44 protein-coding genes, 1 rRNA gene, 1 other RNA gene and 1 pseudogene (1 of these 47 running past the window's edge) are annotated in these 57671 nt (G+C 71.2%); 22 read left to right on the top strand and 25 right to left on the bottom strand.

What is annotated here, in order from left to right; genetic code table 11:
• Both ACFYPN_RS31245 and ACFYPN_RS31240 read left to right on the top strand, forming a co-directional pair.
• Positions 1–513, top strand: the 3' end of a protein-coding gene (locus tag ACFYPN_RS31245; RefSeq protein ID WP_389302944.1) for an MFS transporter. It extends 822 nt beyond the left edge of the window; the window shows 513 of its 1335 coding nt (coding positions 823–1335); the start codon falls outside the window, past its left edge; its stop codon occupies positions 511–513.
• A gap of 127 nt (positions 514–640) precedes the next feature.
• The gene (locus ACFYPN_RS31240) at positions 641–1894 is read left to right on the top strand and encodes an alginate lyase family protein (protein ID WP_389302941.1); all 1254 of its coding nucleotides are present in this window, start codon (positions 641–643) and stop codon (positions 1892–1894) included.
• 55 nt (positions 1895–1949) lie between these two features.
• Here ACFYPN_RS31240 and ACFYPN_RS31235 read toward each other — a convergent pair whose 3' ends face one another.
• Complete coding sequence (locus ACFYPN_RS31235) at positions 1950–2468, bottom strand: NUDIX domain-containing protein (RefSeq protein ID WP_389302938.1); 519 nt, start codon at positions 2466–2468, stop codon at positions 1950–1952.
• A gap of 5 nt (positions 2469–2473) precedes the next feature.
• Positions 2474–3799, bottom strand: coding sequence for an XRE family transcriptional regulator (locus ACFYPN_RS31230; RefSeq protein WP_389302936.1), 1326 nt, complete (start codon positions 3797–3799; stop codon positions 2474–2476).
• Between the two features lie 132 nt (positions 3800–3931).
• Here ACFYPN_RS31230 and ACFYPN_RS31225 point away from each other — a divergent pair, with 132 nt between their 5' ends.
• The 4 genes from ACFYPN_RS31225 (at position 3932) to ACFYPN_RS31210 (ending at position 7240) form a co-directional block, all read left to right on the top strand.
• Complete coding sequence (locus tag ACFYPN_RS31225) at positions 3932–4075, top strand: albusnodin family lasso peptide (RefSeq protein ID WP_358760358.1); 144 nt, start codon at positions 3932–3934, stop codon at positions 4073–4075.
• A 72-nt stretch (positions 4076–4147) separates the two neighbouring features.
• Entirely contained in the window at positions 4148–5959 is a 1812-nt protein-coding gene (locus ACFYPN_RS31220) for an albusnodin/ikarugamycin family macrolactam cyclase (protein WP_389302933.1), read from the top strand.
• Complete coding sequence (locus tag ACFYPN_RS31215) at positions 5956–6678, top strand: lasso peptide biosynthesis B2 protein (protein ID WP_358760354.1); 723 nt, start codon at positions 5956–5958, stop codon at positions 6676–6678. The genes ACFYPN_RS31220 and ACFYPN_RS31215 overlap by 4 nt, the downstream gene beginning before the upstream one ends.
• A complete protein-coding gene (locus ACFYPN_RS31210; RefSeq protein WP_358760420.1) occupies positions 6659–7240 on the top strand; it encodes a GNAT family protein in 582 nt (193 codons plus the stop codon). Before ACFYPN_RS31215 ends, ACFYPN_RS31210 begins: the two co-directional genes overlap by 20 nt.
• A 179-nt stretch (positions 7241–7419) precedes the next feature.
• Here ACFYPN_RS31210 and ACFYPN_RS31205 read toward each other — a convergent pair whose 3' ends face one another.
• From ACFYPN_RS31205 to ftsE, 6 genes are all read right to left on the bottom strand, one after another.
• Positions 7420–8022 carry a gamma carbonic anhydrase family protein gene (locus tag ACFYPN_RS31205; RefSeq protein WP_389302929.1) on the bottom strand — a complete coding sequence of 201 codons (603 nt, stop codon included), beginning with the start codon at positions 8020–8022 and terminating at the stop codon, positions 7420–7422.
• 176 nt (positions 8023–8198) lie between these two features.
• Positions 8199–8585: a transfer-messenger RNA gene (gene ssrA / locus ACFYPN_RS31200) on the bottom strand.
• Positions 8586–8765: 180 nt separating this feature from the next.
• Positions 8766–9254: an SsrA-binding protein SmpB gene (gene smpB / locus ACFYPN_RS31195; protein WP_358760350.1), complete on the bottom strand. Its 489-nt coding sequence runs from the start codon at positions 9252–9254 to the stop codon at positions 8766–8768.
• A gap of 18 nt (positions 9255–9272) precedes the next feature.
• Positions 9273–10484: a S41 family peptidase gene (locus ACFYPN_RS31190; protein WP_358760348.1), complete on the bottom strand. Its 1212-nt coding sequence runs from the start codon at positions 10482–10484 to the stop codon at positions 9273–9275.
• A gap of 68 nt (positions 10485–10552) precedes the next feature.
• A complete protein-coding gene (gene ftsX, locus ACFYPN_RS31185) occupies positions 10553–11470 on the bottom strand; it encodes a permease-like cell division protein FtsX (RefSeq protein ID WP_358760346.1) in 918 nt (305 codons plus the stop codon).
• A gap of 48 nt (positions 11471–11518) precedes the next feature.
• On the bottom strand, positions 11519–12208 hold the full coding sequence (ftsE, locus tag ACFYPN_RS31180) for a cell division ATP-binding protein FtsE (protein ID WP_358760345.1): 690 nt from the start codon (positions 12206–12208) through the stop codon (positions 11519–11521).
• A 375-nt stretch (positions 12209–12583) separates the two neighbouring features.
• On the opposite strand from ftsE, the gene ACFYPN_RS31175 reads away from it, so the two are divergent.
• Positions 12584–12781: a hypothetical protein gene (locus ACFYPN_RS31175; protein ID WP_358760343.1), complete on the top strand. Its 198-nt coding sequence runs from the start codon at positions 12584–12586 to the stop codon at positions 12779–12781.
• 236 nt (positions 12782–13017) lie between these two features.
• Here the strand turns inward: ACFYPN_RS31175 and ACFYPN_RS31170 are convergent, their stop codons facing one another.
• From ACFYPN_RS31170 to ACFYPN_RS31155, 4 genes are all read right to left on the bottom strand, one after another.
• On the bottom strand, positions 13018–13917 hold the full coding sequence (locus ACFYPN_RS31170) for a hypothetical protein (protein WP_389302922.1): 900 nt from the start codon (positions 13915–13917) through the stop codon (positions 13018–13020).
• A 418-nt stretch (positions 13918–14335) separates the two neighbouring features.
• On the bottom strand, positions 14336–15442 hold the full coding sequence (prfB, locus tag ACFYPN_RS31165) for a peptide chain release factor 2 (protein ID WP_358760339.1): 1107 nt from the start codon (positions 15440–15442) through the stop codon (positions 14336–14338).
• Positions 15443–15607: 165 nt separating this feature from the next.
• Positions 15608–16846 carry a serine/threonine-protein kinase gene (locus ACFYPN_RS31160; protein WP_389302920.1) on the bottom strand — a complete coding sequence of 413 codons (1239 nt, stop codon included), beginning with the start codon at positions 16844–16846 and terminating at the stop codon, positions 15608–15610.
• A gap of 281 nt (positions 16847–17127) precedes the next feature.
• Positions 17128–18801 (bottom strand): serine/threonine-protein kinase, encoded by a 1674-nt coding sequence (locus ACFYPN_RS31155; RefSeq protein WP_389302917.1) that lies wholly within the window; start codon positions 18799–18801, stop codon positions 17128–17130.
• 508 nt (positions 18802–19309) lie between these two features.
• Between ACFYPN_RS31155 and ACFYPN_RS31150 the strand changes: the two genes are divergently transcribed.
• The 4 genes from ACFYPN_RS31150 to ACFYPN_RS31135 all read left to right on the top strand — a co-directional run bounded on the left by ACFYPN_RS31150 (position 19310) and on the right by ACFYPN_RS31135 (position 26531).
• Complete coding sequence (locus ACFYPN_RS31150; RefSeq protein WP_389302915.1) at positions 19310–22651, top strand: FHA domain-containing protein; 3342 nt, start codon at positions 19310–19312, stop codon at positions 22649–22651.
• A 229-nt stretch (positions 22652–22880) separates the two neighbouring features.
• A complete protein-coding gene (locus ACFYPN_RS31145; protein ID WP_358760331.1) occupies positions 22881–24257 on the top strand; it encodes an ABC transporter substrate-binding protein in 1377 nt (458 codons plus the stop codon).
• A gap of 4 nt (positions 24258–24261) precedes the next feature.
• Positions 24262–25647: a sugar ABC transporter permease gene (locus tag ACFYPN_RS31140; RefSeq protein ID WP_358760329.1), complete on the top strand. Its 1386-nt coding sequence runs from the start codon at positions 24262–24264 to the stop codon at positions 25645–25647.
• Complete coding sequence (locus tag ACFYPN_RS31135) at positions 25644–26531, top strand: carbohydrate ABC transporter permease (RefSeq protein ID WP_358760327.1); 888 nt, start codon at positions 25644–25646, stop codon at positions 26529–26531. Before ACFYPN_RS31140 ends, ACFYPN_RS31135 begins: the two co-directional genes overlap by 4 nt.
• Before the next feature lie 104 nt (positions 26532–26635).
• Here the strand turns inward: ACFYPN_RS31135 and ACFYPN_RS31130 are convergent, their stop codons facing one another.
• The gene (locus ACFYPN_RS31130; protein ID WP_358760325.1) at positions 26636–27250 is read right to left on the bottom strand and encodes a TetR/AcrR family transcriptional regulator; all 615 of its coding nucleotides are present in this window, start codon (positions 27248–27250) and stop codon (positions 26636–26638) included.
• A gap of 222 nt (positions 27251–27472) precedes the next feature.
• Here ACFYPN_RS31130 and ACFYPN_RS31125 point away from each other — a divergent pair, with 222 nt between their 5' ends.
• Together ACFYPN_RS31125 and ACFYPN_RS31120 are read left to right on the top strand one after the other, a co-directional pair.
• The gene (locus ACFYPN_RS31125) at positions 27473–28420 is read left to right on the top strand and encodes an ABC transporter permease (RefSeq protein ID WP_358760323.1); all 948 of its coding nucleotides are present in this window, start codon (positions 27473–27475) and stop codon (positions 28418–28420) included.
• Positions 28413–29189, top strand: a complete 777-nt coding sequence (locus ACFYPN_RS31120) for an ABC transporter ATP-binding protein (RefSeq protein ID WP_358760321.1) — start codon at positions 28413–28415, stop codon at positions 29187–29189. Before ACFYPN_RS31125 ends, ACFYPN_RS31120 begins: the two co-directional genes overlap by 8 nt.
• Before the next feature lie 103 nt (positions 29190–29292).
• Here ACFYPN_RS31120 and ACFYPN_RS31115 read toward each other — a convergent pair whose 3' ends face one another.
• On the bottom strand, positions 29293–34305 hold the full coding sequence (locus ACFYPN_RS31115; RefSeq protein WP_358760319.1) for an NAD-glutamate dehydrogenase: 5013 nt from the start codon (positions 34303–34305) through the stop codon (positions 29293–29295).
• 453 nt (positions 34306–34758) lie between these two features.
• Here ACFYPN_RS31115 and ACFYPN_RS31110 point away from each other — a divergent pair.
• Positions 34759–35324, top strand: a pseudogene (locus ACFYPN_RS31110) (DJ-1/PfpI family protein).
• Positions 35325–35379: 55 nt separating this feature from the next.
• Here the strand turns inward: ACFYPN_RS31110 and ACFYPN_RS31105 are convergent.
• Positions 35380–36051 carry an HAD family hydrolase gene (locus tag ACFYPN_RS31105; protein ID WP_358760315.1) on the bottom strand — a complete coding sequence of 224 codons (672 nt, stop codon included), beginning with the start codon at positions 36049–36051 and terminating at the stop codon, positions 35380–35382.
• Positions 36052–36166: 115 nt separating this feature from the next.
• Complete coding sequence (locus tag ACFYPN_RS31100; protein WP_358760313.1) at positions 36167–36673, bottom strand: DUF6912 family protein; 507 nt, start codon at positions 36671–36673, stop codon at positions 36167–36169.
• Positions 36674–36945: 272 nt separating this feature from the next.
• Between ACFYPN_RS31100 and ACFYPN_RS31095 the strand changes: the two genes are divergently transcribed.
• Complete coding sequence (locus ACFYPN_RS31095; protein WP_389302908.1) at positions 36946–37443, top strand: Rv3235 family protein; 498 nt, start codon at positions 36946–36948, stop codon at positions 37441–37443.
• Between the two features lie 222 nt (positions 37444–37665).
• On the opposite strand, the gene secA is transcribed toward ACFYPN_RS31095, so the two are convergent.
• Complete coding sequence (secA, locus tag ACFYPN_RS31090; protein WP_358760309.1) at positions 37666–40482, bottom strand: preprotein translocase subunit SecA; 2817 nt, start codon at positions 40480–40482, stop codon at positions 37666–37668.
• 239 nt (positions 40483–40721) lie between these two features.
• On the opposite strand from secA, the gene ACFYPN_RS31085 reads away from it, so the two are divergent.
• Positions 40722–41465, top strand: a complete 744-nt coding sequence (locus ACFYPN_RS31085; protein WP_389302904.1) for a GNAT family N-acetyltransferase — start codon at positions 40722–40724, stop codon at positions 41463–41465.
• A 100-nt stretch (positions 41466–41565) separates the two neighbouring features.
• Positions 41566–42762 carry a DNA glycosylase AlkZ-like family protein gene (locus ACFYPN_RS31080; protein ID WP_358760307.1) on the top strand — a complete coding sequence of 399 codons (1197 nt, stop codon included), beginning with the start codon at positions 41566–41568 and terminating at the stop codon, positions 42760–42762.
• A 40-nt stretch (positions 42763–42802) separates the two neighbouring features.
• Here ACFYPN_RS31080 and ACFYPN_RS31075 read toward each other — a convergent pair whose 3' ends face one another.
• The 7 genes from ACFYPN_RS31075 to mtnA form a co-directional block, all read right to left on the bottom strand.
• On the bottom strand, positions 42803–43558 hold the full coding sequence (locus ACFYPN_RS31075; RefSeq protein ID WP_358760305.1) for a response regulator transcription factor: 756 nt from the start codon (positions 43556–43558) through the stop codon (positions 42803–42805).
• 183 nt (positions 43559–43741) lie between these two features.
• Positions 43742–44431: a ribosome hibernation-promoting factor, HPF/YfiA family gene (gene hpf, locus ACFYPN_RS31070; RefSeq protein WP_358760303.1), complete on the bottom strand. Its 690-nt coding sequence runs from the start codon at positions 44429–44431 to the stop codon at positions 43742–43744.
• 328 nt (positions 44432–44759) lie between these two features.
• Positions 44760–45479 (bottom strand): ComF family protein, encoded by a 720-nt coding sequence (locus tag ACFYPN_RS31065; RefSeq protein WP_389302994.1) that lies wholly within the window; start codon positions 45477–45479, stop codon positions 44760–44762.
• 93 nt (positions 45480–45572) lie between these two features.
• Complete coding sequence (locus ACFYPN_RS31060) at positions 45573–47399, bottom strand: LpqB family beta-propeller domain-containing protein (RefSeq protein WP_389302991.1); 1827 nt, start codon at positions 47397–47399, stop codon at positions 45573–45575.
• 31 nt (positions 47400–47430) lie between these two features.
• Positions 47431–49479 carry an MtrAB system histidine kinase MtrB gene (mtrB, locus tag ACFYPN_RS31055; protein ID WP_358760300.1) on the bottom strand — a complete coding sequence of 683 codons (2049 nt, stop codon included), beginning with the start codon at positions 49477–49479 and terminating at the stop codon, positions 47431–47433.
• Position 49480: 1 nt separating this feature from the next.
• Positions 49481–50170 carry a two-component system response regulator MtrA gene (gene mtrA, locus ACFYPN_RS31050; RefSeq protein ID WP_007448372.1) on the bottom strand — a complete coding sequence of 230 codons (690 nt, stop codon included), beginning with the start codon at positions 50168–50170 and terminating at the stop codon, positions 49481–49483.
• Positions 50171–50174: 4 nt separating this feature from the next.
• Complete coding sequence (gene mtnA / locus ACFYPN_RS31045) at positions 50175–51320, bottom strand: S-methyl-5-thioribose-1-phosphate isomerase (protein WP_358760298.1); 1146 nt, start codon at positions 51318–51320, stop codon at positions 50175–50177.
• A 137-nt stretch (positions 51321–51457) separates the two neighbouring features.
• On the opposite strand from mtnA, the gene ACFYPN_RS31040 reads away from it, so the two are divergent.
• The 5 genes from ACFYPN_RS31040 to ACFYPN_RS31020 are packed head-to-tail and all read left to right on the top strand — an operon-like array spanning position 51458 to position 57421.
• Positions 51458–52855 carry a glycerophosphoryl diester phosphodiesterase membrane domain-containing protein gene (locus tag ACFYPN_RS31040; RefSeq protein WP_358760296.1) on the top strand — a complete coding sequence of 466 codons (1398 nt, stop codon included), beginning with the start codon at positions 51458–51460 and terminating at the stop codon, positions 52853–52855.
• A gap of 4 nt (positions 52856–52859) precedes the next feature.
• Positions 52860–53567 (top strand): DUF4129 domain-containing protein, encoded by a 708-nt coding sequence (locus tag ACFYPN_RS31035; protein WP_358760294.1) that lies wholly within the window; start codon positions 52860–52862, stop codon positions 53565–53567.
• Entirely contained in the window at positions 53564–55105 is a 1542-nt protein-coding gene (locus ACFYPN_RS31030; RefSeq protein WP_358760292.1) for a DUF4350 domain-containing protein, read from the top strand. Before ACFYPN_RS31035 ends, ACFYPN_RS31030 begins: the two co-directional genes overlap by 4 nt.
• Positions 55102–56103, top strand: a complete 1002-nt coding sequence (locus ACFYPN_RS31025) for a MoxR family ATPase (protein WP_358760290.1) — start codon at positions 55102–55104, stop codon at positions 56101–56103. Before ACFYPN_RS31030 ends, ACFYPN_RS31025 begins: the two co-directional genes overlap by 4 nt.
• 10 nt (positions 56104–56113) lie before the next feature.
• Complete coding sequence (locus ACFYPN_RS31020) at positions 56114–57421, top strand: DUF58 domain-containing protein (RefSeq protein WP_389302897.1); 1308 nt, start codon at positions 56114–56116, stop codon at positions 57419–57421.
• 162 nt (positions 57422–57583) lie between these two features.
• On the opposite strand, the gene rrf is transcribed toward ACFYPN_RS31020, so the two are convergent.
• A 5S ribosomal RNA gene (rrf, locus tag ACFYPN_RS31015) occupies positions 57584–57671 on the bottom strand; the annotation flags it as partial.

Here is a 57671-nt window from a genome sequence, read left to right as displayed (position 1 = left end):
GTCTCGATCGCGCACGCCGGGGGCGCCGTCCTCGCCCTCCAGGCCACCGGCTCCTGCGTGGCCGGTCTGCTCTACGGAGCGCTGCGCCCGGCCCGGAACCTCTCCCGCAGGCTGACGCTCTGCCTCGCCGCGATGACCGCGCTGATGTGTCTGCCGCTGCTCGCGGTCGCCACCACCGGCTCGCTCCCCGTCCTCGCGCTCTGCCTGCTGGTGGCGGGAGCCGCCACCGCGCCGACCATGGTGACCGGCATGACGCGCGTTCAACGCCTCACCCCCGCGAACCAGTTGAATGAGGGCATGACGCTCGCGGTGACCGCGCTGCTCGGTGGTGTCGCCGCCGGATCGGCCACCGGCGGCTGGCTGGTGGAGCACGCCGGCACGATCCCCGGTTACGCCGCCCCCGCCTGTGCCGCCGGACTCGCGTTCGTGGTCTCGGCCGTCGGTACGGGCCGGTCGGGGCACGTCGGGGCCGTCGGCCGCCGCACCCGCCGTCCGTCGAGTTCACGCACATGAACACCGGGTGAGCTGGGGCTCTCGCGCGCGGTCTTGACGGCTTCCTGGTCCGTACCTATGGTCACCGGCCAGCAGGCGTGTTCAACCCCCAGCGCTTCGTTCACGTACGAGAACGGATGGCCCCCACATGCCAGTCACCCCCACACCCGTGCCCGTCACCCCCACACCCGTGTCCGCCACCCGCCGCCGTCCCGGGCGCCCCGCCCTCCTCCTCACCGTGGCCGCCTCGACCGCCGCACTCGTCGTCGGATTCCTCTCCGGGCCCGCCGCCCCGCGCGCCGAGGCCGCACCCGCCACCTTCACCCATCCCGGGGTGACCGTCTCCCGCGGGCAGTTGGACTTCGCCCGCGCCCAGGTCACCGCCGGCGCGCAGCCCTGGAAGGGCGCGTACGACCAGATGACGGCGAGCGGCTACGCCAGCCTGAGCCGCACCGCAAAGCCCCGCGCGACCGTCGAGTGCGGCTCCTACTCCAACCCGGACAACGGCTGCACGGACGAGCGCGAGGACGCGATCGCCGCCTACACCGATGCCCTCGCCTGGTACATCACCCGCGACGAGCGGTACGCGAAGAAGTCCATCGAGCTCATGGACGCCTGGTCGGGGACGATCACGAGCCACACCAACAGCAATGCCCCGCTCCAGACCGGCTGGGCGGGCTCCTCGTGGCCCAAGGCCGCCGAGATCATCAAGTACACGTACACCGGCGGCTGGACCAACTCCGGCCGCTTCGCGACCATGCTGCGGAACGTCTATCTGCCGCAGGTCATCAACGGCTCGAACTCCAACGGCAACTGGGAGCTGTCGATGATGGAGGCCGCCGTCGGCATCTCCGTCTTCCTGGAGGACAAGACCTCCTACGACAAGGCCCTCGCGAAGTTCCGCACCCGCACGGCGGCCTACGTCTACCTCGCCTCGGACGGTGCGGTGCCCAGGACCGTACCGAGCCAGAACCTCGACACCACCGCGAAGATCGTCAGCTACTGGCAGGGCCAGTCCACCTTCGTCACCGGCCTCACCCAGGAGACCTGCCGCGACTTCACCCACACCGGCTACGGCATCTCGGCCATCTCCCACATCGCGGAGACCAGCCGCATCCAGGGCCAGGACCTCTACGGCACGGACGTCGGCGAGCGGCTGCGCCAGGCCCTCGGCTTCCAGTCCACGTACCAGCGCGGCGGGGCCGTCCCGAGCTGGCTCTGCGGCGGCTCGCTCAACCTCGGCCTCGGCCCCGTCACCGAGGTCGGGTACAACGCCCTGCACAACCGCCTCGGCATAGCGATGACCAACACACAGGCCCTGACCGAGCAGAACCGCCCGGCGGGCAGCAACAACCTCTTCGTGGCCTGGGAGACCCTGACGCACGGCGACAACCCGAACTGACCGGGTCGGGCCGGCCGGGTCCTTTCGGGCCGGGCCGACCCTCGTCCGTTGAGGCTCACCCCGCCCAGTCGGCCCGCCCGTCGTGGAGGTACACCGGATGGCCGGAGCCGAGCCGGGCCACCGCCGCCGAGAAGCGCCGGGCCATACGCTCCCCGAGCATGCTCACAGCGGTCCCGGCGGCCACGAACCGGACCTCCGACAGCTCCTCGTCCTGAGGCCGGAGCGTCGCCACGGTGCCGGGGCCCACGACGCCGCCGTCGAAGACGAACGCCAGCTGGTCGTCCCAAGGCCCGTGCGGCGGAACCCAGTCGACGACGAGCGGGCCACGCAGCCGCACGGTCAGCCCCAGCTCCTCCCGCAGCTCCCGCGCGGCGGCCACCTGCGGCGGCTCATTGGCCTCGACCATGCCGCCCGGCAGGTCCCACCCCGGTTTGTACGTAGGACGTACCAGCAGAAAACTCCCTGCCCCGTCGCGGACCAGCACGTCGGCCGCGACCCGTTTACGTGCCTGGGTGGCATTGCCCTCCGCGAGATGGGCGTTCCAGGCGGCGGGGTCTGCGGGTGTAGGCCTCATGAACCTCAGCCTCCGGCGGGGGCGATGATGTCGGCGAGCAGAAACATTCTGGACCTCCGCGCCTGCCCGAGTCGCTCCAGAAGGTCCCGCACAGGCTGGTACCCACCGTGGGGCCTCAGTGCGGCGCTCAGATCATCCATATGCTGGATCACCCGCACCGACCCGAGCGAGGGACCCAGCGCATCAAGAAGTTCGTCTCCTGTGGACACAGCCGCGTCCAGATCTGCACGCTTCACGTGCAGACCTGCCAGTGCGATGCGGGCCAGGGCCATGGATCTGGCCCTCTCGGCGTCCCGTAGGGCTACGGCCCGCTCGGCGTACTCCAGTGCCTGTGCGTATCGCTTGGCGTCGCGGAGCACGAGCGCGGACTCGCTGGCCAGCGCCGCGGCATCGAAAGGGCTGACCCCTGGGTGCGAAGACGGTGTGGGGCTGTCGAGAGCACGGTGGGCGAGGTCCAGCGCCTGACTGGCGAGACCGAAGTTGCCGGAGACGGCGAGGGCACGCGCTCGCATCGTGTGCAGCCTTGAAACGAGCGAGGGGACAGGGGAGCCGTCTCCGAGGGAGTCCAGCCCGCGTTGCGCCCAATGCGCGGCAGCGGCCGGATCGCTGCCCTGAAGCGCCAAGTGGCTCCTGCTGGCAGCGACGTTCGCCGCCAGTGCACTGTCGCCGCAGCCTTGGGCGAACGCCCACGCTCGGGCGAAGTGACGGGCCGCCACGTCATCGTGTCCGGAATCATGCGCCATCCATCCCGCCATCTCCGTCATGGAGGCTGCTACCGCGAAAATACGTGGCCCTGCGCCCACGTCCATCAGACGAGGGCCCAGGCTTCCGGATAGGTGGCGAACAACGGCGCCGTACAGCAGACCCCCGCCGATGTGACGATCCGCATTCCGAAATGCGGTCAGAGCGGCGAGGTCGCTGTCGTCGTCGTGCGTAGTAGCTGGGAGTGGCGGCTCTGCGCCTTTGAGTCCGTAGGGCTCCCACGGTCGGGCTGCGAGGCCGAGCATGTGACCCGGAATGTGGAAGGCATCGGCAATCTGCTCGAAGATGGCGAGCTTCTCCACACGGCTCTTCCCGCCCATGTAGTCGTAGACCCTCCCCTGAGTAATCTGCGCAGCGGCCGCGATACGGCGCGTGCTGATGCCTCGGTGATTCAGCAACGTGAACAGCGCTCCCATGTCGCGCCGGGCACACGCTTGCACCAACCTCTCGTCATCCAGAAGGCCCGCCACAACCTCACGCGCGTCTGTCGGCACCCGACCCATCAGTCGCCCCCTCCCACTGTCTGTTGTCTGGTGCTCAACTTGCTGAGTAGTGCTCAACGTAGTCACGCGGGTCCAAGTTGGAGTCACTCCTTGGAGTCACGCACGGAACCGGGCATCCCTTTGACTGGTAACCGTCGCCGGGCGCGTTTCGCCCGGTGCCACAGGACTGGCGAACCAATCCCGAAGAGAGGAATACACGTGCCCCCACGCGACCTGTTCTCCACCCGCAAAGCGGAGGACGACGACGAGGATGTCGTGATCGAGATCGGCGATGCCGCCCAGCTCACCGAGGGCCAGGGCAAGGGCAGCAGCGAGGACAAGCGCCGCGCCTACAACAGCTGAGGGACGTATGACGGTGGCCCCTGGCGCGTCCGGGGGCCACTTCCACATCAACTCAAGCAGTGGAGAATTTCTGTGTCCGTAGGTGGTTTCAGCACGGCGGGGCCTTCCTGGCCCCATCCTCTGGGAGCCTCTCGCATTTCCCCGTCGTCGTCCGTTTGGCGCTTGGGTCGGACCCGTGCCCGCGTAGCGGTCTTCGGAGTGCGACGCACATGGGTGATCGGTCTCTGCGGCGCAAACGACGAGCAGTTGCGCGCCCTGGTTACCCGGCCCGTGCCGCCTGACGTGACCTGGCGGTGGCCCGGAAGCTACGCCGTCATCGAGGAGGGTCCTGAGGAAATCGTGCTGCGCACCGACCCCGCGGCATCATTTCCTCTCTACGCGACGCGGTGGGGACCGGGATGGGCGTGGGCAACCTCCGCTCGGATACTCGCTGCGCTCACAGGCGCAACGCTCGACAAGCGGCGTCTGGCTTGCGCCGTTCTGGCGCCGTCCGTGCCCGCACTGGCGGAAGGCCGGACGTACTTTGCCGGGGTGGATCAACTCGCGCCCGGCAGCCGCATCGCGCTTCCGCGCGACGGTTCGGTTCCTCGTCACCAGACAGTCTGGCGCCCCGATCCGGATCCAGAGCGACCCGCCCACCACCGCCTTCGGCAAGCGCTGGAGCAAGGCACAGCGCTACGCGTTCAGAGCGACATGCATCTGACCAGCGATCTTTCCGGTGGTCTCGATTCCTCTCCCCTTGCGATCCTCGCCTCTTTGGCCCTGCCTGAGCCACTCTCCCTGAACGCCGTCACCATCCACCCGCCCGGAATGCTTGACGGTGCTGACCTCCGCTACGCCCGAATGGTCGCCGCGCTCCCCATGAGCCGCATCCGGCACCGCCTACTTCCGATGGGCGTCGAGCACCGACCGTATTCGCAGATCTCCAGCGTGCCACCGACCGACGAACCCGCGCCGTCGACGTTGACCCAGGCCCGACTGATCGGCCAGTTCCGGTGGATGCGTGATCACCTCGGCTCACAGACCCACCTGACGGGCGACGGCGGTGACAGTGTGCTGTTCCAACCTCCGGCTCATCTTTCCGACCTTGTCCGCCAAGGACGTTGGCGGCAAGCAATGAGGCAGACGTATGGATGGGCGCGGCTGCAACGCGCTCCTGTCGCACCCCTTGTTCGCGCCGCAATCACCATGGCACGCACGCCCCGTTCCGAAGCGGCGACGGAGCTCGCCGAGCGCATCGCGAGAAGAGACTCGGGCACTCGAAGCGACTTGCAGTGGTTCGCCTTGCCTCCTGTGCCTGGCTGGGCAAGGGAGGCGGCCATCATGGAACTGACCGACGCCGCCATCGACATGTCCCGCCGCACAGATCCTCTTCCAGGGCTCGACGCCTCGGTCCGCACACTCGTGGACGAGATTCGCGAGGTCGCCAGGACCGCTGCGGCTGACGGCGAACTCGCCTCCAGCTGCGGCATCGACCTTCACAATCCTTTCCTTGACGCTGCCGTCGTGGATTCGGTCCTGCGCAACCCCATGGCGCATAGATCGCCACCCCACAGCTACAAACCACTCCTGATCGCAGCCGTAGGCGATCTTCTGCCGGCTGCCCTGTCAGTCCGAGCCACCAAAGGCAGTTTCGAAGCCGACCACTACGTGGGCATGCGTGCCAATATCCATCTCCTACTGCCCCTGATCGATGGGCATCTCGCCGGCCTCGGACTCGTCGATCCCACCCTCTTGCGACGGCATCTCCATCACGCGGCTGTCGGCGTCCCAGTACCTTTGGCATCCATCGAGCAGGCCCTGACGGTCGAAGCCTGGCTACGTGCGCACCACAGAGAACCCGTCCCAGCCTGGCGATACACACCTGATCAGGCGTCCACATGAAGGAAGTTCCTCCCTACGCCTCCGCCCATCCGGACATCCGCGCGATCGACTTCAACCATGTGCTGGTACTCATCGACTACCGCACAGGCCGGGTTCGGTGCCTACTTCCCGCAAAGGCAGCCCAGTGGCGCGACGTGATGACCACGGGTCACACCGCCTCCTTGCCAACGGCAGGGGCACGGTACTTGCTGACCATGGGGCTGCTGACACCCACGCCCTTTCCTCGGCCGATGAAGGCGCCCGTGGTCGTTCTGGCGCCGTCATCGAGCTGGGGGAGCACCGAACACGCGGCTGGCGTTGCTCGCCCCTCACGGGGTCCTTGGTTGGCAGCGGCGGCGGCCATGACTCTGGTGTTCGCCGTCAAGCGAGCGGGACGGACAGGCACCACGATGAGGCGCCTGACGAAGACGTTGGACTGGGCGTCATCACTTGGCCGCCTGCCCGCATCAGCAGAGCAGGTCAGAAGTGCAAGCGACGCTGTACGCCGGGTGGGGTGGCTCTCTCCGGGCCGAACAGCGTGTTTGGAAGAATCGGCTGCCGTTGTCCTGCTTCTCTCCGCTCGGCGCCTCGGGGTGACATGGTGTCACGGTGTTGCTCCGGACCCCGTACGACTGCATGCCTGGGTAGAGACATGGGACGGAGAAGCCGTAGGCGAGCCCTACTCGACTCGGGCGTACACGCCCGTCCTCACGATCGGAGATCCCCGCCATCGCCTCTGACCCGATCCTCTGGATCAGCTCACCGCCATGCGCCCTCGGCCCCTACCGGCCCGATCTCTTGGAGACCTACTGGCGATGGGAGCAAGACCCCGCCCTCCTCGTCGGATACGGGCGTCAGGGACCGGAGTCCCTGGAAGCCCGGACCGACGGGATGACCCAACAGCTCCACGGCGACAACCTGCGCTTCACGATCTACGAACTGGCCTCCGGAGCACCAGTTCCTGTGGGCGTGACGACTTTGCTCCCGGATCACAGCGTCCGTACAGCCGAGTACGTGATCATGCTTGCCTCGGACGCGCGTGGCCGCGGCTTGGGACGAGAGGCAACTCGACTCACCCTCGACTATGCCTTTCACGTGACCAACTTGCGCATGGTGTGGCTCAAGGTCCTCGCCCCGAACACGGCGGCCGTCAACGCCTATCTCAAGGCGGGATTCCATCGCTCAGGGACGCTCAGGGAATCCGGCTACTGGCTGGGCGAGGTGTGCGACGAGATCATCATGGACGCGCTTTCCTCCGAATTCTCTGGCCCCTCTTCCGTGAAGTCTCTGTTCGCCACCTGATCCGAGGAGATGGACAGGAGCAGGGGCGGCGGGACAAGGCTCTACCCGGCCGCGAGGCAGCCGGCACGACTCGTCCGTCTCTCGGTCTGCTCCGGATCTGACCGACCGCACGACAATCCGCACCACTGGCCGGCCCCCGCTGATCGCCCAGCGGGGGCCGACCGCTCGTCCCTGGAGGCTCACACCCTGCGGTCGCCGCGGTGACGGCCGAGGGCGCGGCCGAACCGTTCGGAGACCGCCGGCATGATGCTCTCGCCGTCCGCGGGCCTGTCCAGCCCGAAGACGTAGCCGGGGAAGTCGAGTTCCTTCTGCACCGCCCAGATCGCCTCGTGCTCCTGGGGCGGAAGCACCTGGGCCGGATCGCCGACGGCGATCCAGCCGATGGGCACCGTCGTATCCGGGGGCAGCACCGTGCGCAGGTGCACGATCCCGTTGATCCGCACCTCCGTACGGGTGCCGATGCGGGCGCCGTTGAAGACCCGGGTGCCCGTGGCCAGGAACACGTCGTCCTCGACCGTGCAGCCGGTCAGATACGAGCCGGGGCCCACCAGGACCTGCCGGCCCAGGCGCAGCGGGTCGCGGGCCGTCCCGCGCAGGACCGCGTTCTCCATCACGATGCAGCCCTCGCCGAGTTCCACGGGTCCGCCCTCGGCGGTGAGTACCGCACCGAAGAGCACCCGGCTCCCGGCGCCCACGCGTACGTCCCCGCAGAGGGTCGCCGTCGGAGCCACGTAGGCCGATGGATGAACGGTGGGCGATACGCCTTCATGATCGATGAGCATGCCGAGAGCATGCACCACGCATGCACCACCCGGGAACGCCACTTCCGGAACGCCGCTTCCGGAACGCCGGGGGCGGTTTCACGGGTCGAGACGGCTTTACCCCGGGGAGAAGGCCCCCGGACGCGAAAAAACCTCTGCCCCGCGAGCGAACTCGCGGGGCAGAGGTTTACATGGGGTTGTGGAGATGGCGGGAATCGAACCCGCGTCCAACGGTGCGGAACCAGGGCTTCTCCGAGTGCAGTTCGCTGCGCTTTTCTCGGCCCCGGAGGTCACGCGAACAAGCCTCCGACAGGCTCAGTCACTGTTTGATTTCCTTCTAAGCCCCGTGACCGGGCTTAGAAGTTTAGATCCCTAAGTGATGCCAGGATCCGGGCCGGGACCACTCCCGGGCTGACACTCCGCAGAGTCTTCGCTAGCTGCTAATTAGGCAGCGAGGGCGAAGGCGGAGGAATCGCGCTTGGAATTGGCGATTATTGTTTGCGACATATGGTTTACGAGATCATTGTCGCTTCCTCGACTCGCTTCCCCTGCTTCGACATCCGCTGTCGAAACCGATCATCCCCATGTTGTTTTTTCAATACGCGCACCCTCGCTGGGGTGCACGGCCCATCGTACGTGACCAACGCCGGACTGTGCCACCGTATTCCCACCGGTTGCCCGCCGGTGACCCGCTGGTCACCCTTCCCGCCGGTCATCCTTCCCGTCTGCCCGCGTCCGGGCGGGGCACGCCTCGCGCGGACCGGTCACGCACTGCGCTGTCGGCGGCGGGCCGCCGAGATGGCGCGGTTGGTCTCGCGGGTGTCCTGCTTCTCGCGGAGCGTCTGGCGTTTGTCGTACTCCTTCTTGCCCTTCGCGAGCGCGATCTCGACCTTGACCCGGCCGTCCTTGAAGTACAGGGCGAGCGGGACGATGGTGTGCCCGGACTCCTTGGACTTCGACTCGAGCTTGTCGATCTCGGCCCGGTGCATCAGCAGCTTCCGCTTGCGCTTCGCCGCGTGGTTGGTCCACGTGCCCTGCACGTACTCCGGTACGTGGATGTTGTGCAGCCACGCCTCGTGCTGGTCGATCTGGACGAAGCCGTCCACCAGCGAGGCCCGGCCCATCCGCAGGGACTTCACCTCCGTCCCCATGAGCACGAGCCCGCACTCGTAGGTGTCGATGATGTGGTAGTCGTGCCGCGCCTTCTTGTTCTGCGCGATCATCTTGCGCCCGGTGTCTTTTTCCTTGGCCATAGTGCGGTCATTTTCGCACTACGACCCACCCCCGAGGCCACTCAATACTGTCTCGGCCCGTTCCAGGGCCCCCGTACCGACCACCACGTCCGGGGTGATCCCCCGGCCTTCCACCCCGCGGCCGCCCGGCGTGCGGTACTGCCCGACGGTCAATTCGGCCACCGCGCCGTCCGGCAGCTCGCTCGGCATCTGCACCGAACCCTTGCCGAAAGTGGGCGAACCGACCGTGACCGCACGGCCCCGGTCCTGGAGCGCACCGGTCAGCAGCTCGGCCGCGCTCATCGTGCCGCCGTCGACGAGCACCACGAGCGGGCGGCTCGTGTCCCCGCCGGACTCGGCGTACAGGGCGCGCTGCTCCCCGTGCACGTCGTACGTGGCGACCAGGCCGCCGTCCAGGAAGGCGGAGGCGGCGACGACCGCCTCGCCGACCAGCCCGCCGCTGTTGGCGCGCAGGTCCAGGAGGATGCCGGCGTCGCCGGGCGCGGACCGTACCGCGTCGCGGATCTCGGCGCCCGCGCCCCGGGTGAAGGCCGTCGCCTTGATCAGCACGGTGGAGGTGGGGCCGGTACCGAGCCGGCGCACGCTGACGGGCTCGGTGGTGAGCCGGGCGCGGTGCAGGAACTCCGTCCGGGCGTGTCCGTCCCGCTCCAGGCCGAGGACGACGGAGGACCCGGGCTTCTCGTGCGTACCGTCCCCGCGCAGCCGCGCCACGACCTCGGCGACGGGTCGCCCCCGGGTCCGGTCGCCGTCCACGGCGGTGAGCACGTCGTCGGCGCGGATGCCCGCGCGGTCGGCGGGGCCCCCGGGCTCGACCCGGGCCACCCGCACCCGCCCGTCGGCGGTGCGTCGGGCGGAGAGGCCGACGCCGGTGTACGAGCCGTCGAGCGCCTGCTCGAACTCCTCGTACTCACGCTCGTCGTAGACGGCGCCCCAGCGGTCGCCACTGCGGCTGACGAGCTCCTCCGCGGCCTCCGTGGCGGACTTCCCGTCCGCGGCGGCCCCGGCGGCGGCCTCCGCCAGCTCCTGGCGGTCCACGGAGCGGTCGCCCGATCGGGCGCCGGGTACGAGGGCGGAGGCGACCGGGCGGGTCCGCGGGTCGGCGCGGGCGGGCTCGTCGCGTGGGAGGGACCCGGTGGCCGCGCCGGTGGCGAGCACTCCGGCGAACAGCAACGACAACGCCGCCCCGCGGCGCAGGCCGCGGGGCCCGTACCGGTACAAGGGCCCCTGCATGGCAGCGAGTCTAGGACAAACCCCCTGGGCCGCACGGGCGCTTCACCGTGCGGCACAGGGGGCGCATGTCACACCTTGAGGTACTTGCGGAGCGCGAAGAGCGCCGCAACTGCGGGCATCAGAAGCCCGATCGCCAGGACCAGGGGCAGTTTGGTGATGACCGCGTCCCAGCCGATGAAGTCGATCAGATTCAGCTTGCTCTGCAGCGAGAGGCCGGCGTCGATGAGGAAGTAGCGGGCCCCTATGAGCAGAACACAGGCCAGCAGACCGCCGATCAGCCCGGCGAACGCCGCTTCCATGATGAACGGCATCTGGATGTAGAACCCGGAGGCGCCGACGAGCCGCATGATGCCGGTCTCGCGTCTCCGGCTGAACGCCGACACCCGGACGGTGTTGACGATCAGCATCAACGCGATGACGAGCATCAACGCCATGACGCAGAGGGCCGCCACGTTCATGCCGTTCATCAGCTCGAAGAGGTTGTCCAGGATCGATCTCTGGTCCTGGACGGACTGCACCCCGGCTCTTCCGGCGAAGGCCGTGGCGACGACCTTGTACTTCTCCGGGTTCTTCAGCTTGACGCGGAAGGACTCCTGCATCTGGTCGGGCGTGATGTTGCCCGCCATCGCCGTGTCACCGAACTGGTCCTGGTAGTGCTTGTACGCCTGGTCGATATTCTCGAAGGTGACGGTGTCCACGGCCGACATCTTCTTGAGGTCCTGCTCGATCTCCTTCTTCTGCGCGTCCGTCACGGCGCCGTTGGAACACTTGGGCATGTCCAGGGCGTCGTTCTTGTTGCAGAGGAAGATGGAGACGTTGACCTTGTCGTACCAGTAGTCCTTCATCGTGCTGACCTGCTCGCGGAGCAGCAGCGCGCCGCCGAACAGGGCGAGCGAGAGGGCGACGGAGACCACGACGGCGAAGGTCATCGTGAGGTTGCGCCGAAGGCCGACGCCGATCTCCGACAGGACGAACTGGGCGCGCATGGCGTCCTTTCAGTACTCGATGCTCAGATGCTCAGTGCTGGTGGCCGCTCAGTGCTGGTAGCCGTAGACGCCACGCGTCTGGTCCCGCACGAGTCGGCCCTGTTCCAGCTCGATGACGCGCTTGCGCATCTGGTCGACGATGTTCTGGTCGTGGGTCGCCATGATCACGGTGGTGCCGGTCCGGTTGATCCGGTCCAGCAGCTTCATGATGCCCACGGAGGTCTGCGGGTCGAGGTTGCCGGTCGGCTCGTCGGCGATCAGCAGCATCGGCCGGTTGACGAACGCCCGCGCGATGGCGACGCGCTGCTGCTCACCACCGGAGAGCTCGCCGGGCATGCGGTCCTCTTTGCCGCCGAGGCCCACCAGATCGAGCACCTGCGGCACGGCCTTGCGGATCTCGCCGCGCGGCTTGCCGATGACCTCCTGGGCGAAGGCCACGTTCTCGGCGACGGTCTTGTTGGGGAGGAGGCGGAAGTCCTGGAACACCGTGCCCAGTTGGCGGCGCATCTGGGGCACCTTCCAGTTGGACATGCGCGCCAGGTCCTTGCCGAGCACGTGGACCATGCCCTGGCTCGCGCGCTCCTCACGGAGGATCAGGCGCATGAAGGTGGACTTGCCGGAGCCCGAGGAGCCCACCAGGAAGACGAACTCGCCCTTCTCGATGTCGAGCGAGACATCGCGCAGTGCGGGGCGGCTCTGCTTCGGGTAGGTCTTCGAGACGTTGTCGAATCGGATCACGGAGGCACCATGGTCGGCCGGGAGTATGTGTGCGTGACCCTACGCGAATGCGTCCCGACCGCGCAGGCGGCGTCTACGGATGGGTGATTTATGGCGGAACATGAGCCGTAACATGTCGCCGCCGGTCCACGTGCCGGACCGCGCGGACGCCCTCCGCGCCCTCGTCGGTACAGCGAGTGACCGTCGTCGGGACCGCCGTACGGAGGGTCGCAGGCCACCTCCACCCGGTTCTCCCCGACGGGCCGCGCCGAAAGACGCGGGAGCTGGCACAGTGGTAGGGGGAACGGTCACGCTCCCCAAAGCGTTGTGCGGACGGACAGCCGGGCGTGAGAGAACGGCCGAGGACGATTCCGCCGCGCGGGAGGAGGAGTGCGCATGACCTACGACAGACTGGTGTGCGCGAACTGCGCGGCGCCCGTGAGCGAGGGCCGCTGCCCCGTCTGCCGGGCGAGCCGCGAGCGCCTGCGACAGCAGGACGAGGGCCCCTTCGGCGGGATGAACCCGATGCTGCTGATCGCCCTGCTGGTGGTGCTGGTGTGCGCGGTCGCGCTGCTGGCCCAGCAAGTGGCGTAGGGCCCGCGCCTCCCCCGAGCCGGGGGGCCCGATCCGGAGACGGTGCCGGGGCGGTCCCACTGCCGCGCTGTGCCGCCCGTACGGCTCCGAGGATCGTGCCTGCCCGGGGGTCGGGTCACCGCACCCCCTCAAGGCGTCTCGCACGCGCTGAGGGCCCGAGGAGCATCTCAGCTCCTCGGGCCCTCAGTGGTGTGACTGTGCCCCGCCTACGAGCCGATGGCCCGGAGGGTGGTGGCTCAGACGGCGGTGCGGCCGCCCGCCAGACGCGGCAGGAAGCGGAAGCCGATGCCGCCGGCGATCATCGTCGCGGCGCCGAGGAGCAGGAACGTGGTCTCGGCCGCACCGGTCTCGGCCAGCTCGTCCTTGCCCTTGCCCTGCTCGACCGGCTGGTTGCCGACGCTGTCCGTGTCGGTGTTGTCGACGCACTCGGCACCGTCGAGGTCGACGGTGCAGGTCTCGTCGGAGCCGCCGGTGGACGCGCCACCGTCGGAGCCCGTCGAGCCCGTGGTGCCGGTCGTGCCGGAGCCGGTCGTGCCGGAGCCGGTGTCGCCGCCGGTGGTGTAGCCACCCGTGGTGCCGGCGTCGGTGGAACCGTCGGTGCCGGCGTCGGTGGAGCCGTCGGTGCCGGCGTCCGTCGAACCGTCCGTACCCGCGTCGGTGGAGCCGTCGGTGCCCGCGTCCGTCGAACCATCGGTGCCGGCGTCCGTGGAGCCGTCCGTACCGGCGTCCGTCGAACCGTCCGTACCCGCGTCCGTCGAACCGTCCGTACCGGCGTCCGTGGAGCCGTCCGTACCGGCGTCCGTCGAACCGTCCGTACCCGCGTCCGTCGAACCATCCGTACCGGCGTCCGTGGAGCCATCCGTACCGGCGTCCGTCGAACCATCGGTGCCGGCGTCCGTCGAACCATCGGTGCCGGCGTCCGTGGAACCGTCCGTACCCGCGTCCGTCGAACCGTCCGTACCGGCGTCCACGGCACCCGCGTCGGTGCCCTCGTCGCCGCCGTCCACACCGACGAACGAGGTGCTCTCGGGCGTACCGAACGCCTGCGCCGCACCCGCGGCGGTCAGGGAAGCGCCGGCTGCGATGATCGCACCGGCCGCTATGCGCGCGATACGTACGCGCGTCTTCTTCGTCATCTGCTGCTACCCCCAGTAGCCGATCTCGTCAATGGAGCAGCACGGTGGGGATCCGGCTCTGCGGGGTTTGCTCCGAACCGGGCCGCGCATCTCCGCGGTCGTCCGGTCCGCCCCCACTCACACCCGTCCCAGTCAACGCGTGCTGCTCCAGCACCCTGACCAGAGTTGAGGATTACGTCAAGGGCGTTGCGGGCGATTGGTGTTGCCGTGGGGCTTCTGACGGTTATTCAACCCCCCGACTGTGACGCAATCCCCACGTCCCCTCCCCCGCGCCACGGACCGCGCTCCCGCCCCTCGGACCGCGTCTCCGCCCCACGGACCCCGCATCCCGGCAGGGCCCGCGTAGCCCGCCTCGCCGGAACGGGGAAGGGCCCGGACGAGAGATCCTCGTCCGGGCCCAACTGCCGTACGCGTACGGTTACTTCTCACCCTGCTTACGCCAGCGGATGCCCGCCTCGATGAAGCCGTCGATCTCACCGTTGAAGACCGCTTCGGGATTGCCCATCTCGAAGTCGGTACGGAGGTCCTTGACCATCTGGTACGGGTGCAGGACGTACGAACGCATCTGGTTGCCCCAGGAGTTGCCGCCGTCGCCCTTGAGCGCGTTCATCTTGGCCTGCTCCTCCTGGCGGCGACGCTCGAGGAGCTTCGCCTGGAGGACGTTCATCGCGGACGCCTTGTTCTGGATCTGCGAGCGCTCGTTCTGGCAGGAGACGACGATGCCGGTCGGCAGGTGGGTCAGCCGCACCGCGGAGTCGGTGGTGTTGACGCCCTGACCACCGGGGCCCGAGGAGCGGTACACGTCCACGCGCAGCTCGGACTCGTCGATCTCGATGTGGTCGGTCTTCTCGACCACCGGCAGCACCTCGACGCCCGCGAAGGACGTCTGGCGGCGGCCCTGGTTGTCGAAGGGCGAGATCCGCACGAGGCGGTGGGTGCCCTGCTCGACGGAGAGCGTGCCGTAGGCGTACGGAATCTCGATCGCGAAGGTGGTCGACTTGATGCCGGCCTCTTCGGCGTACGCGGTCTCGTAGACCTCGGCCTTGTAGTTGTGCCGCTCGGCCCAGCGGAGGTACATGCGCTGGAGCTTCTCGGCGAAGTCGGCGGCGTCCACGCCACCGGCCTCGGCGCGGATGGTGACCAGGGCCTCGCGGGAGTCGTACTCGCCGGAGAGGAGGGTACGGACCTCCATTTCGTCGAGCGCCTTGCGGACCGATTCCAGCTCGGTCTCCGCCTCGGCGAGGGCCTCGGCGTCACCCTCGTCCTGGGCGAGTTCGAAGAGGACGGAGAGGTCGTCGATGCGACCGCGCAACGTCTCGGTCTTGCGGACCTCGGCCTGGAGGTGGGAAAGCTTGCTGGTGATCTTCTGCGCCGCGTCCGGGTCGTCCCAGAGGGAGGGTGCCGCCGCCTGCTCCTCGAGCACGGCGATGTCCGCCCTCAAGGAGTCCAGGTCCAGGACGGCCTCGATCGACCCCATGGTGGACGAGAGGGACTTCAGCTCTTCGGAAATATCGACGACTGCCACGGGTCCAGCGTAACGGCTGGACGAGTGAAGCTCGCCCTCCCCCGGCTCCGGGCGCCGTATCCCTGGTCCGGGACGGCTTCCGGGACCGCTTCCGGCAGGGCTGCCGGAACGGCCGGGCGGCCGGGTCGCCCTGCGGCGGGAGCGGCCCGGGGCGGCGTCCGGGGCTCAGGGCGCGTCGGGCGCGGAGCTGCTGCTGTCCTGCGGGATGGAGCCGGCGTCGTCGCCACCGGTGACCAGCCAGCCGCCCACCGCGACCGCCGCGACGAGCACGACGGTGGCGGCGCCCAGGGTGAGGCGGCGCTTGCGGACGGCTGCGGACTTGTTCCGGGCCGAACCGGGGCGCGGGCCGGGGGACCGTGGGGCGCGGGCGGTGCCGAGCGGTCCGCCGGCGAGTTCGTCCGGGCCGGGCACCCGCATGCTGGTGTGGGTGTCCCGGTTGGAGTCGGGGGCCGACCCGGGGACCAGTGGTACGGCGCCGCGGCGCCGCGGTTCGGCGGCGGGGGTGTACTGCTGCTCGTCGTACTCCGGGCGACGTTCCGTTTCGTCTTCGCCCGGCTCGTCCACCTCCAGCGGTCCGATGCCCGCCAGCAGCGGCAGCAGCTCCCGCAGCCGGCCGCCCAGCTCTCCGGCGCGCAGCCGGGAGGCCGGTGCCTTGGCCAGGCACTGGACGAGCAGCTGCCACAGCTCCTCGGGGATGCCGGGGAGCGGGACGACGGTCTCCGTGACGTGCCGGCGCAGCACCGCGCCCGGGTGGCCGCCGCCGAACGGCGTGAACCCGGCGAGCAGCTCGTAGAGGACCGTGGCGAGGGCGTAGATGTCGACGGCGGCGCGCGGCGGGAGGCCTTCGACGATCTCGGGGGCCAGGTAGTCGGGCGTGCCGATGATCCGGGTGGCCCGGGTGCGCAGCGGGGTGTCGATGAGCTTCGCGACACCGAAGTCGGTGAGGAGGGCGGGGTGCGACCCGCCGGGGCCGAGCGGGCCCTCCATGTCGAGCAGGATGTTCTCCGGCTTGACGTCCCGGTGGATCACTCCGGCGGCGTGCGCGGCGGCGAGCCCGTCGGCGACGTCCGCGACGATCGCGACGGCGGCCTCCGGGGCGAGGCGGCGTTCGCGGTCCAGCCGGGTGCGCAGGTCGGTGCCGCGCACCAGGCGCATGACCAGGGCGAGGTCGTTGCCGTCGACGACGAGGTCGTGGACGGCGACCACGTGCGGGTGGTCGAGCCCGAGCAGGGCGGTGCGCTCCTGGACGAAGCGGCCCACGAGCTCCTGGTCGGACGCGAGGTCCTCGCGGAGGAGCTTGATGGCGACGGGCCCCTCGGGCCCTTCGCCGAGCCACACCGTTCCGGCGCTGCCGCGCCCCAGGATCTGGTGGGCGGTGTACCGGCTGCCGATATTCCGTGCCAAGACTGCTCCCTCAGCGGCTGGCGGTGAACCCCGGTCGACAAAGTTACGCGGCGACCGGGGGGTTCCGTGCCCCGGACGGCGCCAACCTTCCCCTCCAGGGCGAAATGCGGGGGTAAGGACCCCGAAGGAGTCGACAAAGGTACAGAGTTGATGCGGTGCGGAGACGCTGCCGAGACGGAGCGGAGACCTGGCCGGAGGGTCCGGGGTGCCCGCGCGCGGGGCGTCCCGGCCCCTCCGGGGCGGCGGGGGCTTGCGTCACACCGCCGGTTCGGGGCGCCGGATCAGGCGCTGCCGCCGCCGAGGTCGGAGATCCAGCCCGTCACCGAGCTGATGGCGTCACCGATCGCCTGCCAGTACCCCTTGCCCTGGGCGACCCAGTCCTGAAGCGGCGTCAGCTCCCAGATGAGCCAGCCCGCGACGATGAGCAGCACGATGGTGAAGAGGCAGCCCTTGAGGCAGCCGAGCCCGGGGATCTTCATGGGGTTGGCGCTGCGCTGCCGGGGCTGGCGCGGGGCGGGTGCCTGCGGCTGCTGCGGGGGCGCGTACTGCTGCCGGCGCTGAGGCTGCTGCTGCGGCTGTTGCGGCGCGTACTGCTGGGGCGCGTGGTTCTGGCGCTGGGGCTGCTGCTGCTGGTAGCGCTGCGGCTGTTGCTGCTGCGGCGGGTACTGCTGGTGCTGGGGGCGCTGCTGCTGGGGCTGCTGCCGCTGCGGGGGCTGCTGCGGCTGCTGGCGCTGGGGGCGCCGGCGCAGCGGGTCGTCGGCCGGGTCGAGGTACTGGACCTGGGTCTGCTCGTTGCGGTCGCGCGCGGCCTGGAGCTGGGACTGCCAGGGGTGGGCGGGGTCCTGCTGCGGCGACCCGTCCGGGCGCTGCGGCACCGGCGGCAGGACGGCCGTGGGGTCGGCCGCGCCGCCCGGGATCTGCTCGTGCCGCATCACGCTGGTGGCGGCGTTCGGGTCGTACCCGCCCGCGCCGAAGGGTCCGCCGGTGTTCGGCAGCACCTGGGTGGGGTCGGCCGCGCCGGGCGTTTCCGGTACGGGCGCGGGGTCCGGGTCCGGGGCGAGGAGCGCACCCACCCCGTCGGCGGCGGCGATCTGGGCGGAGTTGGCGTGCACGCCGATGCCTGCGGCGACGGTACGCAGCGCCCGGGCCAGGTTCTCGGCGCTGGGCCGCCGGTCGGGGTCCTTGCTCAGGCAGCGCTCGATGACCGTCCACAGGGGTTCGGGGACGGTGGAGGGGCGGCGGGGCTCCTCGCTGAGGTGGCGGTGGAGCACCTCCAGCGCGGTGCCTCCGGCGAACGGCGGCCGGCCGGTGACCAGCTCGTACAGCAGGATTCCGGCGCCGTAGATGTCGACGGCGGAGGTCTGCGGGCGCCCCTCGGCGGACTCGGGGGCGACGTACGCGGGTGTCCCGACGAACTCGTGGGTGCGGGTCAGCCCCGGGGAGTCGGCGAGCCGGGCGATGCCGAAGTCGGTGAGCATCGGGCGCATGGTGCCGTCGCGCTGGTCGAGCAGGACGTTGGCCGGTTTCAGGTCGCGGTGGACGACCCCGTCGGCGTGACTGGCGGCGAGCGCGTCCGCGATCTGGGCGGTGAGCAGGGAAGCGGCGACCGGGGTCAGCGGGCCGTTCTCCCGGAGGTAACGGTGCAGGTCGGGGCCGTCGACGAGGTCCATGACCAGCGCGAGGAGGTCCCCTTCGACCACCAGGTCGCGGGTGCGCACGATGTTCTCGTGGGTGAGCCGGAGCAGCACGGAGCGCTCCCGCAGGAACCGCATCACCACATCGGCGTCGTTGGCGAGCTCCTCCTTGAGGACCTTGATCGCCACGGTCTCGCCGGGCTGCCCGGCGACGGCCGCCTCGGCCCCCGCGGTCTCCCGCTGGCGGGCGCGCCAGACGGTGCCCGTGGCGCCGCGTCCGAGGGGCTCTTCGAGCAGGTACTTGCTGCCTACGGGCCGCACGTCATGCGCTCCCTGCTGGTTGTGGTGACGGTGGTCGGTGGGGGGCCCACTCTAATGGTGCCGAACCGGCCGCCGACGGGTCGCGAACGGGCTGTGTTCACGGGGTGACACGCCAGTTTCCGGCCATTTCCTGTTGCCCTTCGACAGCCCCCGGAACCGTCCCGTGTCCCGCTCCCGGGAAGACGCGGAGGGCGACCGGCCGGTTGCCCGTCGGGTGTCCGTACGTCTGCCCACTCCGTGGCCCCGGCACGCGGAGGCGTCATCAGAACCGTCCGAACCCGGGCCAAGCAGGTGCTTTTGCGCCCACACCCGACCAATCAAGATCACTTATGCCTGACCCGTGGGCGTGTTGCCGGTGGCAGGTGCGAGGATGCCTCCAGCACGGAACTGCGGGAGCGGGAGCCCTGCGGTACGTGACGACCCGTACCGGACGACGCGTCCGCGCCGGGTGGGGGGCATCACAGGGAGGCCCCCTGCCGGGCGACCCGCAGAAGGGATCGCAACGGCGATGCAGATCCGGCTGACCGTCCTCGCGCCGCGCACCGGCCACACACCGGCACGCGCGTGCGACGTCCTGCTCACCGCCCCGGCGGCCACCGCGCTCGCCGCCGTGGCCTCGGCCCTCGCCTCGGCGGTCCAGGGCCCCGAGGGGTCACTGGGCGGTGGCGCGGTGATCCTCTTCGCCGGGCGGGAGCGGCTGGACGCCCAGCGCCTCTCGGTCGGCGAGCCGCCGCTGGTCGACGGGGCGGTGCTCTCCCTCCAGTCCCCCGGTGAGGACGAGCCGTCCTCGGACGACTCCGTCCCCGCCCGGTTGCACGTGGTCGCGGGCCCCGACGCGGGCGGCGTCCATCTGCTGCACGGCGGCCAGATCAGGATCGGCCGCTCCGCCGATGCGGACGTGCCCCTCGACGACCCCGACGTCTCCCGGCTGCACTGTGCGGTCACCCTCTCCGGCGACGGCCGGGTCACGGTGGCCGACCTCGGCTCCACGAACGGCACCTCGCTGGACGGTGCCGAGATCGGCACCCGGCCGGTCCCGCTGTCCGCGGGCGCCCTGCTGCGGCTCGGCGAGTCCACCCTCCGCCTCACCACCGGCCCCCGCCCCCCGGCGCTGGCCACCGCCCCGGACGGCGAGGGACATCTGCGGGTGGCCCGGCCGGAGCCGGAGGCTCCCGGCGACGGCGGGCCCGACCCGGCCCACGGACACGGGCCGTTCGCCGAGGAGACCCGGCCGTCCGGCCACGACTCGCCGTACCGCCAGGAGGACGCCGGACCGTCCCCCCGGTCCGGCGCGGAGCCGCCCCGGCGCGGCGGCATAGGCGCCTGGGCCCGTCGGCTGGCCGGTGGCCGCGCCGACCACGAGGCCCCGGACACCCGGGCCGCGCCCGCCCCCGGGGCCGCCTCCGGGCATTCGGGGTTCCTGGCCCCCTCCGCCCCCGCGGGCACCTGGCCCGACCCCGCGACGGTGCTGCTGACCGCGCTCGGCCCGGGGCCCCGGCTCTGGGAGCGCGACCCCGGCCACCCGGAGGCGCTGGCCCTGCGGCTCGGCACGACCGACCAGGCGGAGCTGCCCTCGGTGCCGGTGACGGTCGGGCTGCGCGAGGCCGGTTCGCTCGGGCTCGCCGGCCCGTGGGAGCGCCTCACCGGGCTGGCCCGCTCCGCGGTCGCCCAGCTCGCAGCCCTGCACTCCCCCACCGACCTGGAGATCGTGCTGATCAGCACGGACCGCAACCGCACTGCGGACGAGCGGCGGAACGCCTGGTCCTGGCTGGGATGGCTGCCGCATCTGCGGCCGATGCGCGGACAGGACTGCCGGCTGCTCCTCGCGTACGACCGGGAGCAGGCGGCGGCCCGCACGGCGGAACTGGTCCGCCGACTGGACGAGGGCCCGCTCGGCCCGGGGTGGCCGCACGCCGGGCGCGCCGCGGTGGCCGAGGCCGCCGAGGCGTGGACCGGTCCGTACACCGTGCTGGTCGTGGACGGCGACCCCGGGACGGCGGCGCTGCGGGAGACGACCGCACGGCTGGCGAGCGCGGGCGCGGCGGCCGGAGTCCATCTGATCTGCCTCGCGGAGACCCCGCCGGCCTCCCCCACCTCCCCGGTCACCGCGACCTACGAGGCCGCCTGTCACGCCTCCCTCGCCTTCCGCGAGTGCGGGGCGGTCGCCATGCTCAGCGGGGACGTCGCGACCGCGCTCCGGCTGCTGCGCACGGCCGGCGGCCAGGTCGCGGGGCACGGCACGGTGGCGACCGTGGACGCGGTGTCGCCGGCCTGGGCGGAACGCTTCGGCCGGGCGCTGGCCCCGCTGCGGGACGAGGGCCCCGGCGCCGCCGCCGACCTCGCGAAGACCGCCGCGCTGCCGCCCTCCTCCCGGTTGCTGGACGAGCTGGGTCTGGCCCGGGCCACCCCGGCGTCGCTGATGGCCCGTTGGGCGTCGACGGCCGAACGCCAGCCCGGCGCCTCGGCCCGGCCGACCCCCACCCCGTCCTCGGGGCGGCTCCGCAACCCCGAGGACACCCCGAGCCCCGGCCGCACCCTCAGCACGGGCCCGCTCCGCACCACGCCCCTGGTGGGCGGCCAGCGCACCGACTCCCCCGACTCCGGCCGCACCCCGTACCCCGGGACCCCCGACGCCCGTACCGACTCCGGCCGCACCCCGTACCCCGGCGCCCCGGCGCGCGGCGCGGGCGGCACCCCGTATCCGGCGCCCGCGCCGCGTACGGACTCCGAGCGCACCCCGTACCCCTCCTCCGCCGCACTTGTCGCGGCCGGTGAAGGGGCCGGGGGGCAGGCCGGGCGGCCGGTGGTGGTGCTGGGGGCCGGGCCCCGGGGGCCGGTGAGTGTGGACCTCGCCGACGAGGGGCCGCACCTGCTCGTGGAGGGGCCGCCGGGCAGCGGGCGTACCGAACTGCTGCGGGCGGTCGCCGCCTCGCTCGCCTCGGCCGCCCGTCCCGACCGGCTCGGCATCCTGCTGGTGGACGGTGCCGGGGCCGGCGGGGAGAGCGGCGAGCCGGGTGAGGGGCTGCGCCCCTGTACCGAACTGCCGCACGTCTTCTCCTACTTGTCGGCCTCCGATCCGGTCCGGATGCGGGAGTTCGCCCGGGCGCTCGGCGGTGAGCTGAAGCGCCGGGCGGAGCTGCTCGACGGGCTGGACTTCAGCGAGTGGCACATCCGGCACGAGGTCTCCCGCCGGCTCGTCGGCCAGCGCCCGCCGAGCTCCTCCGAGCAGCGGGGCAACCCCGACAACCCGGCCACCTCCTCCACCGGCACCCTGCGGCTGCGGACCACCGATCCGCGGGCGGTGGACCCGGGTCCGTCGCCGCTGCCCCGTCTGGTGGTGCTCGCCGACGACTTCGACGCGCTGGTCGCCCCGGCGCTCGGCAGCCCGGGGCGGCCGGCCGCCGGGTCCGTGGTGCGGGCGCTGGAGGCCGTGGCGAGGGACGGCGGGAGGCTCGGGGTGCACCTGGTGGCGTCCTCGGGCCGCCCGGAGCGCACCGAGGACACCGAACTGGCGCGCGGCGCCGGGCTGCGGATCGTGCTGGACGCGCCGGTGCTGCCGCCCTCGCCGGACGAACCGGCACCGGGGCGGGGCAGGCTGGGGCATCCGGACGGCCGAGTCACCCCGTTCCAGGGCGGCCGCGTGACGGGCCGCATCCCGCGCACGGCGACCCTGCGTCCGACCGTCGTGCCGCTGGAGTGGGAGCGGATGGGCGATCCGCCGACCCGGCGACCGGTCCGCGAGCTCGGCAACGGGCCGACCGACCTGGCGCTCCTCGCCAGTGCGCTGGAGCGCGCGGCGCGTTCGGTGAACGCCGAGCGGCTGCCCCCGCTGCCGCCCGTCTCCTCGTGAGGTGCGACCGGTCCGCCCGTTGCCCGGCTCGCGGACCGGTCCTCCTGCCCCCTGTCCGCAGGGTGCGCGTTTCCTCCTGAAACGGGATCACGAGCAGGTCACGATCGTCCGCCCTGCCCCCTCGGCGGTATTGCGGGCGCTGCGCGCTCCGGCGTAGGACTGTGCCTCGGACGACGCGGTACTCGCACAGCGGCGTGCGGACGCGCGTCGCCGGGAAACGGGGCAAGAGATGCGCAGAACGCGACAACTGGGCCGGACGGCTGCGGTGTTCGCAGCCGTGGGCGCGCTGGCGCTGGCCGGCTGTTCGGGCGGCTCGGACGACGACGAGAGCGGCAAGGGCGGCAAGGACGCCACGGCGGGCGCGACCGAGTCGCCCGCGTCGACCGTCGCGCTACCTCGTCTGGACGGGGAGAAGATCTCCGTGGCCGCCGTGTGGACGGGCCAGGAGCAGCAGAACTTCACCAAGGTCCTGGACGAGTTCGAGAAGCGGACGGGGGCGACGGTCACCTTCGTCCCCGCGCAGGACCCGATCGTCAACTTCCTCGGTACGAAGATCGCGGGCGGTCAGCCGCCGGACGTGGCGATGATCCCGCAGGTGGGCGCGATCCGGCAGGCCGTGGCGAAGAAGTGGGCCAAGCCCGTCGGCGCCGAGGCGCGGGCACAGCTCGGCCAGAACTACGCGCAGGTCTGGCAGGACCTCGGTGCCGTGGACGGCACCCAGTACGGCGTGTACTACAAAGCGGCTAACAAGTCGCTGGTCTGGTACAACGCCAAGGCGTTCGAGAACGCGGGCGCGAGCGAGCCGAAGACCTGGAAGGACTTCCTCGCCACCGCCGAGACCGTGTCGGCCTCCGGGATCACCCCGGTGTCGGTCGGCGGTGCGGACGGCTGGACGCTGACCGACTGGTTCGAGAACATCTACCTCTCCCAGGCGGGCCCGGAGAAGTACGACAAGCTGGCGAAGCACGAGATCCCGTGGACGGACCCGTCCGTGAAGGACTCGCTCACCATGCTGGCGCAGCTCTTCGGCAAGCCGGAGCTGATCGCGGGCGGGGCTTCCGGGGCGTTGCAGACCGAGTTCCCGGCCTCGGTGACCCAGACGTTCACCGGCGGGGACCAGCCGAAGGCCGCGATGGTCTTCGAGGGCGACTTCGTCGCCGTCAACATCGCGGAGACCGACGCGAAGATCGGTACGGACGCCAAGGTGTTCCCGTTCCCGGCGGTCGGTGCCGACTCCCCGGTGGTGACCGGTGGGGACGCGGCGGTGGCGTTGAAGGACACCAAGGGCGCCCAGGCGCTGCTGACCTTCCTGGCGTCCACGGACGCGGCGAAGATCTCGGCGGGAGCGGGCGGGTTCCTCTCGCCGAACAAGTCCCTGGACCCGGCCGTGTACCCGAACGACGTGCAGCGCACGATGGCGCAGGCGCTGATCGGGGCCGGGGACGACGTCCGGTTCGACATGTCGGACCAGGCGCCGCAGTCTTTCGGCGGGACGCCCGGAAAGGGCGAGTGGAAGATCCTCCAGGACTTCCTGAAGAGTTCGAAGGACATCGCGGGGACCCAGCGGGCGCTGGAGTCCGCTGCCGCCGAGGCGTACAAGAGCTGACGCGGTGACGACAGCGACGACGGGGGGCGCCGGTGCGGTGCCCCCCGCCCACCCGGTCCCCCCGTCCCCCGGCCCTCCGTCGAAGGCCCGGCGGTCCGGGCGCGGTGTCACGGGCTCGCGCAGAGCCGTCGCGGTGGCGTTCCTGCTGCCCGCGCTGGTGCTGCTGGGCGCGTTGGTGGTCTATCCGATCGCCTACTCCGTCTACCGCTCGTTCTTCGACCAGGCGGGCACCGGCTTCGCGGGGCTCGACAACTACCGGACGCTGTTCACGGACGACACGATCCGTACGGCGGTCAAGAACAACCTGATCTGGGTGGTCCTGGCACCGACGGTCTCCACCGCACTCGGTCTGATCTTCGCGGTGCTGACCGAGCGCATCCGCTGGGGCACGGCGTTCAAGCTGATCGTCTTCATGCCGATGGCGATCTCCATGCTGGCCGCCGGGATCATCTTCCGGCTGGTGTACGACGAGGCCCCGGAGCGCGGGGTCGCGAACGCGGTCTGGGTGGGCGTGCACGACACGTTCGCCGAGTCCGCCGGCTTCCCGAAGGCGCACCCGCTGCCGGTGCACCCGCTGAAGGCGGGCGGTGGCGGCTCGTATCTGACGAAGACGCCGGTGCGGGCCGGCGTCCCGGTGCTGCTGCCGCTGGTGGGAGTCGTACCGGAGAAGATGCCGGGCGACGCGGAGCCGGCCCGTACCCCCGTGCCGGACGGCGACCGGATCACCGGCACCGCCTGGCTGGACTTCACCAGGGGCGGCGGCGGGAAGCCCAACTCGGTCGACCCGAAGGAGCTCGGCCTCAAGGGCATCGAGGTCGAGGCGGTCAAGGACGGCAAGGTCGTCGCCCGTGCGAAGGCGGGCGCGGACGGGACCTTCTCGCTGCCCGCGTCCGCCGCGGGCGCCGTCCTGCGGTTGCCCGCGGACAACTTCCGCGAGCCGTACAACGGGGTCTCCTGGCTCGGCCCGAGCCTGGTCACCCCCGGCATCATCGGCAGCTACATCTGGATGTGGGCGGGCTTCGCGATGGTGCTGATCGCTGCGGGCCTCGCCGGTCTGCCGCGCGAACTCCTCGAAGCGGCGCGGGTGGACGGGGCGAACGAGTGGCAGGTGTTCCGGCGGATCACCGTGCCGATGCTGGCACCGGTCCTCGCGGTGGTACTGGTCACGCTCATGATCAACGTGCTGAAGGTCTTCGACCTGATCTTCATCATCGCGCCGGGCTCCTCCCAGGACGACGCCAACGTCCTCGCCCTCCAGCTGTACCGCTCCTCGTTCGGCACGGACGCGGACCTGGGGGTCGGCAGCGCGATCGCCGTCCTCCTGCTGCTGCTGGTGATCCCGGTGATGGCCTTCAACATCCGGCGGATACGCAAGGAGGGGCGCCGATGACGGCCCCGGTCACGACCCCCGCGGCGAAGGCCGTCCCGTCGCTCGCGGCGCGGATCGCCGCACGGGCCGGCGGCGGGGTGATGCGGGTCTTCCTCGTGCTGGTGGCCCTGTTCTGGCTGATGCCGACGATCGGGCTGCTGCTCTCCTCGCTGCGGGACGGCAAGGACATCGCGGCGAGCGGGTGGTGGCAGGTCTTCACCACCCCGTCCCAGCTGACCCTCGACAACTACCAGCACCTGCTCTCCGACCCGGCCATCACCGACTCGCTCTTCTCCACCGTGATGATCACCGTGCCGTCCACCCTGCTGGTGGTGGTGATCGGCTCGTTCGCCGGTTACGCCTTCGCCTGGATGGACTTCCCGGGCCGTGACTGGTGGTTCCTGGTGGTCGTGGGGCTGCTGGTGGTGCCGGTGCAGGTCGCGCTGATCCCGGTCTCCAAGCTCTTCGGCACCCTCGGGATCTTCGAGACCACCCTCGGCGTGGTCCTCTTCCACACGGCCTTCGGCCTGCCGTTCGCGATCTTCCTGCTGCGGAACTTCTTCGCGGAGATCCCGCGCGAACTCCTGGAGGCCGCCCGGCTCGACGGGGCGGGCGAGATCCGGCTCTTCACCCGGGTCGTGATGCCGCTCGGGGGCCCGGCCATCGCCTCGCTCGGGATCTTCCAGTTCCTCTGGGTCTGGAACGACATGCTGGTCGCGCTGATCTTCGCGGACTCGGGCAACCCGCCGATCACGGTGGCGCTCCAGCAGCAGGTACGCCAGTTCGGCAACAACATCGACGTGCTGGCGCCCGGGGCGTTCGTGTCGATGGTCATCCCGCTGGCGGTGTTCTTCGCCTTCCAGCGGCAGTTCGTGTCGGGGGTGATGGCGGGGGCCGTCAAGTAATAGCCCCACGTCAGCCACCGGGAGGCCCGCGCGTGCGGTACGCGCGGGCCTCCCGTACGTCTGCGCCGGGTGCCACGTGCCCGGGTGCCTAGGTGCCCGGGTGCCTAGGTGCCCGGGTGCTTGAGTGCGACGACCGTGGACGCGGCCAGGTCGTCCAGGTACCCCTTCGGCAGGCCGCCGCGGACCACCACGAGCCGCCAGTAGAGCGGCCCGACGATCAGGTCCAGCGCACGGTCCGGGTCGCTGCCCTCCGGCAGCTCGCCCCGGGCCACCGCGGCCCGGACCACGACGGCCGCGACGCCCTTCTGCGGGTCGAGGAGAGCCGCCTTGATCGTGTCGGCGATCTCCGGGTTCCGGGCCGCCTCCACGAGCAGGTCCGGGATCACCTGGGAGGCGACGGGGTGGCGCAGCGCGTACGAGGCGAGCCCGAGGACCGCCCGGACGTCCCCGTGGAGGGAGCCGGTGTCGGGGGTCGGCATGCCCTGTTCGGCGACGGCGGCCACCAGGTCGAGCACCAGGTGCAGCTTGGACTTCCAGCGCCGGTAGACGGCGGTCTTGCCGACGCCGGCGCGGCGCGCGATGCCCTCCATCGACATCCGGGCGAAGCCGACCGCGGCCAGCTCTTCGAAGACGGCCCCGCGGATCGCGTCGGTCACGTCCTCGCGCAGCACGGCGGCGCCCGCCGGGGTGCGGCGCCGGGGTCCGGGTTCGGTGCTCATGCTCTCCAGGATATCCGTAACGACGAAACGGTTGCGTCCCGACGCCTGCACGTTTTACGCTCAGCGTGGCGACGAAACGGTTCCGTCCCATCGTTGGCTCGGGGTTGTCCCGCAGTTCAACGCCCGTTTCCCTGGCCCGCGGCGCGGGCTTCCCCCAGCCCTCAACGCCTGTTTTTCAGCCTGTTTTCCCCGCCTGATTTTCAGCCTCCGTCGAAAGCGATCGTGGTGAGCCAGACAGCAGCTCCGCCGGCCCCAGGGCCGGCCGAAACCGATCCCGCCGCACTCGCCCCGGTCTACGCACCGGGCGAGCTGGCGGCGCTCGCCGCGCGCCACGGCCTCACCGTCAGCGGCGCCCGCCCCTCCCTCCCGGCGTACATCGCTCAGCTCTGGGGGCGCAGGCACTTCATCCTGGCGTTCGCCACGGCCAAGCTGACCGCTCAGTACAGCCAGGCGAAGCTCGGCCAGATCTGGCAGATCATGACGCCGCTGCTCAACGCGGCGGTGTACTACTTCATCTTCGGCATCCTGATGAACACCAAGCGCGGGGTCGCCGACTTCGTCCCGTTCCTCGTCACGGGTGTCTTCATCTGGACGTTCACCTCCAGCTCGATCACCGCGGGCACCCGCGCGATCAGCGGCAACATCGGGCTGGTGCGCGCCCTGCACTTCCCGCGCGCCTCGCTGCCCATCGCGCTCGCGCTCCAGCAGCTCCAGCAGCTGCTGTTCTCGCTGGGCGCGCTCGTCCTGATCCTGCTCGTCTTCGGGCAGTACCCCAGCCCGTCCTGGCTGCTCGCGATCCCCGCACTCCTCCTCCAGGCGCTCTTCAACACCGGCGTCTCGATGTTCGTGGCACGGATCACCGCGAAGACCCCGGACATCGCGCAGCTGATGCCGTTCCTGCTGCGTACCTGGATGTACGCGTCCGGCGTGATGTGGAGCCTGGACTCCCTCCTCACCACGGACCGGGTCCCGCACTTCGTCATCGTCGCCCTGGACTGCAACCCTGCCGCCGTCTACATCGACCTGATGCGGTTCGCCCTGATCGACAGCTTCACCGGCGACCAACTGCCCCCGCACGTGTGGGCGGTGGCGGCGGGATGGGCGCTCGTCTGCGCCGTCGGCGGCTTCGTGTTCTTCTGGAAGGCCGAAGAGAGGTACGGACGTGGCTGACACGACCGCGGAGCGGGAACCCACCGTCGTCGTCGACGACGTGCACATCACCTACAAGGTCAACGGCACCAAGGGCGGCCGGGGCAGCGCGACCTCCGCGCTCAGCCGGATCGTCACCCGCCGCCAGAGCCCGGGCGTACGCGAGGTGCACGCCGTCAAGGGCGTCAGCTTCGCCGCGTACAAGGGCGAGGCGATCGGCCTCATCGGCTCGAACGGCTCCGGCAAGTCCACCCTGCTGAAGGCCATCGCGGGCCTGCTCCCGGCGACGAAGGGCAAGGTCCACACGCAGGGCCAGCCCTCGCTGCTCGGCGTCAACGCGGCGCTGATGAGCGACCTCACCGGCGAACGGAACGTCGTGCTGGGCGGCCTCGCGATGGGCATGTCACGCCAGGAGATCCGCGAGCGGTACGACGGGATCGTCTCCTTCTCCGGCATCAACGAGAAGGGTGACTTCATCACCCTGCCGATGCGGACGTACTCCTCCGGCATGGGCGCCCGGCTGCGGTTCTCCATCGCGGCGGCCAAGAGCCACGACGTGCTGCTGATCGACGAGGCGCTCTCCACGGGTGACGCCAAGTTCCAGAACCGCAGCAAGGACCGGATCAAGGAACTCCGCAAGGAGGCCGGCACGGTCTTCCTGGTCAGCCACAGCAACAGGTCGATCCTGGAGACCTGCGACCGGGCGATCTGGCTGGAGGCGGGCGTGCTGCGGATGGACGGTCCGGCGAAGGAAGTCGTCGCCGCGTACGAGCAGTTCACCAAGAAGTAGCGCCTGCGCACGCACCTGCGCGGGTGCACGTGCCTGGGTGCACGGACGAAGGGGGGCTCCGGGCCGATGGCCCGGAGCCCCCCTTTTCGCTACGTCACCGGCGTCAGGCGTGCGTGCGCAGCAGCGTCCGCATCGTCCGCATCGCGACCGACAGGTTCGCCAGGTCGAAGGCGTCGGAGTTCTGGATCTCCTCCAGGGTCGAGCGCGACCGGGAGAGGATCGCCGCGTTCTTCTCCTCCCACGCCGTGAACCTCTCCTCGGGCGTCGTCCCCTCGGCCCCGACGGCCAGCACGTCGGCGGTGAGGGCCGCGTGGGCCGCGTACAGGTCCTCACGGATCGAGGCGCGGGCCATGGACTGCCAGCGGTCGGCGCGCGGCAGCTCGATGATCCGGTCCATCAGCGCGGTGATCCGCAGCCGGTCGGCGAGGTCGTAGTAGACCTCGGCGACGGCCAGCGGGTCCTTGCCCGTACGGTCGGCGATGGCCACGATGTCGAGCGCCGGGAAGGCCGAGGAGAACCCGGCGACGCGCAGGGCCAGCTCCTCGGGCACCTCCGCCTCCGTCAGCTCGCCCAGGATCTGCTGGTACCACTCCTGGTCGGTGCCCCGGAGCAGCTTCGGCATCGCGGCCCAGACCTCGGCGACCCGGTCCCTGAAGAAGGAGACGGTGGCCGCGATGTCCACCGGCTGCGGGCGGTTGCCCAGCAGCCACCGGGTGCCGCGCTCCACCAGGCGGCGGGAGTGCAGCCGCACGCGGGTCTGCACCTCGGAGGAGACCTTGTTGTCGAGGGCCTCCACGGCGTCCCAGACCTTGCTCAGGCCGAAGATCTCACGGGCCGCCGCCTGCGCCCGCACGATCTCCTCCACCGAGGCGCCGGTCTCCTCGCGGAAACGGTGCAGGAAGGTGGAGCCGCCGGTGTTCACCGTGTCGTTGACCAGCACGGTGGTGATGATCTCGCGCCGCAGGGCGTGGTTGTCGATCGCCTCGGGGAAGCGTTCGCGCAGCTGCTGGGGGAAGTAGGCGTGCGCGAGGGCCTGGAGGTGGGGGTCGTCCGGGAGGCTGGTGTGGATCAGCTCGTCGGCTGCGGTGATCTTGATGTAGGCGAGCAGCACGGCGAGTTCCGGCTGGCTGAGGCCCTTGCCCGCGGCGAGGAGTTCCCGGATCTGCCGGTCGGCGGGGAGGAACTCCAGCGCGCGGTCCAGGCCGCCCTCGGCCTCCAGCCGCCGCATGGAGCGCTGGTGGGCGTGGAGCAGGTCGGCGGCCTGGGTGGTGGCGTTGGTGAGCGCGACGTTCTGCGCGTAGTTGTTGCGCAGGACGAGCGCGCCGACCTCGTCGGTCATCTCGGCAAGCAGCTTGTTGCGCTGCTTGACGGTCATGTCGCCGTCCCGGACCAGCCCGTTGAGCAGGATCTTGATGTTCACCTCGTGGTCGGAGGTGTCCACACCGGCGCTGTTGTCGATCGCGTCGGTGTTGATCGAGCCGCCGGCCCGGGCGAACTCGATGCGGCCGAGCTGAGTGGCGCCGAGGTTGCCGCCCTCGCCGACGACCTTGGCCCGCAGGTCCTGGCCGTTGACGCGGATCGCGTCGTTGGCCTTGTCGCCGACGTCGGCATCGGTCTCGGCGGAGGACTTGATGTAGGTGCCGATGCCGCCGTTCCAGAGCAGGTCGACCGGTGCCCGAAGGATGGCCTTCATCAGGTCGGCGGGGGTCATCTTGGTGACGCCGGCCTCGATGCCGAGGGCCTCGCGGACGTGTGCGTTGACCGGGATCGACTTCGCGGAGCGGGGGTGGACGCCGCCGCCGGCCGAGAGCAGGCGGGTGTCGTAGTCGGCCCAGGAGCTGCGGGGCAGTTCGAAGATCCGGCGCCGCTCGGCGTAGGAGAGGGCGGCGTCCGGGGTCGGGTCGAGGAAGATGTGCCGGTGGTCGAAGGCGGCGACCAGCCGGATGTGCTCGGAGAGGAGCATGCCGTTGCCGAACACGTCGCCGGACATGTCGCCGACGCCGACGACGGTGAAGTCCTCGGTCTGGGTGTCGTGGCCGAGCGCGCGGAAGTGCCGCTCGACGGACTCCCAGGCGCCGCGCGCGGTGATGCCCATGCCCTTGTGGTCGTACCCGGCGGAGCCGCCGGAGGCGAAGGCGTCGCCGAGCCAGAAGTTGTACGCGACGGCGACCTCGTTGGCGATGTCGGAGAAGCTCGCGGTGCCCTTGTCGGCGGCGACGACGAGGTAGGTGTCGTCCTCGTCGTGGCGGACCACGTCGAGGGGCGGCACGGTCTCGCCGGCCACCAGGTTGTCGGTGATGTCGAGCAGCGCCGAGACGAAGACGCGGTAGGCGGCGATGCCCTCGGCGAGCCAGGCGTCACGGTCGAGCGCCGGGTCCGGGAGCTGCTTGGCGACGAACCCGCCCTTCGCGCCCACCGGCACGATCACGGTGTTCTTCACCATCTGCGCCTTGACCAGGCCGAGGACCTCGGTACGGAAGTCCTCGCGCCGGTCGGACCAGCGCAGGCCGCCTCGGGCGACCTTGCCGAAGCGCAGGTGGACGCCTTCGACGCGGGGCGAGTACACCCAGATCTCGAAGGCGGGGCGCGGGGCCGGCAGGTCGGGGATGGCCTGCGGGTCGAACTTCATCGAGACGTAGGCGTGCGGCTCGCCGTCGTCGGTCTGCTGGAAGAAGTTGGTCCGCAGCGTCGCCTTGATGACGGTGAGGAAGGAGCGCAGGATGCGGTCCTCGTCGAGCGAGGCCACCTGGTCCAGCGCGCCGTCGAGCTCTTCGAGGAGTCCGTCGGTCAGCTCGCGGCCGGCCTTCTGGCGGGCGGGCGACATCCGGGCCTCGAAGAGGGAGACCAGCAGCCGGGTGGTGTGGACGTTGTTGCGGAGGGTGTCCTCCATGTAGTCCTGGCTGAAGGTCGAACCCGCCTGGCGCAGGTACTTCGCGTAGGCGCGGAGGACCATCGCCTGCCGCCAGTCGAGTCCGGCGCGCAGCACGAGGGAGTTGAAGCCGTCGTTCTCGGCAGCGCCGGTCCAGACGGCGGCGAAGGCGTTCTGGAAGCGGTCGCGGGCGTCGGCGGCGAGGTGGTCGCCGTTGGACGCGGGCATCCGCAGTCCGAAGTCGTAGACCCAGGCGGTCGTGCGGTCCGCGCAGCGCAGCTCGTACGGGCGTTCGTCGACGACCTCCACGCCGAGGCGCTGGAGCACCGGGAGGACGGCGGAGAGCGAGACGGGCTCGCCGGTCCGGTAGATCTTGAACCGGCGCTCCCCGGGCAGGGCACCCACGGGCTCGTACAGGCTGAGCGAGAAGTCCTTCTCCTCCGCCTTGAGCGCTTCGAGGTGGCCGAGGTCGGCCACGGCGGCGCGCGGCGTGTGGTCGGCCTTGTAGCCCTCGGGGAAGGACCGGGCGTAGCGCCGCAGCAGTTCGGCGGCGCGCTCCTCGCCGCATTCGGCGTTCAGGGCCTCCTGGAAGCCGTCGGCCCAGGAGCGGGCGGCCTCGACGAGCCGGGCCTCGATGTGTTCGGTGTCGGCGTCGGTCAGGTGCGGCAGTTCGGTGCCCGGCGCCACCCGGACGACGAAGTGCAGCCGGGAGAGGATCGACTCGGTGTTCCAAGCGGTGAAGTCGACGCTGGTGCCGCCGAGTTCCTCCTTGAGGATGTCGATCAGCCGCAGCCGGACGCCGGTGGTGTAGCGGTCGCGCGGCAGGTAGACGAGGGCGGAGTAGTAGCGGCCGTACTCGTCCTGGCGCAGGTAGAGCCGGAGGCGGCGGCGTTCCTGGAGGTAGAGCACCGAGGTGACGATCGAGCGGAGCTGATCGGTCGGCGTCTGGAACATGTCGTCGCGCGGGTAGGTCTCCAGGATCTGGAGCAGGTCGCGGCCGTCGTGGCTGTTGTCCGAGAAGCCGGCGCCCTCCAGCACCTCGGCGACCTTGCGGCGGACGACGGGAACCCTGCGCACCGACTCGGTGTAGGCGGCGGACGAGAAGAGGCCGAGGAAGCGGCGCTCCCCGACGACGTTTCCGTCGGCGTCGAACTTCTTCACGCCGACGTAGTCGAGGTAGCTCGGGCGGTGGACCGTGGAGCGGCTGTTGGCCTTGGTCAGGATGAGCAGCTTGTGCTCGCGGGCCTTGGCGCGGGCGTCGGCCGGGAGCCGGTCGAAGGACGGGCTCACGGGGTGCGCCTCGTCCTCGTGGTGCTTCGGGTCGGACCGCAGGATGCCGAGGCCGGTGCCGGGCACGGCGGCCAGCGAGTCGCCGTTCATCAGCGAGTACTCGCGGTATCCGAGGAAGGTGAAGTGGTCGGCGGCGAGCCAGCGCAGCAGCTCCCCGGCCTCCTCGATCTCCTCGGCGGGGAGGTCGTCGGTGGGCTCGTCCTTGAGGCCGTCCGCGATGCGCAGCGCGGCGGCGCGCATCTTGTCCCAGTCCTCGACGGTCTCCCGCACGTCGGACAGGACGCGCAGCAGGTCGGCGGTGATCTCCTTGAGGTCCTCGCGGTCCGTCTCGCGGTCGATCTCCACGTGGATCCAGGACTCCACGAGGACGTCGTGCGGGAGCCCCGCTCCGGCGGAGCCCGCGCCGGTGGCCTTGCGGCTCTCGCCCTGGGGGACCCTGGGGATGCCGCTGCCGTCGGTGAGGACTTCCAGCAGCTTGCCGGTGACGTCGCGGCGCACCAGGACCTGGGGGTGGATGACCAGGTGGATGCCCCGGTTCTGGCGGGACAGCTCGTTGGTGACGGAGTCGACGAGGAACGGCATGTCGTCCGTGACGACCTCGACGACGGAGTGGCTGGACGTCCAGCCGTTCTCCTCCACGGTCGGGGTGTGCACCCGGACGTTGGCCGTGCCCTGGGGTCGGTTCTCGGCCAGCCGGTAGTGCGAGGAGGCACCGCCGAAGACGTCGACCGGGTCCCGGCCGTTCAGGTCCTCGGGAGCGGTGTGCAAGTAGTAGCGCTGGAGGTAGGAGAGGAGCATGTCCCGGCCGGACCGCTCGTCCCCGTCCGTTCCGGCCACGGCGACGCGCACCCGGGAAGTACCTCCCGGGCCGCCGGCACCACCGCCCGGGCTGTTGTCAGCTACCTCGGCAGCCCGTGCGAGCAGCTCGGCCTTGGCTTCGTCCAGCTTGGTCTGCATGTCCTCTGGCTCCTGTCGCGCGCCATTGCGTGACGTCGGTGAGAAAAGCGGCGCAACGCCACGACGCGGGGTATCCGGTCGTAGTCGACGCTATGCCGCGATGAGAGATACCCGGGACCAAATCGGCGATATTCAGCCGTGGGTCGGGGTGACGGCGATCACTGATGGCCCGGGTGCGTGGGCACTCCGGGAGCGGGCCGGGGGCGTCCATGCCCCCGAGGCGTATCGCGCTGATCACGGAGCCAAGGCTATCCCGCCCCGGCAGGGGGCCGTCATGAACCGAATGTGGACAAGCGGAGACCTCTGTTTTGGACACTTCGTACAACTTGCCGAGCCCGGTCCGGGGAGCGCGCGCCCTCTTGGCGAACGTGTCCCGCCGGTGCAGGCTGGTCCCGCCGCACGCGGCCGGGGGCACGCCGCACCCGGCCGACCACGAACCCTGGGGGCCCCGTCATGGCACCGAAGATCCTGCTCGTCACCGGCGACGCGGCCGAGTCGCTGGAGGTCCTCTATCCGTACCAGCGCCTGCGCGAGGAGGGGTACGAGGTCGACATCGCCGCCCCGGAGCGCAAGACGCTGCGCTTCGTGGTCCACGACTTCGAGCCGGGCTTCGACACGTACACCGAGAAACCCGGCTACACCTGGCCCGCCGACCTCGCGTTCTCCGAGGTGACGCCCGGCGACTACGCCGCCCTGGTGATCCCCGGCGGGCGGGCGCCGGAGTACCTCCACACAACGCCGACCTGCGCGCGATCGTCGCCGCCTTCTTCGAGGACGCGCGGCCGGTCGCGCAGATCTGTCACGGCCCGCTGATCTCCGCCGCGACCGGCAGCCTCGACGGGCGCGAGGTCACCGCCTATCCGGCGCTGGAGCCGGACATGCGGACGGCGGGGGCCGCCTTCCAGGACGTGGAGGCGGTGGTCGACGGCACCCTCGTCTCCTCGCGCGCCTGGCCCGACCACCCGGCGTGGATGCGCGAGTTCCTCAAGGTGCTGCGCGCGAAGGCCCCGGTGACCTGAAACAACCGTTCGGGGGCGGCGGCGTTCGGCTCCGGGCGGGCTCCCCCGGGCGGTCTCAGACCGTCATCGACTCCGCCAGCGCCACCGCTTCGGCCAGGCTGTCCACCACCGGCACCCCCGCCGCCGCCAGGCTGGCCCGGTCGTGCGACCCGCCGGTGAACAGCACCGCCCGCGCGCCGACGTGCGCGGCGGCCACGGCGTCGTCCACCGCGTCCCCGATGATCACCGCGTGCTCCGGCGGGACCGTGCCGAGCGCGGCGAAGTGGCGCTCCATGTGGAGCGCCTTGCTGCCGCCGGAGGGCCCGGTGCGCCCGTCGACCCGGACGAAGTGTTCCTCGATGCCGTACCCGCGCACGGTCGGGAGCAGCTGCTCGTGGCCGTGCATGCTCAGCAGCGACTGGCTGCGGCCGTCCCGCCGCCACCCCGCGAGGAGCTCGGCGGCGCCTTCGGTGAGGAGGCAGGCCGCGCGGAGCTCGGCGTAGGCGTCGTGGAAGATGACGTCCATCCGCTGCCACTCGGCGTCGGTCGGTATCCGGCCCAGCAGGCGCTCGTAGAAGAGCGGTACGGGGACGCAGTACGTCGCGCGGTACTGCTCCAGCGTGAGCGGCGCGAGCCCCACCTCGGCGAAGGCCGTGTTGGTCGCTCCGAGGACCGCGTGGATGTCGTCCAGCAGCGTGCCGTTCCAGTCCCAGACCAGGTGTGTGCGTCTCGCGCCCTGCTTCGCCATGGGAAAGACCGTACTCGGCGGGTCCGACAACCGGGGAGGGCCACCCCTCACCGGCCCCTCGCCGCCTTCTCGCCGCCCTCTGGCCGGCCCCGCGCCGTCCTCTTGTGCCGCGGACTCAGCCGAGCAGCTGCGGGATCTCCTGCACGCCGAACCAGAGCAGCTCGTGGTCCTCCGCGCCGTCCACGGTGAATTGCGCGTCGTCGTCGCCGTGGTCGGCGGCGCCCAGGGCCGCGGCGGCTGCCGTCACGTCCTTCTCGGCCTCGTCGGAGTCCACGTGCACGGCCGCCGCCTTGGCGAGCGGCACGGACGAGCCGATCCGCACCTCGCCGACCGACGCGGCGTCCAGGCCCCCGTCGGGGTCGCCGAGCGCGTCACCGTCCGGTACGTCGAACGCGAGCACGACCCGGCGGCGCGGCTCCTCGGGCAGGGCGGCGATCAGCCGGAGCGAGGCGGCGGCGGCCCGGTTGAGCGCCGCGTACTCCAGCTCCTCCATGTCGTCGGAGACGTACCACTCGCGCAGCCCTGGGGTCACGGCGTAGGCGGTCAGCGGTCCGGGGCCCAGCTCGCCCGCACCGTGCGCCGCGGCGAGCCCGGAAAGGGTCAGGGGGACGTACACGCGCATGGCTTGGCCGCTTTCGTAGTCGACAGACGCCCTCAGGATACGTCGGTGGTCCCCCTTCGGGGCGTGGCGGGCGCCCGTTCCCGGGCGGCCCCGGGGAACGGCCGTCCGCACACTCCTGGCGCTCCTGGCCGTCCGCTCACCCGGATAGGTGGTCCGTGCCGTGCGCCCCGGACGCCTCCCCGTCCCTTGCGACCCCGTCGCGATGCCCCGTAGAAGGTTCCTGACGGAACGTTACCCGTCCGGGTACGACCGGGCGGCCTCACACGGGGACGATGACCATGAGCACGGACCGGACCAGGACTTTACGCGCGGACCGCCGCACCGGTGCGGAGAACGGCGGCGCCACCCGCCCCGCGGCCGGCAGGCCCGCGGGCCGCCGCGACCAGCGCCGCCCCGGCACCGTACCGGCGCGGCGGAGCCCGCTCCCGGCACGGGGCCCGGTGCGCCCGCACCACTGGTTCGCGGAACGGCTGCTCGCCGTGCTCAGCGGGCGCCGCCCGGTGCACTGGATGCTCGGCCACACGGTCGGCGAGGCGTACGACCAGCTTGCCGAGCTGGCTCCCGGCGCCCCGCTGCGCGTCGCCTGGGGCAGCAGTCCGGTGCTGCGGGGGTGTTACGGCGCGCAGCCGGCGACCGGTGTGGTCGAGGCGTTCGCGAGCATCTCGGGCGGCGGCCGGGTGCACGCGATGGCGTTCCGGCTGGAGCAGGGCGCCGATCTGCGGTGGCGTTGCGCGGCGGTGGAGCTGGGTGGCGAACGCCTGCCCACCTGAGCCCCAGACAGGTCCCAGGGCAGCCGAGCGCGGGTCCGGAGCCGACAGGCGCCCGGCCCCCGCGTGGGGCAGCACCCCCGGCGCGGTGCCCCCGGCGTGGGGCAGCACCCCCGGCGGTACGGCAACCACCAGCGGTACGGAAACCGGCGGGGCCGGGACCTCCGTGTGGAGATCCCGGCCCCGCCGGTGCGTACCGCCGTGCCGTCGCCGACGGCCCGCGGACTACTTCTTGCGGCGACGCCCGCCGCCGCCCGCGCTCTTCTGCGCCTTGCGGCGCTCGGCGCGGGTCAGGCCGTCGCCCTCGGGGGCGCTGTCGGCGAACTCGCCCTCCACCACGCCGCCTTCGCCGTCCACCGTGGGGGCGGAGAAGTGCAGGCGGTCGGGGCGCTGCGGGGCTTCGAGGCCCTTGGCGCGGATCTCGGGCCGGGCGGCCGCCGCGACACCGGCGCCCTCCTTGGCGAGCGAGGGCTGCTCGGCGTCGTCCTTGACCGGGACTTCCTCGACCTGCTGCTCGACCTGGACCTCGAGGTTGAAGAGGTAGCCGACCGACTCCTCCTTGATGCCCTCCATCATGGCGTTGAACATGTCGAACCCTTCGCGCTGGTACTCGATCAGCGGGTCCTTCTGCGCCATCGCACGGAGGCCGATGCCCTCCTGGAGGTAGTCCATCTCGTAGAGGTGCTCGCGCCACTTGCGGTCGAGAACCGAGAGGACCACGCGGCGCTCCAGCTCACGCATGATCTCGGAGCCGAGCGAGTTCTCGCGCTCCTCGTACTGCGCGTGGATGTCCTCCTTGACGGATTCGGCGATGAACTCCGCCGTGACACCCGCGAGATCGCCGGCCGCTTCCTCCAGCTCCTCCACGGTGACCTTCACCGGGTAGAGCTGCTTGAAGGCGCCCCACAGCCGGTCGAGGTCCCACTCCTCCGCGAAGCCCTCGGCGGTCTCCTGGCTGATGTAGTCGTCGATCGTGTCGTCCATGAAGTGACGGATCTGGTCCTGGAGGTCCTCGCCCTCCAGGACGCGACGACGCTCGCCGTAGATGACCTCGCGCTGGCGGTTGAGCACCTCGTCGTACTTCAGGACGTTCTTGCGCGTCTCGAAGTTCTGCTGCTCGACCTGGGACTGCGCGGAGGCGATGGCGCGGGTGACCATCTTGTTCTCGATCGGCACGTCGTCGGGGACGTTCGCCATCGACATCACGCGCTCCACCATCTGCGCCTTGAAGAGGCGCATCAGGTCGTCGCCGAGCGAGAGGTAGAAGCGGGACTCGCCCGGGTCTCCCTGACGGCCGGAACGACCGCGCAGCTGGTTGTCGATACGGCGCGACTCGTGGCGCTCGGTGCCCAGCACGTACAGCCCGCCGAGCTCCTTGACCTCCTCGAACTCCGCCTTCACGGCGAGTTCGGCCTTCTCCAGCGCGGCGGGCAGCGCGGCCGCCCACTCCTCGACGTGCTCGACCGGGTCGAGGCCGCGCTGGCGCAGCTCCGCCTCGGCGAGGTCGTCGGGGTTGCCGCCGAGCTTGATGTCGGTGCCACGGCCGGCCATGTTCGTCGCGACGGTGACGGCGCCCTTGCGGCCGGCCTGGGCGACGATGGTCGCCTCACGGTCGTGCTGCTTGGCGTTGAGCACCTCGTGCTGGACACCGCGCTTGGAGAGCTGCTGCGAGAGGTACTCGGACTTCTCGACCGAGGTGGTACCGACCAGGATCGGCTGCCCCTTCTCGTGCTTCTCCGCGATGTCGTCGACGACGGCGGCGAACTTGGCGACCTCGGTGCGGTAGATCAGGTCGGACTGGTCGAGGCGGACCATCGGCCGGTTCGTCGGGATCGGCACGACGCCCAGCTTGTAGATCTGGTGGAACTCGGCGGCCTCGGTCATGGCCGTACCGGTCATGCCGGAGAGCTTGCCGTAGAGGCGGAAGAAGTTCTGCAGGGTGATCGTGGCGAGGGTCTGGTTCTCGTCCTTGATGTCCACCCCTTCCTTCGCCTCGATCGCCTGGTGCATGCCTTCGTTGTAGCGGCGGCCGGCGAGGATACGGCCGGTGTGCTCGTCGACGATCATGACCTCGCCGTCGATGACGACGTAGTCCTTGTCCTTCTTGAAGAGTTCCTTCGCCTTGATGGCGTTGTTGAGGTACCCGACGAGAGGCGTGTTGACCGACTCGTAGAGGTTGTCGATCCCGAGCCAGTCCTCGACCTTGGCGACGCCGGGCTCGTGGATGGCCACGGTCCGCTTCTTCTCGTCGACCTCGTAGTCGCCGGTCTCCTCGATGCCCTTGAGCTGGTTGCCCGGCTCGCCCTTGGTGAGCCGGGTGACCAGCTTGGCGAAGTCGGCGTACCACTTGGTCGCCTGGTCGGCCGGACCGGAGATGATCAGCGGGGTACGCGCCTCGTCGACGAGGATCGAGTCGACCTCGTCGACCACCGCGAAGTTGTGGCCGCGCTGGACGAGCTCCTCCTGCGACCACGCCATGTTGTCGCGGAGGTAGTCGAAGCCGAACTCGTTGTTCGTGCCGTACGTGATGTCGCAGGCGTACTGCTCGCGGCGCTGCGCCGGGGTCATGTTGGCGACGATGCAGCCGACGGTCAGACCGAGGAACTTGTGGACCCGGCCCATCATCTCGGAGTCGCGCTCGGCGAGGTAGTCGTTCACCGTGATCAGGTGGACGCCCTTGCCGGAGATCGCGTTGAGGTACGCGGGAAGGGTGCCGACGAGGGTCTTGCCCTCACCGGTCTTCATCTCGGCGACGTACCCGAGGTGCAGGGCGGCGCCGCCCATCATCTGCACGTCGTAGTGGCGCTGTCCGAGGACGCGCTTGGCGGCCTCACGGACGGTGGCGAACGCCTCGGGGAGCAGGTCGTCCAGGCTCTCGCCGTCCGCGTACCGTTGTTTGTACTCGTCGGTGAGCGCCCGCAGCTCGGCGTCGGAGAGGTTGACGAAGTCCTCTTCGATGGAGCTGACCTGGTCCGCGATGCGGTGCAGTTTGCGCAGGATCTTGCCTTCGCCTGCACGCATGAGCTTGTTGAAGACGGACACTGAGGCTGGTCTCCTTGCCGGTCGGGCCTGGCACTGGGTCGTTTGACGGACGCTGGCGCGGGCACGGCAGGTGGGCCCCACCGCAACGGCCATCGTAAGCGAGGACACCGCCGCGCCGGGAGGGCTGCCCCTGGGTGGACCTCACCGCGCCTTCCAGGAGAACGGCCGAAGAGCCGGGAAGGTGCCGGGAAGCCCGGAAAGTGCTCCCGGCAGGGCCTCGCGGTCACCAGAATGCGCCCATGGAGCCGACCACTCTCACCTCCCGCCGCCTGTTGCTCCGTCCCTTCACCCCCGGGGACGCGGACGCGGTGCATCGTGCCTGCCAGGATCCGGAGATCCTCCGCTGGACGGACATCCCGTCGCCCTACCTGCGCTCCGACGCGGAACTCTTCACGGGCACCATCGCGCCGGCGGGGTGGCGGGACGATTCCGGCTACCACTTCGCCCTGGTCGAGCGGTCCGGCGCGCTGGCGGGTGCCCTCGGCCTCGTCCGCCGCCCGTCCCCCGCCACGTACGAGGTCGGCTTCTGGCTGGCCCGCGAACACCGCGGGCAGGGGTACGGGACGGAGGCGGTGGTCCGCCTGGCGCGCTGGGCGTTCTCCGTACGGGGGGCGGTCCGGCTGGAGTGGTGGGCCGAGGCCGGCAACGTGGCCTCCCGGGCGGTCGCCCTGCGCGCCGGGTTCCGGCTCGACGACGTCACCGCTCGCGCCGCCCCCGGTGCTCGCACCACTGGCCCCACTGGCCCCACCGGCCCCACCGGCCCCACCGGCCCCACCGAGTACGGGCCCGGGGGTACGAGCGCCGGGGGCGGGGCACCCCGTGCCCTCTGGAGCGCGTCGCTCTTCCCGGCCGACCTGGGACTCCCGACGTCCGGCCCGGGACGTATCCCCTCCGGGCCCGGCCTGTGGCTCACCGGCACCGGGCTGCCGGACCCGGGGGCCCCTCCGCCGGGCTCCGCCGCGTACCTGCCGTCCCAGGGCTGAGGCGAGGCCGGGCAGACCGGGCAGAGGCGCGCCAGGTGCACCCTTCGGGCACCTTTTCGTCCCCCCGGTGGCTGTCGGTGGCGCCCCTTAAGGTGCCTCCATGACGCCCGAGCCGCCCGTGCAGCCCCCCGTGGTCGAACTCTCCGCCGATCAGGCCCGCCGGATCGCGCTGCGCGCCCAGGGGTTCCTGGGCGCGCCCGACCGCCGCGCGGGTGTGCCCGGGGTGCTCCGGCACCTCGGGGCCGTCCAGCTCGACACCATCTCGGTGCTGGCCAGATCCCATGAGCTGGTGCCGTACGCCCGGCTCGGCGGGATCGGCCGCAAGGCGGTGGAGGAGGCGTACTGGTCGGGTGGCCGCGCCTTCGAGTACTGGTCGCACGCCGCGTGCGTGCTGCCGGTCGAGGAGTGGCCGCACTTCGCCTTCCGTCGCCGCGCCTACCGGAACCGCCCGCAGTGGCATCACGAGCTGCCCGCCGGTACGTACGACACCGTGATCGCGCAACTGCGCGCCGAGGGCCCCCTCACCGCGACCCAGCTCGGCGGTGCGAAGAACGGCGGCGAGTGGTGGGACTGGTCCGCGACCAAGGTCGCGGTCGAGCGCGCCCTGATGTACGGCGAGGTGGTCTGCACCGAACGCCGGGGCTGGAAGCGCGTCTACGACCTGGCCGAGCGGGCGATCCCGGACCGCTTCCTGCACGACGACCTGACCGACGAGGAGTGCCGGCGCAGGCTCGTGGCGCTGGCGGGCCGTTCCCTCGGGGTCGGTACCCGTTCCGATCTCGCGGACTACCACCGGCTGAAGGCCGAGCACTTCGACACCGCGGTGGCCGGCTCCGGCCTCGTACCGGTGACGGTGGAGGGGTGGGGGAAGCCCGCCTGGGCCGATCCGGAGGCACTGGCCGTCGAACCGCGCGGACGTCACCGCACGACGCTGCTGTCGCCGTTCGACTCCCTGATCTGGGAACGGGCGCGCACCGAGCGGATCTTCGGGTTCGCCCACCGCCTGGAGGCGTACACCCCGAAGGCCAAGCGGGTGCACGGCTACTTCGCCATGCCCCTGCTCGCCGGCGGGCGGCTCCAGGGCCGCGCCGACCCCGCACGCGAGGGCACCACACTGGTCGCCCGTCAGGTGTCCCTGGCGGGCCCCAAGGCGGTGGCACCGATGGCCGAGGCGCTCGTGGAGGCGGCCTCCTGGGTCGGTTGCACGGACGTACGGCTGGAGCGCGTGGACACCCCGGGACTGCGGGAACCGCTCGCCGGGGCGGTCGGGGCGGCGTTCTCCGCCGCGCACCGGTGAGGGACGGAGAACCCCGGCCGCACTGCCGCTCCGGTGAGGCTCACCGGATCTCCAGGATCTTCTCCCGCATGGCATAGACCACGGCTTCCATGCGGGAGTGGAGCTGGAGTTTCTCCAGGATGTTGCGCACGTGGTTCTTCACCGTGTTCTCGGAGATGAACAACTGCTTGGCGATGTCGCGGTTGTTCTTGCCGGTGGCCACGAGTTTCAGGACTTCGAGTTCGCGGTCGGTGAGCCGGGGCGCCGGAAGAAGTCGCCGGTCGTCGGTGCGCTGGATCATCGATTTGAACTCGGTGAGGAGTTTGGACGCCATCGACGGGCTGATCTGGGACTGCCCGTCGGCGACCGCGCGGATCGCCGTGGAGACCTCGTCGGTGGAGATCTCCTTGAGCAGGTATCCGGTGGCGCCGGCTTTGATCGCTTCGTAGAGGTCGGCCTCCTCGTCGCTGATCGTCAACATGATGATCTTCGCGCTGGGTGCCACCTCCTTGATGGCGGTGCACGCCTCGATACCGCCGCGCTTGGGCATCCGCACATCCATCAGCACGATGTCGGGCAGCAGGTCCGCCGCCTTGTCGACCGCCTCCGCGCCGTCCCCCGCCTCGCCGACGACCTGGATGTCCTCCTCCTGCTGGAGCACGATCTCCAGTCCACGGCGGAAGAGCGCGTGGTCGTCGACCACCAGGACCCGGATGGGTTCCTTGCGGGGCGAGGCGTCCTCGTCCGCGTCGGCCCGGGTACGGGAAGTCGCTCCGGAAACATTCGTGTCGCGCACGGGCCCGAAGGTGTCCGCCATCGTTCCTCCCCCTGAAGGCCACGGCCTGAAATCACACACGGTCGCCAACGGCACTGCACCGCACAGCGATTGGCTCGAGAGCCCATGCTTTCATGCCCGGCCGCCGGATCGGGGGTCCGTGGTCGCACGCCGGTGCCCCCGGGGGACGCGCACGCACTCCGGGGGCACCGCGAAGACGGATCGTCAGCCGCCGAGCGCACCGCCCGCGCCACCGGCTTCGTCCGAGGCGAGGGGGTCGGTCCTCAAGTGGAGGACACCGTAGTCGTAGGCGTGCCGCCGGTAGACGACGCTGGGTTCCTTGGTCTCCGCGTCGACGAACAAGTAGAAGTCGTGGCCGACCAGTTCCATCTCGTAGAGCGCCTGGTCGAGCATCATCGGGGCCGCCACGTGCGTCTTCTCGCGCACCACCAGCGGGCCCTCGCCCTGTACCTCCAGCGAACCGATCTTCGTGGTGGGTACCTCTTCGGACGTCTGGTCCCCGACCAGCTCACCGTCCTCGTCGAACGCGGCCGTGCCCGGCACCACGTCCGCGACCTCGGCGGCCGACAGACGGCCGTTGCCGCGGCGGCTGTAGCGCTTGTCGTGCTGCTTGCGCAGCCGCGCCTCCAGCTTGCCGGTGGCCAGGTCCAGCGCCGCGTACGCGTCGCCCGCAGCCGCTTCCGCCCGGATGACCGGGCCCCGCGAGTGGAGCGTGATCTCCACCCGGTCGGAGCGGTCGGCCTGACGGGGATTCGGCTCCTTGGACACCTCGACGTCGACGCTGATCACTTTGCCGTCGAACTTCTGGATCTTGTCCAGCTTCAGCTTCTCGGCCACGTGCTTGCGGAACCGCTCGGGCACCTCGGTCTTGCGGCCCTTGACGACGATGTCCACGCAGAACTCCGTTCCCGGATCGCTCCGCAACGGTGGCGGAGCGCCTCCCTTTTGCACCAGGCTCCAGCGCTTTCCGGAGCCTCGGACTAGGTGACCTTCCACCTCCTCCTGCCCACCGGCGGGTTCACCATCCCACCGATCTTCTGACAGCTGAACTCAGGATGTAAGCCTGCCCGAAACCTGGTGGTGCGTTCATCGAGGCCTGGGGTTCACCATGCCTCACCACCGAACATAGCGTGCCGACCGCCTTCTCGGCACCCGCTACTCACGCGTACCTCCGTTCAGACCCCTTTGCCCCTTCACCACCTGCAAGGATGAAACATTTCTGTCAGTTCCGGTTTAATCCGAAAGCAGACGGAGAAGCTGCGACCACCGCTGCCCAGGGCGGCCGGAATGTGCCCGGACGGGTCATGTCCGGCCCGACCGCGCGGGCCGCCTCCGCCAGCGTCGCCCCGGTCGTCATCAGGTCGTCCACCAGCACCACCCGGCCGGCCGCGAGGAGCCGCTGCGAACCGGGTACCGCTTCCAGCGCACCCGCGAGGTTGGCCCGCCGCTGGACCGCCCGGAGCCCCGCCTGGTCGGCGACCCGGCGCCGCTGCCGCAGGACCGGCAGGACCCGCGCCGGGGTGCCCGACCGGCGCAGCGCGGCGGTGGCCGCCAGGGCGATCCGCCGTACCGGATCGTGCCCGCGCGCGGCGGTGGCCCGGCGGGCCGACGGGACGGGTACCAGTAGTAGGGGCCCGCCCTCCCCGGACCGCCCCGGCCCGGCCCGTACGGCAGCCGCGAGAGCGCCGCCGAGCGGGCGCGCGAGCGTCAGGGCACCCCTCTCCTTGTGAGCCAGCAGGAGGGCACGCACGGCGTTCTCGTACGGGGCGGCCGCGTGTACTTCCGGCAGTCCGGGCGGCTCGGGCGACGGCCGGACCCGGCGCGGCTCCCGGCCGCCCAGCGCGTCGCCGCACGGGACGCACAGCTCCGTACGCGGTCTGCCGCAGCCACCGCAGGCCACCGGCAGGACCAGTCCGGCGAACTCCCCCCACCACTCCCGCACGGCACCACTCTGCCCGCCGGTCCACACGCCCGCCACCCCTGTGGACAACCCCGCGGAGCCCCTTCCGGGGCCGGGGTCGGTGGGCGGCCGGACTCAGCCCGGGTAGACCAGCGAGGTGCCCTTCTTCAGCACCGTCTGCCAGTTGTCGCCGGGCGACAGCTTCACGATGCCGTCACTCATGGTGTCCGCCATCAGCGGCAGGAGTTCGTCGTCGGCCGCGGCGATCGACTCGACCTGGTTGACGCCGGGGAGCACTTCGGAGGACGAGGTGGATCCGTCAGCCTGCACGTAGCGCACCTGCTGGACCCCGCCCTCCTCCTTGCCGACCACGACCAGCCGGCCGCGTCCGGACCAGGAGACCGCGGTCACATCGGTGAGCTGCGGCGCGGCCTGGCGGAGGTCCTGCACGGAGACCTCCTGCGCCTCGCCGGAACCGACCCGCTCGACCCGGCCGATCTTCAGCGTCCGGTGGCCCTCCTTCCCCACGAGCAGCGCGATCCGCACGCCGTCCGCGGACATCCGGAGCGCCTCGATCCGCTCGCCGCCGAGGCCCGGGACCGCGACCTCCCGCGGAGTTCCCTCGCCGCCGGCCAGTCTGAGCAGCCGCGGATCGTCCGGGTCACGGTCGGCCACCCAGAGATCGCCCCGGCCGTCCCAGCTCGGCGTGGAGAGACGGTCCTCGACGGACGCCGCGTGGCTGACGACCGCGGGCTGGGCCGGCAGTTCGCTCTCCTCGACGATCGACGCCACGTACAGCCGCGACAGGTCGTCCGTCACCCCGGCCGCCTTCTCCTCGTCACGGGAGACACCGACCGCGCTCATCGGCCGGGTGCCCTCGCCGAGCGGTCCGGTCACCGGTACGGGGTCACCGTCGCCCTTGGTCGAGCCGGGAATCCGCTGCACCTTCCCCCCGTCGACGAAGTACGGGCCGACGGGGGCGCCGGAGCGGCCGTCGGCGGCGAACTCGGACGCCTCTTCCGCGCCCAGCGAGCAGAGCACCTTCTGCCCGCTCTCCAGCTCCACCTGCTCGACCCGGGCGGACGTCAGGTCCCGCAGGGTGAAGAGCACCTGGGCCGCCATCATCCGGCAGGCGGCCCGGCCGGCGCCGGCGGCCTTCTTGTTGAGCGGCACCTTGAGGACGTTCTGGTCGTCGGGCGCCAGCGAGGTGACACCCTTCTGCAACGTCGTCCCGGCGGGGAAGCTGGAGTCGACCACGGGCCGCAGCCAGTCGGTCGGCCCGTCGAGGAGGGTCCGGATGGTCTGCGTGGTGGCGTCCATCCGCGTCACGGGGTCGGTCCGGTTGCGTACGTAGACGGGATCGGCGACCAGCGCGGCGGAACCGTCCGTCGTACCGGCCGCGAAGTAGTAGGTGTTGACCGATCGGTAGAGCCGCTTGAAGTCGGACTGCCCGAGCACCAGACCGTCCGGCACCGAGCTGATGCGCCACTCCCGCTTGCCGTCCGCATCCTTCTCCCGCACCAGGTGAAGGGTCTGCACGTAGTCGGCGGGCGCGATCGGCTGGTACGAGCTCTGCGCGTCGACCTCCGCCACCCGCTGGCCGCTGAGGGTGTACGTGGTGTCCGTCGCGTCGGGCTCCGGGCCCCGGAGCGCGGGAGCGTTCCGGTTGGGCGCCTTGGCGAGCACGGTGGTGCCGGCGGCCGGGCGCCAGGTACGGGCCGCGTCCTCGGTCAGATAGGTGCGGGTCGTCCGGAAGGAGGGGTCGTCGCTGGTCATCGACTCCAGGAAGCCGTCGACCACCTCACCCGGCTCGGCGCCGTCGCGCGGAGGCACCGCGTAGACCTGCACCTGCGCATCACCGGCCTGGGAGGCGTCGACGGGCTTGACGTCCCCGACGACCGGCATCGACCCGCATCCGGCGAGCAGCAGCACACCGAGCCCGAGCAGCACGGGCGTCCGCACGGTCCTGCTGCGGCGGCCGTCCTCACGACGGTCAGTACCCACGTCGGGTGTCCTCCTGGTCGGGGAACCGGTCCGGGCTCCGCTCCTGGGACTGCTCGGGGATCTGCGGTGCGGGCGCGGCGGGGGCGGAACCCGGGCGGGCCACCACCCGCGCGCCGCTGCCGGGCAGCGCCGCGGGGTGGACCGATGCGGGGGCCTGCCGCGAGGTGCCGGGCCGGGCGGCCACGGAGAGCGCGGCACGCTCGGACGAGCTGGGCTGGTGGGGTACGGCCATCACCCGGTGCGGGCCCTCGGGGTCGGAGCCGGTGTCCGCAGCCCCGGCGCGCTCGCGGTCCGCTACGTTGCGCTTCGAGTCCTCGGGCTCCAGGGGTATCGGTGACCCCCGCAGCGGCTCGTCCGCCGTACGCGGGAGGGTGAGCCGGAACTGCGAGCCGCCGCCCGGCTCGCCCCACGCCTGGAGCCAGCCGCCGTGCAGCCGGGCGTCCTCCACGGCGATGGACAGCCCGAGACCGGTGCCCCCGGTCGTCCGGGCACGGGCCGGGTCGGCCCGCCAGAACCGGTTGAAGACGCGCGTCGCCTCGCCGGGCTTCAGCCCCACGCCGTAGTCGCGCACCGCGACGGCGACGGCGCCCTGGGCCACGCCCATCCGCACCACGACGTCCCGGCCCTCGCCGTGCTCGACGGCGTTGACGACGAGGTTGCGCAGGACCCGCTCCACCCGCCTGGGGTCGGCCTCCGCCACCACCGGCTGCTCGTCCCCGACCACCCGGATGCGGGTGCCCTTCCGCTCCGCCAGGGGTTCGGCGCCACCGATCACCCGGCGGACGACGGAGCGCAGATCGATCGGCTCGGCGTCCAGCGCCGCGGCCCCCGCGTCGAACCGGCTGATCTCCAGCAGATCGGAGAGGAGGGACTCGAACCGGTCGAGTTGATCGCCGAGCAGTTCGGCGGCGCGGCCGGTGATGGGGTCGAAGTCCACCCGCGCCTCGTGGATGACGTCGGCCGCCATGCGCACGGTGGTGAGCGGGGTACGCAGCTCGTGCGAGACGTCCGAGACGAAGCGTCGCTGCATCCGGGACAACTCCTCCAGCTGCTGGATCTTCAGCTGGAGGTTCTGGGCCATCTTGTTGAACGCCTCACCGAGCCGGGCGATGTCGTCCTCGCCGGTGACCTTCATCCGCTCCTGGAGCCGCCCGGCCGAAAGCCGCTCGGCGATCCCGGCCGCCATCCGTACGGGCGTGACGACCTGGCGCACCACGAACCAGGCGATGGCGCAGAGGAGGACCACGACGAAGAGCCCGGCCGTGGCCAGTGTCGTCTTGACCAGCGCCAGGGACTTCTCCTCCTGCGTGAGCGGGAAGAGGTAGTACAGCTCGTAGGGGTTGTGGTCGATGTCGTAGAGCCGCTTGCCCACGACGAGTCCTGGCTGCGACGCCTTGCCGTACGAGTAGTGGATGAGGGAGTACGTCTGGAACGCCCCCGGCCCCTTGTCGACGGACTCGCGCAGGCGTGCCGGAACGCTCGACGCCTCCACGCTGCCCGATCCGCGCGGCGCCCGGCTGGCGGTGCCGCTGCTCACGGAGTCGGGGCTGAGCGCCACCACGTTGAACGCGTTGGCACCGCCACTGGCGAGCTGGTCGACGAGGTCGGTCCGCCAGGAGGTGTTGGCCGACATGCCGTCGGCGCCGTCCTCACGGCTGGGCGTGAGGGGCTCGTTGGCCTTCGCCTGGGCCGCGGCGAAACCGCCGGCCGCCTGGGTCTGGGCGGCCTTGCCCTTGGCGTCGAGCAGGCCGTTGCGCACCTGCCCGATGACGACGAAGCCGAGCAGGAGCACGACGCCGAGCGACATCAACAGGGTGCCCGCGACGACCCGCAGCTGCAGATTGCGGCGCCACACCCGCAGGGCGGGCAGCAGCGGACGCCGCAGCCAGCGCAGCAGAAGGCGCGGGAACGGGCCTCCGGGCGTCCGGTCGGTGAACAACCGGCCGCCGCGGAGGAGACGGGAACGCCCCGGTCCGGCAGCCCGCTCCTCGGGGACTCCGGGCTCCCCGGGGCCAGGAGCAGCGCTGCCTCGGGTCATGTCAGCTGGGTCCGGCCTTGTAGCCGACGCCACGTACGGTGACGACGATCTCGGGCCGCTCCGGGTCCTTCTCGACCTTGGAACGGAGCCGCTGGACGTGCACGTTCACCAGACGGGTGTCCGCGGCGTGCCGGTACCCCCACACCTGCTCCAGCAGGACCTCACGGGTGAAGACCTGCCAGGGCTTGCGGGCGAGCGCGACCAGCAGGTCGAACTCCAGCGGCGTCAGGGCGATGGACTGCCCCTCCCGCTTGACCGAGTGCCCGGCGACGTCGATGACCAGGTCACCGATGGTCAGCTGCTCGGGCGCCGGCTCCTCCGACCTCCGCAGACGTGCTCTGATCCTGGCCACCAGCTCCTTGGGCTTGAACGGCTTCACGATGTAGTCGTCGGCCCCGGACTCGAGACCCACCACCACGTCGACGGTGTCGCTCTTCGCCGTGAGCATCACGATCGGCACGCCGGACTCGGCCCTGATGAGCCTGCAGACCTCGATGCCGTCCCTTCCGGGCAGCATGAGGTCGAGCAGCACCAGGTCCGGCTTGGCCTCCCGAAAGGCAGCAAGTGCCTTGTCGCCGTCCGCTACGAACGACGGTTCAAAACCTTCTCCACGCAACACGATGCCGAGCATCTCGGCCAGTGCGGTGTCGTCGTCGACGACAAGGACGCGTCCCTTCATAATCGACATCATCCCATTAGCTAATCGTTATCTGCGATGACCTGGCACACAGCTCGGCCAGTCCGGCCTTCGTGACCGGCGAAATGACGCCTTCCCCCGTGACGATCGCGGTGATCAGTTCCGGGGGCGTGATGTCGAACGCGGGGTTGTACACCGGGGTTCCCAGGGGCGCCACCACCAGGCCGCCCCCCTCTCCCCCGCGCGCTCCGGACCGCGGTGATGTGAACTCCGTCACCTCGCGGCCGGAACGCCGCTCGACGACGATGGACGCCCCGTCCGGAGTGCCCGGATCCACCGTCGTGGACGGCGCCACCACGACGAACGGTACGTGGTGGTACTTCGCGAGCACCGCGAGCGGGTAGCTCCCCACCTTGTTCGCCACGGAACCGTCCGCCGCGATGCGGTCCGCACCGATCAGCACCGCGTCCACCTGCCCCGCCGCGAAGAGCGATCCCGCCGCGCTGTCCGTGAGCAACTGGTACGCCATTCCGTGCCGGGCGGCCTCGTAGGCGGTGAGCCGGGAGCCCTGGAGCAGCGGACGCGTCTCGTCCACCCACAGCCGCGCGAGCCTCCCCTGCCGGTGCGAGGCGAGCGCGACGGCGAACGCCGTGCCCTCGCCTCCGGAGACCAGAGCCCCCGTGTTGCAGTGGGTCAACAGGCGGTGACCCCCGGCCGGCAGCAGCTCGTCCAGCAGGGCCAGGCCGTTCCGGGCCATCCGGGCGGAGGCTTCGGCGTCCTCGCGGTGCAGGGCCCGTGCCTCGGCGAGCGCCGCGGCGGCGGCCCGCTCCGGCCCCGCCCCTCCGGCGAGCGCCGCCGCGTGGGCGTGGGCCGCGCGCCGGACCCCGTACGCCAGATTGACCGCGGTGGGCCGCGCCGTGGCCAGCAGGTCCACGGCCTCGGCCACGTCGTACCCCCGGACCGCCGCGAGGGCGACGCCGTACGCACCGGCGATGCCGAGCAGTGGTGCCCCGCGCACCGCCAGCGTCTGGATCGCCCGCACGAGGGCGGGAGCATCGGTGCACACCAGCTCGACTTCCTCGGCGGGAAGCCGGGTCTGGTCGAGCAGCACCAGGACGGGGCCTTCGGGCGGCTCGTCCCAGCGGAGTACGGGGAGCGCGGTGGGCTCGATGCCCACCGGCGATTGCGCGTCCTGATCAGCCATCCGTCCAGTCTGCCCGCTGGGAGGCCCACATATGAAGGTGCCAACCAGAAGCACCTCGAACGCACTTCTGCCACGCGTGGCACGATGGCTGCCAACCTGCCGCCCCGATGCGCGGTCAGGACGGTGAAGGAGCCAGAATGAACGACTCTCCGGGCTGGGCCACGCCCGGATCCGCCGCCTCCGACGAACAGGGCGCAGCCGTACCGCGCCCCTCCGGACCGGTCGACTCCGAACCCCTGGCCGACTCCCGGCCCGCAGAGGTGGACCAGGCCGAACCCAACCCGGCCGAACCGAACCCGGCCGACGCGAGCGGTGCGGCCGGGGCCGGCCCCGACGGCGCCGGCTCCGACAGGAACAGCGCGGCCGGGGCCGGCGCGGCGGGTCAGTGGTCTCCCACCCAGCCGCCGCCCGGCCAGTGGTCCGCCCCGGCTCCGTCCGCACCCGGGCCGGGGGCACCCCCGCCGGCGCCGGGGTGGGGTGGCCACCAGAACCCGGCCGGCTACCCGGGCCGGGTCCCCCAGGCCCGACCGGGCTGGGGCGGCCCTCAGGGCTGGGTCCGCACGCCGGTCGCGCCCAAGCCGGGTGTCGTCCCCCTCCGTCCGCTGAGCGTGGGTGAAGTGCTCGACGGCGCGGTCGCCTCCATGCGCGCCCACTGGCGCACCGCGCTGGGGATCAGCCTGGTCGTCGCCGTCTTCGTACAGGTCGTCTCTCTTCTGATCGAGCGTTTCCTGCTCCCGGAACCGGTCACGATCGACCAGAACGCCTCCGACGCCGAGATCCTGCGGCAGTCCGTCGAGGCGACGCGCTCCCTGCTCATCACGAGCGCGCCGAGCGCCGTCCTCGGCATGGCCGCCGTCCTCTTCACCGCGTCGGTGCTCAGCGTCGTGGTCAGCCGCTCGGTGCTCGGCCGCACCGCCACCCCGGCCGAGGTCCGGGCGGAAGCCCGCCCGCGGATCCGGGGAGTGGTGGGACTGGCGCTGCTCCTGGCGGTGGCGGTCGTGGTGATCATGGCCGTGGGCCTGGCCCCGGGCCTGCTCGTCGGCTCCGGGGCGGGCGGTGCCGCTCTCATCGTGCTCGGCTTCCCCGTCGCCACCGTGGGGGCCCTCTGGCTGATGACCCTCTTCTGCCTCTCGGCCCCGGCCCTGATGCTGGAACGCCAGTCGGTGGGGCAGGCCCTGCGCCGGTCGGCGAAGCTGGTCCGGGGGGCCTGGTGGCGGATCTTCGGCATCCTGGCGCTCGCCGCTCTGTGCGTCGCCATCGTGTCCGTGATCATCGCCATCCCCTTCGCCCTGATCGCGCTCGCCGTCGACGGCGGGGTCTCCAGTGCGATCTTCAGCTCCGACCCGGCCCCGACCGGCTGGCCCTTCCTGCTCGTGACCAGCCTCGGCGGCGTGCTCATCTCGATGCTGACGTACCCCTTCGTCTCCGGTGTGCTCTCCCTGCTCTACATCGACCAGCGCATCCGGCGCGAGGCTCTCGACCTGGAACTCGGCCGCGCGGCCGGGCTCCCCGGATACGCGTCCACCGGAGGCTGATGGCATGACGGGGGCGGGGGGCACCATCACGTCGGGCCCACGGGTGTGGGCCGGTCCGAGACTCGCGGACATACCCGTGGACACGCCACGGGTTCCCGCACGGGAGGCGGCGGAGACCGAACTGTCCAAGGGGATGTACCACGAAGGCGACCCCGGCCTCCTGGAGCGGGCCTTCGAATCCTGCTGGAACTGGATCCGCCGGCTCTTCGACGGGATCGCCGACCACCTGCCCGGGGGCCCGCTGGGCGCCGTGGTGCTGGTGGTCCTGGCCATCGCTCCGGTGGTCGCCCTCTGGTGGCGGCTGGGCACACCGAGGCGGCCGGCCGTCTCGGCGAAACCCCTTTTCCGGGAGAGCGGTCCGCGCGGCGCGGCTGCGCACCGCGCCGCCGCGGAGAAGCACGCGGCCGCTCTCCGCTGGACCGAGGCGGTCCAGGAACGCACTCGCGCGATCGTCCGCTCCCTGGAGGAGCGTGCGCTGCTCGCCCCCCGCCCCGGCCACACGGCCGACGAGGCGGCCGCTGAGGCCGGACGCCGGCTGCCGGACCACGCGGCCCGTCTGCGCGCGGCGGCCCAGACGTTCGACGCCCTCACGTACGGCGGCCGTACGGCCGACGAGAGTGCGTACCTCTCCGTACGCGCACTCGACGACGACCTCGAAGGGACGCGGCCGAAGACCACCGGTACCGCCCGCACGACGGGAGCCGCCGGATGACCGGTCCCACGGAGACCGCCTCCTCCGCCGCCGCGGGTACGGAGACCGCCGCCGGCTCCACCGACACGCGTGCCGCCTCCGGTCCGGCGGCCACGGACGCCGCTCCCGTCGCCACGTCCCTGTCCGCGACTCCCGCACAGCTCTGGAAGCGGGCCCGCGGCCTGCTGGTGGCCCTGCTCGTCCTGGTCGTCGGTGGTGTCACCATCGCCGCTCTGCAGTCCGGCTCCCGCCACGGGACGCTCGACCCCCGGTCGGCCGACCCGGAGGGCAGCAGGGCCCTGGCGGAACTCCTCAGGCAACGCGGCGTCGGCATCGACGTGGTCACCACGCTCGACGGGGCCGTCTCCGCGGCGGGCCCCGACAGCACGCTCCTGGTCACCAGGCCGGACCTCCTCACCGGATTCCAGCAGGAGCGCCTGGCCGCCGCGACCTCCGGCTCCGGGGGCCGCACCGTCCTGATCGCCCCCGGATCTCCGTCCGTGCCCACGCTCGCCCCGGGCGTGAGCGTCGGACCCACCGTCAAGGTGGCGGGACGCGCCCCCGCGTGTATGCTCCCGGCCGCACGCCGGGCAGGCCCGGCCGATCTGGGCGGGGTCACCTACGAAGCGGAGGGAGCCGGAACCTCCGGCTGCTACCCGGCACACGGCCTCACCCCACTCCTCTTCGTCCCGCGGCGGAACGGCGAGACCGTCCTGCTCGGCTCCCCCGACATCCTGGTCAACCAGCGCCTCGCCCACGAGGGCAACGCCTCGCTCGCCCTGCAGCTCCTCGGCTCCCGTGCTCATCTCCTCTGGTACCTCCCTTCTCTCGCCGACCCCTCCGCTTCGAAGGGCGGACACGGCACGGACGACGGTGGTGACACCGGCCAGGACGACCCGACCGATGGTGGCTCCGGCCCGGATCAGCGGGCCGACGGCGGCTCCCACCACGGCCACGAGGACGCCGCCGACTCCGGTGGGAACTCCGGCGACTCCGGGGAGGAAGACCAGGACGGCTTCTTCGACCTGGTCCCGTCCGGCTGGTTGTGGGGCACGCTCCAAATCGCCGTCGCCGCCCTGCTCGCGGCCGCCTGGCGCGCACGCAGATTCGGTCCGCTGGTGACCGAGAAGCTGCCGGTCGCCGTCCACGCCTCCGAAGCGACGGAGGGTCACGCCCGCCTCTACCGGAAGGCCGGCGCACGCGACCGTGCCGCGGCCCTGCTCCGCGAGGCGGCACGCACCCGCCTCGCTTCCCTCGTGGGCGTCTCTCACCGCGACGCGCACTCCCCGGACGTGCTCGTCCCCGCACTCTTGGCCCGGCTACCCGCCCCCACCGCGCCGACGCCGCGTCAGTCGGAGCCGGCCCGTCAGAAAGCGGCCTCAAACGCGGCCTTGCGGCCGGTGCGGCGAAGGCGCGTGCCGGACGACGCGACAGAACGAACCCTGGCGGGCACGCCCCTGGATGCCCTGCTCTTCGGCCCGACTCCTGACGACGACCCCGCACTCGTACGCCTGGCCGACCAACTCGACGCCCTCGAAAGAGAGGTACGCACGTCATGAGCGCCCTGCCCCCGGCGATACCCGGGACTTCCACGGTCTCTACGAACTCCGACGCCGCCCGCGCATCACTCGAAGCCCTGCGCTCGGAGATCGCGAAGGCCGTGGTCGGTCAGGACCCGGCCGTCACCGGACTCGTCGTCGCTCTGCTCTGCCGGGGACACGTCCTCCTGGAGGGCGTCCCTGGTGTGGCCAAGACCTTGCTCGTCCGGGCCCTGGCCGCTTCCCTCGACCTCGACACCAAACGTGTGCAGTTCACCCCCGATCTGATGCCCAGTGACGTCACCGGGTCCCTCGTCTACGACGCGCGCACCGCCGAGTTCTCCTTCCAGGCCGGTCCGGTCTTCACCAACCTGCTGATCGCCGACGAGATCAACCGCACGCCCCCGAAGACCCAGTCCTCCCTCCTGGAGGCCATGGAGGAGCGTCAGGTCAGCGTCGACGGAACCCCTCGCCCCCTCCCCAACCCCTTCCTCGTCGTCGCGACCCAGAACCCGGTGGAGTACGAGGGCACGTATCCCCTCCCCGAGGCGCAACTCGACCGCTTCTTGCTGAAGCTGACGGTGCCTCTTCCCACCCGGGAGGAAGAGATCAACGTCCTCACCCGTCACGCCGAGGGTTTCGACCCGCGTGACCTCAAGGCTGCGGGCATATCCCCGGTCGCAGGTCGGGCCGACCTGGAAGCTGCCCGCGAAGCCGTCGCCTCGACCTCGATCACCGCCGAGGTCGCCGGTTATGTGGTCGACCTCTGCCGTGCCACCCGTGAATCCCCCTCGCTCGCCCTGGGCGTCTCCCCCCGCGGCGCCACCGCGCTGCTGTCCGCATCCCGTGCGTGGGCCTGGCTCACCGGCAGGGACTACGTCATCCCCGACGACGTGAAGGCCCTCGCTCTGCCCACGCTCCGTCATCGCATCCAACTGCGGCCCGAAGCCGAGATGGAGGGCGTCACCCCGGACGCCGTCATCACCTCGGTCCTCGCCTCCGTGCCCGTCCCCCGATGAGGCGGTGACCATGCCCCTCACCGGAAGAGCCGCGCTGCTGGCCGCTGTGGGGTCACTGCCTGTAGCCATCCTCGCCCCGAGCTGGGCCGGGATGCTCGCGGTCAATGCCCCGCTCTCACTCGCCATTCTGTGCGACTACGCCCTGGCAGCGCCCGTGCGGAGCCTGCGCTTCACTCGATCTGGTGATACGTCAGTTCGACTCGGTGACAGCGCTTCGGTACAACTCACCGTGACCAACCCCTCGCGTCGCCTCCTGCGCGCCGAGCTCCGCGACGCCTGGTCCCCGAGCAGTGGGGCCGTGGTGGCGGAGACCGGCGCCTCCCGCCACTCGGTAGCCGTCGCCGCCGGCGAGGCGCGGCGGCTCACCACACTGCTGCGGCCGACCCGGCGGGGGGATCGTGTCCCCGATCGAGTGACCGTCAGGTCGTCGGGCCCTCTGGGTCTCGTCTCGCGCCAGGGGTACCACCGGGTTCCCTGGAACGTGCGGGTGCTCCCGCCGTTCTCCAGCCGTAAGCACCTGCCTTCCCGGCTCGCGCGCCTCCGCGAACTCGACGGGCGCACGAGCACGCTCAGCCGTGGCCGGGGGACGGAGTTCGACAGCCTCCGTCCGTACGTACCGGGTGACGACACCCGGTCCATCGACTGGCGGGCCACGGCGCGGCAGACCGCGGTGGCCGTGCGCACGTGGCGCCCCGAACGGGACCGGCACATTCTGATCGTCCTCGACACCGGCCGTACCTCGGCAGGCCGTGTCGGCGACACCCCGCGGCTCGACGCCGCGATGGACGCCGCCCTGCTGCTCACCGCGCTGGCCGGGCGGGCGGGCGACCAGGTGAATCTCCTCGCCTACGACCGGCAGGTACGGGCCCACGTCCGCACCACCAACGGCGGCGTGCTGGCAAGGGTGGTCGACGCCATGGCGACGCTGGAACCCGAGCTGGTCGAGACCGACACCCGCGGGCTGAGCACCGCCGCCATGGCTGCCGCCCCGAAGCGGTCGCTGATCGTCCTCCTGACGACGCTGGACGGGGCGCCTGCGGAAGAGGGCCTGCTGACGGTCCTTCCTCAGCTCACCGCGCGCCACACCGTGATCGTCGCCGCTGTGGCGGATCCCCGGATCGACGGAATGACGCATGGGCGAGGTTCCGTGGAAGCGGTCTACGAGGCCGCGGCCGGCATCCGCGCCCTGACCCAGCGCCTGCGGACCGCGGAGCGGCTCCAACGCCATGGTGCCGTGGTGGTGGACGCACTGCCGGAGAGCCTGGCACCGGCTCTGGCCGACGCCTACCTCGCGCTGAAGGCAGCCGGTCGGCTCTGACACATTCGCCCTCTTCTCCGCCCTGTTTTTCCTGTTCTGCCTCCGTCGAAGCCACGGGGGCAGAACAGGAACGAACAGGAACAGGGATCGCCGGATCCCCGAATGGCCCGTAAACGCAGAAAACCCCCGTGCCCAAAGGCACGGGGGTCTCCCGAAAAAATTGTTCGGCGGCGTCCTACTCTCCCACAGGGTCCCCCCTGCAGTACCATCGGCGCTGAAAGGCTTAGCTTCCGGGTTCGGAATGTAACCG

The organism is Streptomyces sp. NPDC005576 (assembly GCF_042871745.1).
Lineage (GTDB): Bacteria > Actinomycetota > Actinomycetes > Streptomycetales > Streptomycetaceae > Streptomyces.
This window is presented reverse-complemented; position numbering and strand designations above follow the sequence as displayed.

Excerpts from the sequence above, each read along its gene's own strand:
- ACFYPN_RS31170 (WP_389302922.1), bottom strand. The coding sequence starts at position 13,917 with ATGACGAAGAAGACGCGCGTACGTATCGCGCGCATAGCGGCCGGTGCG.
- ACFYPN_RS31130 (WP_358760325.1), bottom strand. The coding sequence starts at position 27,250 with ATGAGCACCGAACCCGGACCCCGGCGCCGCACCCCGGCGGGCGCCGCC.
- ACFYPN_RS31075 (WP_358760305.1), bottom strand. The coding sequence starts at position 43,558 with ATGGCGGACACCTTCGGGCCCGTGCGCGACACGAATGTTTCCGGAGCG.
- ACFYPN_RS31190 (WP_358760348.1), bottom strand. The coding sequence starts at position 10,484 with ATGCAGGGGCCCTTGTACCGGTACGGGCCCCGCGGCCTGCGCCGCGGG.
- ACFYPN_RS31115 (WP_358760319.1), bottom strand. The coding sequence starts at position 34,305 with ATGCAGACCAAGCTGGACGAAGCCAAGGCCGAGCTGCTCGCACGGGCT.
- ACFYPN_RS31030 (WP_358760292.1), top strand. The coding sequence starts at position 53,564 with ATGACCGGTCCCACGGAGACCGCCTCCTCCGCCGCCGCGGGTACGGAG.
- ACFYPN_RS31040 (WP_358760296.1), top strand. The coding sequence starts at position 51,458 with ATGAACGACTCTCCGGGCTGGGCCACGCCCGGATCCGCCGCCTCCGAC.
- ACFYPN_RS31025 (WP_358760290.1), top strand. The coding sequence starts at position 55,102 with ATGAGCGCCCTGCCCCCGGCGATACCCGGGACTTCCACGGTCTCTACG.
- ftsX (WP_358760346.1), bottom strand. The coding sequence starts at position 11,470 with ATGCGCGCCCAGTTCGTCCTGTCGGAGATCGGCGTCGGCCTTCGGCGC.
- ACFYPN_RS31035 (WP_358760294.1), top strand. The coding sequence starts at position 52,860 with ATGACGGGGGCGGGGGGCACCATCACGTCGGGCCCACGGGTGTGGGCC.
- ACFYPN_RS31085 (WP_389302904.1), top strand. The coding sequence starts at position 40,722 with ATGGAGCCGACCACTCTCACCTCCCGCCGCCTGTTGCTCCGTCCCTTC.
- ACFYPN_RS31235 (WP_389302938.1), bottom strand. The coding sequence starts at position 2,468 with ATGAGGCCTACACCCGCAGACCCCGCCGCCTGGAACGCCCATCTCGCG.
- ACFYPN_RS31020 (WP_389302897.1), top strand. The coding sequence starts at position 56,114 with ATGCCCCTCACCGGAAGAGCCGCGCTGCTGGCCGCTGTGGGGTCACTG.
- ACFYPN_RS31100 (WP_358760313.1), bottom strand. The coding sequence starts at position 36,673 with ATGCGCGTGTACGTCCCCCTGACCCTTTCCGGGCTCGCCGCGGCGCAC.
- mtrA (WP_007448372.1), bottom strand. The coding sequence starts at position 50,170 with ATGATGTCGATTATGAAGGGACGCGTCCTTGTCGTCGACGACGACACC.
- ACFYPN_RS31145 (WP_358760331.1), top strand. The coding sequence starts at position 22,881 with ATGCGCAGAACGCGACAACTGGGCCGGACGGCTGCGGTGTTCGCAGCC.
- smpB (WP_358760350.1), bottom strand. The coding sequence starts at position 9,254 with ATGGCCAAGGAAAAAGACACCGGGCGCAAGATGATCGCGCAGAACAAG.
- ACFYPN_RS31150 (WP_389302915.1), top strand. The coding sequence starts at position 19,310 with ATGCAGATCCGGCTGACCGTCCTCGCGCCGCGCACCGGCCACACACCG.
- ACFYPN_RS31080 (WP_358760307.1), top strand. The coding sequence starts at position 41,566 with ATGACGCCCGAGCCGCCCGTGCAGCCCCCCGTGGTCGAACTCTCCGCC.
- ACFYPN_RS31240 (WP_389302941.1), top strand. The coding sequence starts at position 641 with ATGCCAGTCACCCCCACACCCGTGCCCGTCACCCCCACACCCGTGTCC.
- ACFYPN_RS31175 (WP_358760343.1), top strand. The coding sequence starts at position 12,584 with ATGACCTACGACAGACTGGTGTGCGCGAACTGCGCGGCGCCCGTGAGC.
- ACFYPN_RS31135 (WP_358760327.1), top strand. The coding sequence starts at position 25,644 with ATGACGGCCCCGGTCACGACCCCCGCGGCGAAGGCCGTCCCGTCGCTC.
- mtrB (WP_358760300.1), bottom strand. The coding sequence starts at position 49,479 with ATGACCCGAGGCAGCGCTGCTCCTGGCCCCGGGGAGCCCGGAGTCCCC.
- ACFYPN_RS31215 (WP_358760354.1), top strand. The coding sequence starts at position 5,956 with ATGAAGGAAGTTCCTCCCTACGCCTCCGCCCATCCGGACATCCGCGCG.
- ACFYPN_RS31105 (WP_358760315.1), bottom strand. The coding sequence starts at position 36,051 with ATGGCGAAGCAGGGCGCGAGACGCACACACCTGGTCTGGGACTGGAAC.
- ACFYPN_RS31095 (WP_389302908.1), top strand. The coding sequence starts at position 36,946 with ATGACCATGAGCACGGACCGGACCAGGACTTTACGCGCGGACCGCCGC.
- mtnA (WP_358760298.1), bottom strand. The coding sequence starts at position 51,320 with ATGGCTGATCAGGACGCGCAATCGCCGGTGGGCATCGAGCCCACCGCG.
- ACFYPN_RS31205 (WP_389302929.1), bottom strand. The coding sequence starts at position 8,022 with ATGCTCATCGATCATGAAGGCGTATCGCCCACCGTTCATCCATCGGCC.